This is a genomic window from Phenylobacterium sp. (genome assembly GCF_046463815.1).
In the GTDB taxonomy this organism is placed as follows: Bacteria; Pseudomonadota; Alphaproteobacteria; order Caulobacterales; family Caulobacteraceae; genus Phenylobacterium.
Genome location: NZ_JBKBRO010000012.1, coordinates 1 through 54,840, shown reverse-complemented (window position 1 = coordinate 54,840; position 54,840 = coordinate 1). Strand labels below are relative to the sequence as shown.

Here is a 54,840-nt window from a genome sequence, read left to right as displayed (position 1 = left end):
GGATCCCGATCCGCATCCGCCTGCCGGAAGAGGCCCGCGCGGACGTCGAGCAGATCCGCCAGCTCCGCCTGCCCACCGCGACCGGAGGGGTCACCACCCTGGGCGCGGTGGCCGACGTCGAGTTCCAGGCGGGCCCGGCGCGCATCGACCGGCTGAACCGCCAGCGCCAGATCACCATTCAGGCCGAGCTGGGCGACGGGGTGGAGCTGGGCGAGGCGACCAAGGCCGTTGCCAACCTGCCGATCATGAAGAACCTGCCGCGCGGCGTTAAGCCGGGCGCGGTGGGCGACGCCGAGGCCATGGCCGAGATGTTCGGCGGCTTCGTGGTCGCCTTCGCCACCGCCGTCTTCCTGATGTTCGCCGTGCTGGTGCTGCTGTTCCGCAGCTTCTTCAAGCCGATCGTCATCCTGGCCGCCCTGCCGCTGGCGGTGGGCGGGGCGTTCATCGGGCTCCTGATCTTCAACCTGTCGCTGTCGATCCCCTCGCTGATCGGCTTCCTGATGCTGATGGGCCTGGCGGCCAAGAACTCGATCCTGCTGGTCGAGTACGCCATCGAGCGCGAGCGCGAGGGCATGAGCCAGCACGACGCGCTGATCGAGGCCTGTCGCGAGCGGGTGCGGCCGATCATCATGACCACGCTCGCCATGGCGGCAGGCATGCTGCCGACCGCCTTCGCGCTGGAGAAGGGCGCCGAGTTCCGCCAGCCCATGGCCGTGGCCGTGATCGGCGGCCTGATCACCTCGACCCTGCTGTCGCTGGTGCTGGTGCCGGTGGTCTACCGCTTCGTGGACGACTTCGAGAACTGGCTGCGGCCCAAGCTGGCCCTGCTGGTGACGCCCCGCGAGGCCCCGCGCGGCCCCGTGCCCGAGGATCGGCTGTAGGGTCTAGCCTGTTCAACCTGAACTATTCCCGCCTATGCTCGCGCCATCTGGACGTGAGGGGGAGCGGATGGCCGGGTTCTCGATCGAGGATGCGCTGAAGAGCGGGTTTCGCCTGGCGCGGCGCGAGTGGAAGGCGGTGCTGGCCTGGGGCCTCGGCACGCTGGTCCTGCTGGCGGTGACAGAGTTCATGACCTACGGCGGCGTCTTGCCCGAGTACATGCGCGTGGTGGGCGATGATCCCGAGGCCGCCCAGGCGCTGATCGAAAAGGCCACAGAGGGCGAGACCCTGGGGGTCTCGATCCTGGCGTTCATCCTCAACGGGGCATGGGCTATCCTCCTCTATGGCGCGGTCGCCCGCGCCGTGCTGCGACCGCAGGACCGGCGGTTCTTCTACCTGCGGCTCGGCCGGGGTGAGCTGTGGCTCACGGCGAGCTCGCTGGTCGCGATGCTCCTGATCGGCATGGGGCTCCTGGTGGTCGGCTTCGCGGCGGGTTACCTGATCGGCTTCATGGCCGGGGTGACCGGCCTGCCGAACTGGCAATGGGGCGTCCTGATCGGCCTGCCGGTCGTCGCCGGCGTGATGTACGTCCTGGCGCGTTTCTTTCCGATCTGGATTCAGGCCTTCGACGAGGAGCGCTTCGTCCTGCTGGACGCCTGGCGGCTGACCCGCGGCCAAGGCTGGCGGATCGTCCTGCTCGTGCTGGCGCTGCTCTTCATGGTGCTGATCCTGTTCGTGATGATGATGCTCCCCCTTGCCTTGCTCATCGTGGTGCTGATGGGACTGGGCTCGCTGGGCGGCGCGGCCCTGGCCGTCGCGGTGACCGTCGGGGCGGTCCTGGGCCTGGGGTTGACCGTCGCTCTCTACGGGCTTGGCTACACCGTCGCCATCGCCCCCTACGTCGAGGTCTACCGCCGGCTGAAGGCTTCGGCGTGAGCGGCCCTCACAGAACTGTCAGACAAGCCTGCTAGGCGCCTCCAATCACGGTGAGAGGGCATCGGCATGCGTTGGCGTTCGGTTGTGAAGTGGGCGGCGGGCCTGGCGCTCGCGGCGATGGCGGTCATGCCCGCGCAGGCGGCCGACGACCGGCGCGTGGTGCTGGTGACGCTGGACGGGCTCGACTGGACCGACGTCTTCCGGGGCGCCGACCCGGCGCGGGCCGCCGACCGCGCCTTCGTCCACGAGCCTGAGGACGTCCAGAAGCGTTTCCTGGCCCCGGCCGACCGGACCATGGCGCTGATGCCGTTCCTGAACGGCGTGGTGGCCAAGGAAGGCGTGCTGCTGGGCGACCGCGACCACGGCTCGTGCTTCGCGGTCTCGAACGAGATGTGGTTCTCGTATCCCGGCTACAACGAGATCCTGACCGGCAAGCCCGACCCCAAGGTCCGATCGAACGAGCACGGGCCCAACGCCAACGTCACCGTCCTGGAGTGGCTGAACCGCCAGCCCGGCTTCAAGGGCCAGGTGCGCGCCGTCGCCTCCTGGGATCACTTCAGGGACATCGTCAACGCGGCCCGCAGCGGCGTGCCGGTCAACGACGGCTGGGACGACCTGCCTGCCCGCACGCCGGCCGAGGCGAAGCTGGCGGAATTCGCCCGCGAGGTCCCGAGGCTCTGGGCCACCGTGCGGCTGGACGCCATTACCCACGGCTACGCGCTAGAGACCCTGCGCCGCGACAAGCCGCGCGTGCTCTTCGTCTCCTACGGCGAGACGGACGACTTCGCCCACGAGGGCCGATACGACCTGACGCTGGACGCCGCGCATCGCACCGACGCCTTCCTGGCCGAGCTCTGGAAGACCCTGCAGGCCGACCCCGCCTATCGCGGCAAGACCACCCTGATCGTCACCACCGACCACGGCCGGGGCAAGGGCAAGCCCGACGCCTGGAAGAGCCACGGCAAGCCGATCCACGAGGGCTCGGACGCCACCTGGCTCGCCGCCATCGGGCCGGACGTGAAGGCGGGCGCCAAGCCCGAGGGTTGCGCCTATTCCGCCCAGGTCGCCGCCACGGCGCTGACGGCGCTTGGGCTCGACTGGAAGGCCTTCGATCCGGCCGCCGGCCAGCCGCTGCCGATCCTCAAGGGCCGCTAGATCTCGCCGCGCAGGACCCGGGCGTAGAGGTCCGGGTCCACGTTGCCGCCCGAGAGCACCACGGCGACGGGGGCGTCGCCGCCGGCCGCGACCTTGCCGGCCAGCAGGGCGGCCAGGCCCACCGAGCCGCCCGGCTCGACGACCAGTTTCAGCATGCGGAAGGCGTAGCGCATGGCCTCGGCCACCTCGGCGTCGCTGACGAGGGCGATGTCGGCGAGCGTGCGGCGCATGATCGGGAAGGTGATCTCGCCGACGAAGGGCGATTCCAGCGCGTCGCACATGGACCGGCCCGTGGCCTTCTGGACGACGATCTCGCCCTTCTGGAGCGACTTCCTGGCGTCGTCGAAGGCCTCGGGCTCGACGCCCACGACGGCGGTGTCGGGCGACAGGGCCTTGACCGCCAGGGCGACGCCCGAGACGAGGCCGCCGCCGCTTACGGGGGCGAGGACCGCGCCCAGCTTCGCGCCGGCCGCCTGCGCCTGGCGGACCAGTTCCAGCCCCAGCGTGCCCTGGCCGGCCACGATGTGCGGGTCGTCGAAGGCGGGGACCACGATCGCCCCGCGCTCCTCGGAGATCCTGGCCGCGATGGCCTCCCGGCTCTCGGTCAGGCGGTCGTAGAGCAGGACCTCCGCCCCGTAGCCCTTGGTCGCCTCGACCTTGATGGCCGGAGCGTCCCTGGGCATCACGATCACCGCCGGCATGCCGAGCAGCTTGGCCGCCAGCGCCACCCCCTGCGCGTGGTTGCCGGAAGAGAAGGCCACGACCCCGCGCGCCCGCTCGTCCGCCGTGAGCTGGACCAGCCGGTTGTAGGCGCCGCGGAACTTGAAGGCGCCGACCCGTTGCAGGGTTTCGGGCTTGAGCAGCACCCGACGGCCCAGGCGTTCGTTCAGGGCCGGACTTTCGATCAGCGGCGTCTCGACCGCATGGCCCTTCAGCCGCGCGGCGGCGGCCTCGATGTCGGCGAAGGTCACGCTCACTTGGCGAAGACCATCGAGTCGTCGGCGAAGGCCTTGAACTCCAGGGCGTTGCCCGAGGGGTCGAGGAAGAACATGGTCGCCTGCTCGCCCGGCAGCCCCTTGAAGCGGATCTGAGGCTCGATGACGAACCTGATCCCGGCGGCCTTCAGCTTCTCGGCCATGGCCTCCCATTCGGGCAGGGTCAGGATGACGCCGAAGTGGCGGACCGGCACCTGTTCGCCGTCGACGGCGCTGGTGTTGCGGTGGCCGACCTCGTCCGGCGACAGGTGGGCGACGATCTGGTGGCCCCGGAAGTCGAAGTCGATCCAGGCGTCGCTCGAGCGGCCCTCGGGGCAGCCCAGCAGGTCGCCGTAGAAGGCCCGGGCCTCGGCGAGGTCGCGGACGGGGAAGGCGAGGTGGAAGCGCGGGATGTCCATGGCCCGCTGTGATAGCTCCCGCGACCCTTGAGGGCGAGGTCCAGTTGGTCTAAACGGGCGCCGCAATCGATCCCCGCTTCCCCGCCGAGCACCTGTCGAAGGGCCGGGAGGCGTCTCCCGGGCAGGTGGAGGGATCGTATCCAGATGGCCAACGTCACCGTGATCGGCGCCCAGTGGGGCGACGAGGGCAAGGGCAAGCTCGTCGACTGGCTGTCCAACCGCGCCGACGTGGTCGTGCGCTTCCAGGGCGGCCACAACGCCGGCCACACCCTGGTGGTGGGAAACCAGACCTACAAGCTCAGCCTGCTGCCGTCGGGCGTGGTCCAGGGCAAGCTGTCGATCATCGGCAATGGCGTGGTGGTCGATCCCTGGCATCTGCTGAAGGAGATCGCGACCCTGGGCGAGCAGGGCGTGAAGATCACGCCGGACCTGCTGGTGCTGGCCGACAACGCCTGCCTGATCCTGCCGCTGCACCGAGACCTCGACCAGGCGCGCGAGGCGGCGGCCACGAACAAGATCGGCACCACCGGCCGCGGCATCGGCCCGGCCTATGAGGACAAGGTGGGCCGCCGCGCCATCCGCGTCGCCGACCTCGCCGACCGCGAGGCGCTGGAGGCCAAGATCGACCGCCTGCTGGCCCACCACACGCCGCTGCGCCGCGGCCTGGGCCTGCCCGAGTACGACGGCGCGGCCCTGCTGGCCGAGCTGGAGGAGATGGCGCCGAAGATCCTGCCCTTCGCGCGCCCGGCCTGGCTGTTGCTGGACGAGGTGGTGAAGAAGGGGCGGCGCGTGCTGTTCGAGGGCGCCCAGGGCGCCCTGCTGGACGTGGATCACGGCACCTATCCCTATGTGACCTCCTCCAACACCGTGGCGGGCCAGGCGGCGGCGGGCTCGGGCCTGGGGCCCAAGGGGCCCGGCTATGTCCTGGGCATCGTCAAGGCCTACACCACCCGCGTGGGCGAGGGGCCGTTCCCCACCGAGCTGTCCGACGAGGTGGGCCAGCACCTGGGCACGGTGGGACGGGAGTTCGGCACGGTGACCGGCCGCTCGCGCCGCTGCGGCTGGTTCGACGCGGCCCTGGTGCGCCAGTCGGTGGCCCTGAACGGCATCGCGGGCATCGCGCTCACCAAGCTGGACGTGCTGGACGGCCTGCCGACGCTGAAGATCTGCACCGGCTACGAGCTGAACGGGGAGGCGGTCGGCTACCTGCCCGCTGGCCTGAAGGCCCAGGGCCAGCTCACGCCGGTCTACGAGGAGATGGAGGGCTGGAGCGAGACCACCCAGGGCGCCCGCTCATGGAAGGACCTGCCCGCCAACGCCGTGAAGTACGTGCGGCGGATCGAGGAGCTGATCGGGGCGCCGGTGGCCCTGCTCTCCACCAGCCCCGAGCGGGACGACACCATCCTGATGCGCGACCCCTTCCAGGACTGATGGGCCAGGACTGAACGGTGTTCGCCGGCGTCAAGCGGTTCTTTACCCCGGGGGTGTAAGCGGCGGACGAGGGGGTTCGCCGTGTTCGACGACGAGAAGAGAACCATCCAGCGCATGGCGCCCATGCTGCAGCGGGTGCTCATCGCCGATCCGCAGGCCTCGGGCGCCGCCCTGATCGGCGAGGCGATGCGCAACATCTCCCGCGCCCAGACCTGGACCGCCAGCACGACCGACCGGGCGCTGAAGCTCTGCGAGAGCGTCGATCCGCAGCTCATCTTCGTCGAGATGTCGTGCGAGAAGATGGACGGCGTGGAGTTCACGCGGAAGCTGCGCCGCAGCCCGCTCGCCTGCCGCCAGGCGCCCGTGATCATGGTGACGGGCTCGGCCACGGCGGCGGGAATCCTCGCCGCGCGCGACGCCGGGGTGCACGAGTTCCTGCGCAAGCCCTTCACCATGAAGGACCTGCTGCGCCGGCTGGAGGCGGTGACGCTGCGCCAGCGGGACTGGATCGAGGCGGTGGGCTACGTCGGCCCCGACCGGCGGCGGTTCAACTCGGGCGACTACACCGGGCCGCTCAAGCGGCGCACCGACAATCGCCCGACGCCCGACGCCGCGCGCATCGGCCAGGCGCTGAAGATCCTGCGCTCGGCCATCGCCGACTTCGACAAGGACCCCGAGCAGGCGACCCGCGCCGTCGAGGCCCAGGTCGTCGACATCCAGAAGGCGGCGACGGCGGCCGCGGACCTCAAGCTGGTCACGGCCGCCGCCGACCTGCATCGCCATGTGATGCAGTCGCGGAAGATGGGCGTCAGCCTGAGCCGCGCCGAGGTCGAGAGGCACGCGGCCAGGCTGCTGGCCTGCGCGCCCCAGGACGAAGCCCGAGCCGCCTGATCAGGCGTCCACCAGGTTCCGTTCCTCGGCGGCCGCCCGCATCGACTTCTGCAGCTTCTCGAAGGCCCGGACCTCGATCTGGCGGACCCGCTCGCGGCTGACGCCGTATTCCGAGGCGAGCTCCTCCAGGGTGGTGGGCTCGTCCTTCAGCCGCCGCTCGGTGAGGATGTGGCGCTCGCGGTCGGTGAGCTCGGTCATCGCTTCCTCGAGCAGGCTCATGCGCAGGGTCTTCTCCTGCGTGTCGGCGATGATGGTCTCCTGGCTGGGCGTGTCCTCGTCGACCAGCCAGTCCTGCCACTCGCTCTCGCCGTCGGCGCGCAGCGGCGCGTTTAGCGAGGCGTCGCCGCCGGCCAGGCGACGGTTCATCGAGACGACCTCCTCGTCCAGCACGCCGAGCTTGGTGGCGATCTGGCTGACCTGGTCGGGATGCAGGTCGCCTTCCTGGAGGGCGGCGATCTCGCTCTTGGCCTTCCGCAGATTGAAGAACAGCTTCTTCTGGGCGGCCGTCGTGCCCATCTTCACCAGCGACCACGAGCGCAGGATGTATTCCTGGATCGAGGCGCGGATCCACCACATGGCGTAGGTGGCCAGTCGGAAGCCCTTGTCGGGGTCGAACTTCTTGACGGCCTGCATCAGGCCGACGTTGCCCTCGGAGATCACCTCGCCGATCGGCAGGCCGTAGCCGCGATAGCCCATGGCGATCTTGGCCACGAGGCGCAGGTGGCTGGTGACGAGCTGGTGGGCGGCCTGAGGGTCCTGGTGCTCCTGCCAGCGCTTGGCGAGCATGAACTCCTCGTCCTTGGCCAGCATGGGGAACTTGCGGATCTCGGACAGATACCGGCTGAGGCCGCCTTCCGGCGACATCACGGCGAGCGCGTTCACGGCCATGGACTTATCCCCTCATTCTCGGACGTTCGGCCATACCCGGCCGACCGCCCCCTCCAACCAAACAGATATGTACTGGGTTGCGGCTTCGGTAGGCCCGCGTGGGAGGCGCGGGTCGAAAATTCCCGACTGCTCAACTCGGTCATTTAGTACCCCCCGACTGGGGCGGCTTCAAGGCAGGGTTTCTCACAAGGCCTGTTAGCGGAGCTTGCATCCTTCCCCGGATGCGGCGCGAGCGGAAAAATATGGCCCCGGTGTCGGAAAGCGGTCGCCGTCATCGTCCTGTGCTCAAGCCCACGAAAGGACGAGCCATGCCCAAGATCACCAACTGCCTGTGGTTCGACAGCCAGGCGGAGGAGGCCGCTGAATTCTATGTGGGAGTCTTCCCCAATTCCCGCATCGGCAAGGTCGCCCGCTATCCCGAAGGGCTGCCCGGCGACCGCGCGGGCCAGGTGCTGACGGTGGAGTTCGAGCTGGACGGCGCGCCGTTCATGGGCCTGAACGGCGGTCCCCACTTCACGTTCAGCGAGGCGGTCAGCTTCGTCATCGACTGCCAGGACCAGGCCGAGGTCGACCGCTACTGGGACGCGCTGCTGGCCCGCGGCGGGCGCGAGGACCGTTGCGGCTGGCTGAAGGATCGCTTCGGGGTCTCGTGGCAGGTGGTCCCGCGCCGGCTGACCGAGCTGATGAGCGGCCCGTCCGAGACCGCGAACAAGGTCGCCGCCGCGATGATGCAGATGATCAAGCTGGACGTGGCGAAGCTGGAGGCGGCCGCGGCGGACTGAGCGCCGGCCTCAACCCATCCAGCGGTAGCCGACGCCGGGCTCGGTGAGGATCAGCGCCGGCTGCGACGGGTCGGGCTCGATCTTCTGGCGGAGCTGGCCCACGAACACGCGCAGGTACTGGACGTCGTGCTCGTGGGCGGGACCCCAGACGGCGGTCAGGAGCTGCCGGTGGGTCACCACCTTGCCGGCGCCGCGCACCAACTGGGCCAGGAGGTCGTATTCCCGGGGCGAGAGGCGGATGGCTTCGCCGCCCCGGGTGACGAGCCGCTTCACGAGGTCGATGGTCAGGTCGCCGGCGGAGATCACCGGCTCGGCGCCCTGGTCGCGCAGGCGATGGCGCAGCGCCACGCGCAGGCGGGCCAGCAGCTCGCCCACGCCGAACGGCTTCTCGACATAGTCGTCGGCGCCCATGTCGAGGGCGTCGATCTTCTCGGTCTCCCGGTCCCGCGCCGACAGGATGATGATGGGACCCTCGTAGAAGGCTCGCGCCTTGGCCAGCGCCGCCTTGCCGTCGAGGTCGGGCAGGCCGAGATCCAGCACCACCGCGTCGGGGGCCTTGCGGGCGATCTCCTTCAGGCCGTCTGCGGCCGTGTCGGCCCGGACGGGCTCATAGCCGGCGGCGTCCAGCGCTGGGCTGAGGAAGCGGTGAATCTGCGGCTCGTCGTCGATCACCAGGACGCGGGGGCGGAAGTCCGTCATAGGAGGGCGCTCGGCGTCGCCCGCTCCTTGGGCAGGCTGACCAGGATGCGCGTGCCGCGCCCGTCGTGGATGGGGCTGGCGGCGGCGATCCGGCCGCCCATGGCCTCCACGAAGCCCTTGGCGATGGCCAGGCCGAGGCCCGCGCCCTTGCCGCGGTCGGTGGCCTCCTCCATCCGGCGGAACTTCTCGAAGACGCGCTCGAGCTCGGCGGTGGGGATGCCGCGGCCCTCGTCCTCGATGGAGATCACCACGTTGTTGCGGTCCTCGTAGGCGGCCACCTCGATGCTCGTGCTGTCGGGGCTGTAGGCGACGGCGTTCTCCAGGATGTTCACGAGCGCCTGCTCCAGCAGCGAGGGGTCGGCCACCACCATGGTCACCTGCTCGGGGAAGTCCCACGCGATCCGCCTGGCGTCCAGCCGACGTTTCACCCGGTCGACGGCGGCGCGCAGGACGTCGCGCACGTCGATCCAGTCGCGGCGGGTGACGAGGGCCCCGCCTTCGAGCCGGGTCATGTCCAGGAGGTCGCCCACGTAGCGGTTCAGCCGCTCGGCCTCCTCCCGGATCGACAGCAGCAGGTCGTCGCGGACCTTGGCCGAGAGGGTCTTGCCGTAGTCGATCAGCGTGGTGACCGAGCCCAGCACGGTGGAGAGCGGCGTGCGCAGGTCGTGGCTGACCGAGTTGAGCAGGGCCGAACGCAGGCGGTCGGTGCGGCGGAGCGCCTCGGCGTCGGCGGCCGCGGCGGCGAACTCGGCCCGCTCCAGGGCCACCGCGCCCTGGTCCAGCATGGCGGCCACGAAGCGCTCGCCCTCCTCGGCGGCGACGGCGGCGGGCTCCACCCCGGCCACCCCGGCGCGGGCCTTAACGCCCTGGAGCGGCCGGAACGTCCAGCCGAGGTTGGGCATGGTGCCGGTGCCGGCCCCCGCCGCCTCGCCCTTCTCCCAGGCCCAGCGGGCGGCGGCCATGTCGGCGGGGGTCAGCGCCTCCAGGGGCGGAGAGGCCGCGGCGACGGCCAGGTCGTCGGCGGTCGGGGTCAACACCACGGCCCTGCCGCCGGTGGCGGCGGCGAGCTGTTCGGCCAGGGCGGCGGCGGCGTCCTCGGCCTTCGCGGCGGCCGAGAGGCGTCGGGTGGCGGAGAGCACGGCGGCGATGGCGGAGGCCCGCCGCGACACCGCGAGGGCCTGGTCGCGGACGCGGCCCGTCAGCCAGCCAGTGGTCATGGCGACGGCGAAGAACACCGCGAAGGTGAGGACGTCGGCCGGGTGTCCGATCCAGATGGTCAGGCGCGGGGACAGGAAGAAGAAGTTGTAGACGAGCGCGGCCGCGGCGGCGGCCGTCACCGCGGGCCAGAGGCCGAACGCCAGGCCCGAGACCAGCACGCTCAGCATGAACACCATGGCGAGGTTCACGCTCTCCACGTAGCGGTCGAGCGCATAGGCCACGCCGAATGACACGGCCACGGAGGCCAGGGCCGCGAGATGGCCGCTCCAGCGCAGGTCGCGCAGGCTGCGCCTTGGCCGGGACTCGGGGAGATGCGCCTCGGCCGTCTCGGTGACGACGTGCAGGGCCGCGCCGCCCGCCTCGTCCAGCAGGGCGCGGATCAGGTCCCGGCGGAAAGGGTTGCGGCGCCGGGCCGTCCTGCCCACCACGATCTGGGTCAGGTTGTTGCGCCGGGCGTAGTCGATCACGCTGGCCACGAGGTCGTCCCCCGTGAGCGTCACCGTCGATCCGCCGAGCTGCTCGGCGAGCTTGAGCGCGTCGCGGAGCTTCTGGGCCGCCGCCGCCGAGGGCGCGGGAGCGTTCGGCCGCTCCACATGGGCCACGGTCCACGGCGCGTCCATCATCATGTCCGAGAGCCGGCGGCCCGCCCGCACGAGCGAGCTGGCCATGGCGTCCGACCCGGCCAGCACCAGGATGCGCTCGCCCGCCGCCCAGGGGCCCTGGACCCCCGCGCGCTTCATGGCTCCGATGAGCTGGTCGTCGACCGCCTGGGCGGCGCGCCGAAGGGCCAGTTCCCGCAGGGCGGTGAGGTTCTCGACCTTGAAGAAGCGGTCGGCGGCCAGCCGGGCGGTCTCGGCCAGGTAGACCTTGCCCTCGGCCATCCGCTGGCGGAGCTCCTCGGGCGTGATGTCGATCAGCTCGATCTCGTCGGCGCGGGACAGCGCCAGGTCAGGCACCGTCTCGCGCTGGCGCACCCCGGTGATCTTCCAGACGACGTCGACCAGGCTCTCCAGGTGCTGGACGTTGAGCGTCGTCCAGACGTTGATTCCGGCCGCGAGCAGTTCCTCCACGTCCTGCCACCGCTTCGGGTGGCGCGATCCCGGCGCGTTGGAGTGGGCGTACTCGTCGACCAGCAGCAGCTCGGGCCGGCGCGCCAGGGCCGCGTCGATGTCGAACTCCAGGAGGGTGCGGCCGCGATACTCGATGGGCCGGCGCGGCATGACCTCCAGGCCGCGCAGGAGGGCTTGGGTCTCCTTGCGCCCATGGGTCTCCACGACCCCCACCACGACGTCGCCGCCCTCGGCCTTCCGGCGTCGGGCGGCGCGCAGCATCTCGTAGGTCTTGCCCACGCCCGGCGACATGCCGAGGAAGACCTTCAGACGGCCCTGGCCGGGGCGGGCCGCCGCCAGCAGGGCGTCCGGGTCGGGCCTGCGGGGCTCTTCGGCGTTCATCGCGGCGGAGGTTGCCTCCCGCCGAAGGCGGCGTCGAGCGCCAGATTGGTCATGAGCACATTGACCCGCGGCTGGCCGATGAAGCCGAGCGTGCGGCCCTCCACGTGACGGGCGATCACCGCGCGCACGGCCTCGGGCGCGACCCCCCGGGCGGCGGCGATGCGGGGCGCCTGGAGTTCGGCGTAGGCCGGCGAGATGTGCGGGTCGAGGCCCGAGGCCGAGGTGGTCACCGCGTCGGCGGGGATGACGGCCGCGCCCGTCTCGGCCCTCTGCGCGGCGGCCGCCTCTGCGACCCGCCTGGCGAGGTCGGGGTTCAGCGGACCGAGGTTGGAGCCCGAGGAGGCCGAGGCGTCGTAGCCGTCGGCACCGGCGGCCGACGGGCGGCCGTGGAGGTACTGCGGCTGGGCGAAGGCCTGGCCGATCAGCTCGGAGCCAACGACCCGGCCGCCAGAGCGGACCACGCTGCCGTCCGCCTGATAGGGCATGAGCCGGGCCGCGCCGGTGATCGCCAGCGGATAGGCGAGGCCCAGGAGAAGGGTGAAGAGGCCCACCGAGACGAGGGCGGGGCGGAGCAGGGCGAGCATGGGGACCTCAGGCGAGTCCGAGGGAGGAAATGATGAGATCGATGAGTTTGATGCCGACGAAGGGCGCGACGAGGCCGCCCAGGCCGTAGAGCAGCAGGTTGCGGGACAGCAGCCTGGCCGCGCCGATGGCCCGGTAGCGGACCCCCCGCAGCGCCAGCGGGATCAGCAGGACGATGATGACGGCGTTGAAGACCACCGCCGAGAGGATCGCGCTCTCAGGGCTCGACAGGCCCATGATGTTGAGCGCGCCCAGCGCCGGCAGCGAGGCCGCGAACATGGCCGGGATGATGGCAAAGTACTTGGCCACGTCGTTGGCGATGGAGAAGGTGGTCAGCGCGCCCCGGGTGATGAGCATCTGCTTGCCGACCTCCACGATCTCGATGACCTTGGTGGGGTCGCTGTCGAGGTCGACCATGTTGCCGGCCTCGCGGGCGGCCTGGGCGCCGGTCTGCATGGCCACGCCGACGTCGGATTGGGCCAGCGCCGGGGCGTCGTTGGCGCCGTCGCCGCACATGGCCACGAGGCGGCCCTTGGCCTGTTCCTCGCGGATCAGCCGCAGCTTGTCCTCGGGCGTGGCCTCGGCCAGGAAGTCGTCGACGCCGGCCTCCGAGGCGATGGCGGCAGCCGTGACCGGGTTGTCGCCGGTGATCATCACCGTGCGCAGGCCCATGCGGCGCAGGTCCGCGAACCGCTCCTTCACGTTGGGCTTCACCACGTCCTTCAGGTGGATGACGCCGATCAGGACGCCGTCCTCGCTGACCGCCAGCGGCGTGCCGCCGGCGCGGGCGATGCGATCCACCGCCGCGGTGAACTCGGGCGGGACCTGGCCGGGCTCCAGCCCGGCGTCCTTCAGGATCGCGTCGACCGCGCCCTTGCGCCAGACATGGCCGCCGGCCTCCAAGCCCGAGAGGCGGGTGGTGGCGCTAAACGGGATGATCTTGCCGCCGGCCGGCGCCTCCACGTCGAGGCCCTGGGCGCGGATCAGCTCGACGATCGAGCGGCCTTCCGGCGTCTCGTCGCCGAGGGAGGCGAGACAGGCGACGCGGGTGATCGTTTCCGGCCGGACACCGGGCGCCGGGATCAGCTCGGTCGCCATGCGGTTGCCGTAGGTGATGGTGCCGGTCTTATCGAGCAGCAGGGTGTCCACGTCGCCGGCGGCCTCCACCGCGCGGCCCGAGGTGGCCAGCACATTGACCTTGAGCAGGCGGTCCATGCCTGCGATGCCGACGGCCGACAGCAGGCCGCCGATGGTGGTGGGGATCAGGGTTATGAAGAGCGCCCCCAGCACCATGGGCTGTAGCGTGACCCCGGAGTACCTGCCCAGGCCGAGCAGGGCGCCGACGGCGATCAGGAACACCAGCGTCAGCCCGGCCAGCAGCACCGCGAGCGCGATCTCGTTCGGCGTCTTGCGCCGGTCGGCGCCCTCGACCATGGCGATCATGCGGTCGAGGAAGGTCTCGCCCGGCTGGGAGGTGATCCGCACCTTGATCCAGTCGGAGACGACGGTGGTGCCGCCGGTGACGGCCGACCGGTCGCCGCCGCTCTCGCGGATGACCGGGGCGGATTCCCCGGTGATGGCCGCCTCGTTGACCGAGGCCACGCCCTCGACGATCTCGCCGTCGGCGGGGATGACGTCGCCGGCCTCGACCAGCACGACCTGACCCGCCCCCAGCTCATGGGCCGGCGTGGGCACGATGGTCCCGGTGCGCCCGTCGACGATCAGCTTGGCCTTGGTCGTGACGCGCGTGGCCCGAAGGCTGTCGGCGGCGGCCTTGCCGCGGCCCTCGGCGATGCTCTCGGCGAAGTTGGCGAAGAACACGGTGGCCCAGAGCCAGATGGCGACCTGGAGCGCGAAGCCCCATTGGCCGCCTTGGGAGATGGCGAAGCCGGCCGAGGCGCTGGCCAGCAGGGCCACGATCCAGGTGGCGAAGATCACCGGATTGCCGGTCAGCCGCCGGGGATCGAGCTTGGCGAAGGCGTCGCGCGTCGCCCGCGCCAGGACGGCGCCGTTGATGCCGGTGGCCAGGTTGGCGGCCTTGCGGCGGTTGTCGCCGAGCGGGGTGTAGGCGGTGGTCATGGGGAGTGTCCTGGGAGATGTCCTTGAGCACGGCGGCGTCAGCGCGCGCCCAGCGCCTGCAGCGCCTGGAAGTGCTCGACGATCGGGCCTAGGGCGAGGGCGGGGAAGAACTGCAGGCCGCCCAGGATGAGGATCACGCCGATCAGCAGGCCGATGAACTGGCCGGAATCGGTGGGCATGGCGCCGGCGGTGGGGGCGAGCTTCGGCTTGGCCGCCAGCGAGCCGGCGATGGCGAGCACCGCCACGATGCCCGGGAAGCGCCCGAGCAGCATGGCCAGGCCCAGGGTGGTGTTCCACCACGGCGCGTTGGCGGCCAGGCCCGCGAAGGCCGAGCCGTTGTTCGCCGTCGCCGAGGTGTAGGCGTAGAGGATCTCGGAGAGGCCGTGCGGCCCCGCGTTCAACAGGCCCTTCAGCGCCTGCGGCAGGATGGCGGCGACCGCCGCGAAGCCCAGCATCGAGAGCGGCAGCACGAGCACCAGCAGCATGGCGAACTTGATCTCGCGGGCCTCGATCTTCTTGCCGAGGTACTCGGGCGTGCGCCCGACCATCAGGCCGGCCACGAACACCGCCAGCAGGGCCATCACGACCATCGAGGCCAGGCCCGTGCCGATGCCGCCCGGCAGGATCTCGCCGAGCTGCATGAAGAACAGCTCCACCGCGCCGCCCAGCGGCATGTAGCTGGCGTGCATGGAATTGACCGAGCCGTTGGACGCGCCGGTGGTGGCCGCGGCCCAGACGGCCGAGGCGGGCGCGCCGAAACGGACCTCCTTGCCCTCCATGTTGACCGAGGCGTCGACGCCGGCGGCGACCAGGGCCGGGGCAGGCTGGGTTTCCGTCCAGTACAGCGCCGCCGCGCCCGTCGAGAGCAGGATGAAGGCCGCGGCCACGAGGGCCCGCACGTCCTTCCGGGCCAGGGCCGAGCGGCCGAAGGCGAAGAACGCCGCCCAGCCCAGCACGTTGATGGAGACGGCCGCGAGCAGGTTGGCCAACGGCGTGGGGCCTTCGAACGGATGGGCCGAATTGACGCTGAAGATCCCCCCGCCGTTGATGCCGAGCTGCTTGATGGCGAGCTGGCTGGCGGTGGCGTAGAGCGAGATCTTCTGCTGGCCGCCCTCCAGGGTGGTCGCCATGACCGCGCCGTCCAGGGTCTGGGGGACGCCGAGCGCGATGAAGGCGATGGCCACGACCACCGACAGCGGCAGCAGCACCCACAGCGTGGTCCGGCTCATGTCGGCCCAGAAGTTGCCGAGTCCCTCGCCGCGGTTGGCGACGAAGGCCCGCGCGAGCGCCGCGGCCACGGCCGCGCCGGTGGCGGCCGACAGGAAGTTCTGCACCGTCAGCCCGGCCATCTGGCTGAGGTGAGACATGGTCGTCTCGCCGCCATAGGACTGCCAGTTGGTGTTGGTGACGAAGCTGACGGCCGTGTTGAAGGCCAGGTGCTCGGAGAGCGCGCCGAAGCCCTGGGGGTTCAGGGGCAACAGGCCCTGCAGGCGCAGGATGGCGTAGAGCGCCGCGAAGCCTACGGCGTTGAAGGCCAGGAGCGCGGCGGCGTAGGCGAACCAGCCCTGGCTCCTGCCGGGGTCGATCCCGCAGAGCGCGTAGAAGCCCCGCTCGACCGGCCTGAGCACCGGGTCGAGCCAGGTGCGTTCGCCGTTCCAGACGCGCGACATGTAGACGCCGATCGGCCAGCCGAGACCGACGGCGAGTCCGAGGGTGAGGGCGATCTCCGCCCAGCCTTGCCAGTTCATGGAGATGGGTCCGTCAGAAGCGGCCTCAGAAGCGATCAGGGCGCAGGAGAGCGGCCAGCATGTAGCCGCCGATCACGAGGGCGCCGGCGCCCCAGAGCACGAGTTCCAGCATCAGAGCCGCCGAAGCGCGACGGCGAAGCCGGCGAACAGTGCGAAGGCGCCAAGGCCCAGCGCCAGGAAAACGATGTCGAGCATTGACGCCCTCGGTTCGAAGTTCAGGACCGGGTCTTCGCGCCGAACCGCATCAGGGGGCGAGACGGGCTTTGCCGCGCCCGCATAAGGGAAGCGTAAAGACGCTAGAGCCTCGCCAGCAGCGCTTCCAGCTTGGCCATGTCGGCGGGCAAGGGGCTCTCGAAGCGGAGCTGCTCGCCGGTGACCGGGTGGCGGAAGCCGAGGACGGCGGCGTGCAGGGCCTGGCGCTTGAGGCCGGCCGCGCGGATCGCCTCGCGCACTGTCTCGGCCGGCGGCCCCGAACCGTAGGTGGGGTCGCCCAGGCAGGGCGTCCCCTTCGAGGCCAGGTGGACGCGGATCTGGTGGGTGCGGCCGGTCTCCAGGCGGCAGGCGACGCGGGCGGCCAGCGGCTTCTCCTGGGGGCCGAACATCTTCTCGACGGAATAGTGGGTGACGGCGTGGCGGCCGCCGGACTTCACCAGCGCCATCTTCTTGCGGTCGTGGGTCGAGCGGGCGATGGCGCCCTCGATGGTCCCATGCACCGGGTAGGGGGCGCCCCGGGTCAGGGCCACGTAGAGCCGGTCGATGTCGTGGGCGGCGAAGAGGGCCGAGAGGCTCTGGTGCGCGGCGTCGGTCTTGGCCGCGACGACGACGCCCGAGGTCTCCTTGTCGATACGGTGGACGATGCCCGGCCGGGCCACGCCGCCGATGCCGGAGAGGCTCGCCCCGCAGTGGGCCAGGAGCGCGTTGACCAGGGTGCCTCGCTCGCTGCCGACGGCCGGGTGCATGGCCATGCCGGCGGGCTTGTCCACCACGATCAGGTGCGCGTCCTCGTAGAGCACGGTGAGCGGGATGGCCTCGGCTTGCGGCTCGGCGGGCTCGGGCGGCGGGACGGCGATGGCATAGGTCCCGGCGCGGGCCTTGGCCTTGGCGTCCACGGCCTCGCCGTCGCGGCTCACCCGCCCCTCGGCCAGCAGGGCCTGGAGCCGGGCGCGCGACAGCATGGGCATGAGGCCCGCCAGCGCCTTGTCGATCCGCTCGCCCGCCAGCTCGGCCGGGACCTCGGCGGTCAGGACTTCGGACTCCTCGTCCGCCTCAGAGGCCATGCTTCTCGCTGGCGCCTTCCTCGTGGCCGGCGATGGAGCCCTCCTTGAAGAGGTATTCCTTGAGCTGTTCGTTCGCCTCGGGATCGGCGCGGCGCAGCCACTCCAGCACCATGGCCGCGTGCTCCAGCTCCTCGCGGGCGTTGTGCAGCAGGATGGCGCGCAGCTCGGGATCGTCGCAGTCGTCGGCCCGCTGGCGGTACCAGTCCACGGCCTCCAGCTCCTCGATGATCGAGGTGATGGCGTAGTGCTTGTTGAGCGTCTCGCGGCTCAGCTTCTCGCGCGGGACGTGGAGGCCTTCCTTCGACATGGACTGTCATGCTCCTGTGCTGTTGGGGTGACTAATACACGCGCTCGCAACAGGGGGAACGGCCATGCGGATCGATCGGCGTCAGGCGCTTGCCTTGCTGGGGACGGGTGCGGCGGCGCCCGCGCTCGCCCAGGAGACCGGCGGCAAAGTCCGGTTCGAGCACGGCGTCGCCTCGGGCGATCCCACCCAGGACCGGGTGGTGCTGTGGACCCGCGTCACGCCCGCCAGCCCCGGAAAGCCGGTGGAGTACCGCTGGCGGCTCAATCCCGTCGACCGCCGGGCCGGCGGGGCCAAGCAGGGCGCGGGCGTCACCGGGCCTGAACGCGACTATACCGTCAAGGTGGACGTGGACGGCCTCGACGCGGGGCGGGCCTATACCTTCGAGTTCGAGGCCGAAGGGGTGAAGAGCCCCACGGGCCGCACCCGCACCCTGCCGGCCGGCGGGGTAAAGGACGTGGTGCTGGCGGTGGCGTCCTGCTCGCTCTATCCGAACGGCTACTTCAACGCCTACCAGGCCATCGCCGACCTGCCGCGCGTGGATGCGGTGCTGCATCTGGGCGACTACATCTACGAGTACGGCGGGCCCGGCAGCTACGGCGACGACTCAGCCGTGGCCCCGCTGCGCCGCCACGACCCCTACCGCGAGATCGTGAGCCTGGCCGACTATCGGCGCCGCCACGCCCAGTACAAGGCCGACCCGGCGCTGCAGGCGGCGCACGCCCGCGCGCCCTGGATCGTGGTGTGGGACGACCACGAGACGGCCAACGACAGCTTCCTGAACGGGGCCGAGAACCACCAGCCCGCCGAGGAGGGCGACTGGAACGCCCGCAAGGCCGCGGCGCTGAAGGCCTATTACGAGTGGATGCCGATCCGCGAGCCGGCCGCCGGGCAGGACCTGGCGAGCGCGGCCTGTCGCAGCTTCCGCTTCGGCGACCTGGCCCAGCTCGTGATGGTGGAGACCCGGCTCACGGCCCGCGACCAGCAGCTCAACCTCGACCGCGACCTCACCGACGGCCCGGACGGCAGGCCCGACGCCGCCGCGTTCAAGGCGAAGCTGAACGATCCGAACTGGCGGATGATGGGGCCGGCCCAGGAGGCCTGGATCGGCCGCGAACTGGCCGCCTCGGTGGCGGCGGGCCACGCCTGGCAGGTGATCGGCAACCAGGTGGTCATGGCCCGTGTGGATCGGCCGCTGCGCCCGGCGCTCACGCCGGACGAGGTCGCCAAGATGACGCCCGAGGCGCTGTCGCGGATGAGCCGGCGGGACAAGGCCGCCGACCTCGGAATCCCCGCCGCGCTCGACATGTGGGACGGCTACCCCGCCGACCGCGAGCGGCTGTACGGCGTGTTCAAGGGGGCCAAGGCTCGGCCGATCGTGGTGTCGGGCGACAGCCACTCGTTCTGGGCCAACGAGCTCAAGGACGCGGCCGGCCGTCGCGTGGCCGCCGAGTTCGGCACGACCGGCATCACCAGTCCCGGGGCCGGCGAGCTGGCCCCCGGCGTGGACTACGGCGAGGTGATCGCCCGCGCCAATCCCGAAGTGCTCTACAACAACCAGGTCGCCAAGGGCTTCGTGCTGCTGACCCTGACCCGCGAGCAGGCCACAGCCGAGATGGTCGCGGTCTCGACCATCGTGGAGAAGGACTTCACCGCCAAGGCCCTGAAGCGCTGGATCGTTACGCCCGACGGAACCGGCCCGAGCGCCCCCAAGGAGGGGTAGGGGCCGGCCCCCCCGGCGCCATGCGCCCGATGTTGCGGGATCGGCGCATTGCGGCGCTAATTCCGGGAAACGGAGGGGACGGACATGACGCGGTTCTGGATCGGCCTGGCTTCGGCCTTGGCGGCGGCGGGCCTGGCGGGGGCGGCGCACGCCCAGGCGTCTGGGGGGCAGGCGTCTGCGGGGCAGGCTCCGGAGGCCCAGCCCCAGACTGCGCGGGTCAAGGTCGAGACCGGGGTGCTCGTGGGCGAGGAGACCGACCGGGCCCGGGTGTTCCGCAACATCCCCTACGCCGCCGCGCCGGTGGGGCCGCTGCGTTGGCGCCCGCCTCAAGGCGCCGCGCCTTGGAAGGGCGAGCGGGACGCGGCGAAGGCCGGACCGTCCTGCCCGCAGCCGATGAACGCCGACGGCAGCCCCAACACCGGCGGCGCCAACGGTCCCGTCTCCGAGGACTGCCTGCAGCTCAACGTCTATGCGCCGAAGGGCGCAAAAGCGGCCCCGGTCATGGTGTGGATCCACGGCGGCTCGCACCGGACGGGGGCGGGCTGGATCTACGACGGCTCGAACTTCGCCCGCGACGGGGTGGTGGTGGTGGCGATCAACTACCGGCTGGGCGCGCTGGGCTGGTTCGCCCACCCGGCGCTGACGGCGGCGGCCGGCGGCGAACCGGTCGGGAACTACGGCCTGATGGACCAGGTCGCGGCGCTGAAGTGGGTCCAGCGCAACATCGCGAAGTTCGGCGGGGACCCCAAGAACGTCACCGTCTTCGGCGAGAGCGCGGGGGGCATGAGCACGCTGGCGCTGCTCGCCACGCCGTCGGCGCGCGGGCTCTACCAGAAGGCCGTCGTGCAGTCGGGCCTGGGCTGGTTCGAGCCCAAGACCCTGGCGGACAAGGAGAAGGAAGGCGCGGCCGCACTGGCCCAGGCGGGCGTGAGCGCCACGACCGCCGAGGAGCTCCGCGCCCTGCCGGCGGAGACGCTCGTGGCCGTGAACGCCCAGTTCGGCCCCTTCACGGACGGACGGGTGATGACGCAGACGGCGACCCAGGCCCTGGCGCGGGGAGACTTCGCCGACGTGCCGCTGATCATCGGCTGGAACTCGGGCGAGGATTCGCTGATGGGGCCGGGCCCGCTGGGGCAGGCGGCGCTGGCCCAGATTCCGCCAATGGCCCGGGTGATCTATACCGACGAGGCGGCGAAAGGCGACGAGGCCCTGGCCCGCGCCCTCTTCACCGACCGGGTGTTCGGCGGCCCGGCCCGCTGGGTGGCGGCCAAGGCCGCGCCCGGCCAGCCCGCCTGGCTCTACCACTTCAGCTACGTGGCCACGCGGCTGCGCCCCGCCGTGCCGCGGGCCGGCCACGCCATGGAGATCCCCTACGTCTGGGAATACTGGGGCCGGCGCACGCCCATGAGCCTGGTCAGCGACGAGGACCGCGCGATGGCGACCCTGATGCACGCCTGCTGGGTCACCTTCGCCAAGGCCGGCAAGCCGCGGTGCGGCGCCGAGGATTGGCCGGCCTACGACCCCGCCGCCGACGTGCTGATGGAGTTCGGTTTGGAGAGCGGCCTGCGCGCCGGCTTCCGCAAGTCGCGGCTGGACGCCGTCCAGGCGGCGACCCTGCCGGGGTTGGGGCTGAACTAGGTACAATCGACATTCATCGGCGTGACGCGCGCTCTCCTCCCCCATCGGGGAGGAGTGGCTCCGTGGGCTTCACCCCCCTCCGGCCTTCGGGCCACCCCCCTGTGGGGGAGGATCCGGGTCGTCGTGAACTGTTTCGCTCCAGCTTGCGTTTCGGGACTCTGATCCGGAGTCCCGCATGGCCACCCGTCCCACATGGCAGGGCTATCTGCGCCTGTCGCTCGTGAGCTGCCCCGTGGCGCTCTACACGGCTGCGTCGAGCAGCAGCGAGGTGCACTTCAACATGCTCCACAAGGAGACGATGAACCGGATCAAGATGACGCCCACCGATCCGGAGACCGGGCCCGTCGACCGGTCCGACATCGTCAAGGGCTACGAGATCGAGAAGGGCCGCTACGTCGTCGTCACCAACGACGAGATCCAGAACGTCCGGCTGGAGACCACCCGCACTCTCGATATCGAACGGTTCGTGGTCGAGGGGGAGATCGACCGGCTCTACTACAACGACCCATACTTCCTGGTCCCGGACGGCGACATGGCGGTGGAGGCGTTCACGGTCATCCGCGAGGCCATGGAGAAGGCCGACCGGGTGGCGCTGGGCCGCCTCGTCATGCACCAGCGCGAGCGGCTGATGGCCCTGGAGCCCCGCGACCGGGGCATCCTGGCCTACACCCTGCGCTCGAAGCGCGAGGTGCGGGACGCCGAGGAGATCTTCGACCGCATCCCCGACGCCAAGGTGAACGCCCAGATGGTCGACATCGCCTCGCGGATCATCGAGCAGCAGGAGGGGCCCTTCGACCCCAGCCAGTTCAACGACCGCTACGAGGACGCGCTCCGGGCCCTGATCCGGGAAAAGGAGAAGGGCCGCACGGTGAAGGCGCCCGAGCAGCCCAAGGAGGCCGAGGTCATCGACCTGATGGAGGCCCTGAAGCGCAGCCTGGGCCAAGGTGGCGGCGAGCGGCGCAAGACCCCGGCGCGGGCCAAGGCTGCCCCGAAGAAGGCGGCGCCCAAGAAGCCTGCCGCCAAGAGTCCGGCCCGAAAGGCGCCCGCCAGGAAGCGGGCCTGAAGCGCCTACTTCTGGCCCATCTCCACGAGGTCGAGCCGGGCCTTGAGATGCTCGGCGCGGGGCTGCACGCCGTCGGCGCCGAACTCCACCGACCGCTCGCCGGGCTGGAACCTGGGCCAGGCCGCGCCCGGGTTCCCGGTCTTGGCGAAGCTCGCCCAGAAGCCGTTCATGGCGTCCGAGAGGGGCAGGTCCTCCGGCTGGAAGCTCGCGCGCGGGGCGCCGAACACGAAGCGGATCTCATCGGTGTGGCCCGCGCCATAGGGCTTCTTCGCGGCCTGCGAGGGCGGCACGTACGAGAAGTAGTAGAGCCAGACGGGCTGGCCGGCCCTGGCGTGCAGGCGGGCGAGGTTGCGGTCGGGCTCGGTGATGAACTGGGCGGTGGTCAGGTCGTTGACGACGCGGGCCGCATCGCCCGTTCCCTCGGGATCGAAGGCCTGCATCACCGCCGCGCGGCGGTCGGCGGGCAGGGCGTCGAGCTGGGCCGGCTGGGGCCTGAAGAGGCTGGCCTCGTGGGAGTTGCCGCCGAGCATCAGCGGGACCTTGGCCTGACGGCCGGCGGCGTAGCCCTCGGCGATCCCGCTGGTGATGTAGGTCCCGTCGAGGATGGGGCCGGCGCGGCCGACGAGCCCGCCGGCGTAGGGCAGGGCGGTGAGCGGCAGCTTGCGCAGGGCGGCGGCCGCGGCGGCGTCCTGCCCTTCGACGCCCGCCGCCTTCGCGGCCTTAAGGCCCTTGGCCTCGGCCTCGGCGAGCGGCTCGGGCCGGTGGCGGGCGAAGCTGGATTCGCCGATGGCCCTGGCGAACAGGCCCTTCGCCTGGGGCGCCAGCATCAGGTAGTGGACCGACACGCCGCCGGCGCTCTCGCCGTAGATGGTGACCTTCGCGGGGTCGCCGCCGAACGCCGCGATGTTGGCCTTCACCCACTTCAGCGCGGCGATCTGATCCATCATGCCGTAGTTTCCGGTGGGCCCCTCCGGGGTGAGCGCGGGGTGGGCGAACCAGCCGGCCCGGCCCAGGCGGTAGTTCAGGCTGACGTGGACGATCCCCTTCTTCGCGAAGTTCGTGCCCTCGGTGTCGCCGCCGAAGGCGCCCATGCTGGTCCCGACGACGTAGGCGCCGCCGTGGATCCACACCATCACCGGGAGCTTGTCGCCGGCCTTGGCGTTCGCCGGGCGGACCACGTTCAGGAACAGGCAGTCCTCGACCGCCTGACAGCTCGCGCCGGGCCGGGAGGCGTCGCGCTCGCCGGTCCAGGACGGCGCGGCGGCCGGCGGCCGCCAGCGCAGGTCGCCCACGGGCGGGGCGGCGAAGGGGATTCCCAGGTGGTAGGCGACACCGTCCTTCACGGTCCCGGAGAGCGCGCCCTGGCCGATCTTCACGACCTGGCGCGTGTCGGTGACGAAGGCGTCGGGCGCGGCCTGGGCCCAGGCGGCGGACGCCAGCGACGCGAGCCCCAGGGCAAGCGCGGTCACGGTTCTGCGGCTCAACATGAAATCCCCCGTCGTTTTCGTATGTCCGGTATGTAGCCTCGCGCGTGTTGCGCGATTGTGTCTGCCCCTCTCCGCCTTGGCGCGGAATCTCCGGGCTTCGCCTCGGGGGAGAGGAGTCATCCGAGCTTCCGGATCGCGTCCTTCAGCGGCCGCTCGGCGTCGCGGTAGCCGGCCCACGCCCGGGCCTTCTTCAGAAGGGCCGGTGCGGTGCGGACCGTCCAGCGCCGGGGGTCGAGGCCGGGTTTCACCTGGCTCCAGGTGAGCGGGAAGGACACCGGCGCGAGCGGCCGGCCCCGGGGCGAGAGCGGGGCCACCGCCGTCGACATGCGGTCGTTGCGCAGATAGTCGAGGAATATCCGGCCCTTGCGCTTGGCCTTGGCCATGTTGACCACGTAGCGGTCGGGCGCGTCGGCGGCGATGGCCAGGCAGACGTCCTGGGCGAAGGTCTTGGCGGTCGGCCAGTCCAGGGCCTTGTCGGCCTTGAGCGGGGTCACGACGTGCAGGCCCTTGCCGCCCGTGGTCTTGCAGAACGCTTCCAGCCCCAGGGATTCCAGCCGCTCCTTCACCTCCAGGGCGGCCTCGACGACGCGGTCGAAGGGGATGTCCTCGTCGGGGTCGAGGTCGAACACCAGGCGGCCCGGGACCTCGGGCTGGAAGGGCTGGCAGTTCCACGGGTGGTATTCGACGGCCCCGATCTGGGCCAGGGCGGCCAGGGCCTCGATGCGGTCCACCTGCAGGTAGGGCTTGTGATCGCCGAACACCTTCACCTCGGAGATCAGGGCCGAGGAGCCCTTGCCCGCGTGGCGCTGGAAGAACCGCTGGCCGCCGTCGATGCCGTCCGGCGTGCGGATGATCGAGCAGGGCCGTCCCTTGATATGCTCCATCATCCAGGGCCCCACCGTCTCCAGGTAGCGGGCGAGGTCCAGCTTGGTGACGGTCCCGCCCTGGCCGTCATCGGGCCAGAGCGCCTTGTCCGGGTTGGAGATCACCACGCCCATGACGACGTTGTCGCCGGCGCGGGCGCCGGCTTTGGCCTGGGGTCCGGGTTCGGCGAGCTCGGTGCGGGCGGGGGTCTCGGCCTCGACCTCGGCGGCGGGCTTGTCCTCGCGCAGGCCCTTGAAGGCGCCCTGGCGGACCTGGCCGCCGGCGGTGAAGCCCGCGAACTCGATCTCGGCCACCAGTTCCGGCCGGGCCCAGTGGATGTCGGCCGCCTTGCGCGGCGCGCCGGGGCCGCCGAACGGGCTCTGGTCGGCCTCGACCTTCTCCAGCCGGGGCAGGACGCGGGCCACCTTGTCGCGGCCGAAACCCGTGCCGACACGGCCCACATAGACGAGCTTGTCGCCCCGGTGGACGCCCACCAGCAGCGAGCGGAGCTGGCCCCGCTCGCCCCGCCAGCCGCCGATCACCACCTCCTGGCCGGCCCGGCACTTGGACTTCCGCCAGCTTTCGGTCCGGCCCGAGCGGTAGGGGGCGTCGAGGCGCTTCGACACGATGCCTTCCAGGGACATGCGGCAGGCCGACCGCAGCACCGCATCGCCCGCGGTCTCGAAGTGGTCGACATAGCGGATGCGCCGCGCCACCGCCTTGCCGGCGCCCCCGACGGCCGCCCGCAGCCGCGCCTTGCGCTCGGAAAGCGGCAGGCCGCGCAGGTCCTCGCCCGCCAGGAACAGGGCGTCGAAGACGAAGAAGACCAGGTCGGCGGTCCGTCCGTCCGACAGCGCCGCCTGCAGGGCCGGGAAGTCGGGGGAGCCCGCCGCGTCCAGGGCGCAGGCCTCGCCGTCGTAGAGGCCGTCAGGCAGGGCCGACGCGTCGGCGGCGATCTCGCGGAACTTCGCCGTCCAGTCGAGCCCGGCGCGGGTCTTCAGGGTCGCCTGGCCCTTTTCGACACGGAGCTGGAGGCGGTAGCCGTCGAACTTGATCTCGTGGGCCCAGCCGGGGCCCTGGGGCGGGCGGTCCACCGACTTGGCGAGCTGGGGCGCGACGAAGCCGGGCGGGGCGGCGGCCTTCAGCTTCGGGGCCGGCGCGGCCTTGAGCGGCGCCGGTGCGGCGTCGCGGCGGTTCGACTGCCAGACGTCCCCGCCCGAGGCGCGCCCCTTGCCGGTCATGAACTTCGTCGGTCCCTTGCCCTTGCCGGCGGCGATCTCGTCCATGCTGCGCCCCGAGGCGACCGAGGTGGTCTCGCCGTTCACCAGCAGGTCGCCGTCGCCGTCGATGGCCCAGCCGTCATGGTGCTTGATGAGCAGCCAGTTGTCGCGCTTCTCGCGCTCGCGGCGCTTCATCCGCACCAGCACGAACGATCCCTTCAACCGCTCGCCGTCGAGGGTGAACTTCAGGTCGCCCTTCTTCAGCATGGCGCGCGGATCGCCTTCCGGCTCCCAGTAGCCCCGGTCCCACAGCATCACCGTCCCGCCGCCGTACTGGCCCCTGGGGATGGTCCCCTCGAAGTCGCCATAGTCCAGCGGGTGGTCCTCGACCTCGACCGCCAGGCGCCGGTCGGCGGGATCGAGCGAGGGGCCCTTGGTGACGGCCCACGACCGGAACACCCCGTCGAGCTCCAGGCGGAGGTCGTAGTGCAGTCGGGTGGCGGCGTGCTTCTGGACGACGAACCGCAGCCGCCTGGAGGGCTTGGCCTTCGCGGCTCCCCTGGGTTCATGGGTCTTCGAGAAGTCCCGCATGGCCCGGTAGCGGGCGAGCTTGTCGGCCATGGTCGTCCTCCGGAGACTGCGCCGTCAGAACGCGGGGTCGGCGGGGCGAGTTGCTGCCCCACAGGGGGAGCTCCCGCGAGGCGGGTGAGGGGGGTGATGGGCAAAGGCCGTGGGCTTCAACCCCCTCGGGCCCGCGGCCACCTCCTCCCGAGGGGGAGGAACGCTAGCTCGCCAGCGCCGGGCGGCGTTCCTCCACGTCGGCCTCGATACTCGCCAGGGCCTGGACGAAGGCGTCGCGCCAGGCGGTGACGTCCTCGCGCTGGACGTTGTCGAAGAGGGCGCTCCAGCGGCGCACCCGCTCGGCCTTCTCCATGGCCAGCGCGCGCTTGAGCGCGTCGGCGATCTCCTCGGCGCTGTTCGGATTGACCAGCAGGGCGTCCTTGAGCTGGCGCGCGGCGCCGGCGAACCGGGAGAGGATCAGCACGCCGGGGTCGTCGGGGTTCTGGGCGGCGACGAACTCCTTGGCCACCAGGTTCATGCCGTCGCGCAGCGGCGTGACGAGGCCCACGCGGGCCGCGCCGTAGATCCCGGCCAGTTCGTCGCGGCGGTAGTTCTTGTTCACGTAGCGCACCGGCGCCCAGTCCACGTCGGCGAAGGCCCCGTTGATGCGGCCGGACAGGGCGTCCAGCCGCTCGCGGATCTGCTGGTAGGCCTCGACGCTCTCGCGGCTGACGGGCGCGATCTGCAGCATCAGCACCTCGCGGCGCATGTCCGGGTTCTCGGTCAGGAACCGCTCGAAGCCCAGGAACCGCTCCTCCAGGCCCTTGGAGTAGTCGAGCCGGTCGACGCCCACGACGAGGCGGCGGAACACCGTGCAGGCGGTCATCAGGTCGCGCATCCGCCGGGCGCGGGCGTTCCGCAGGAGCTGGGCGAAGTCCTGGGCGTCGATGCCTATGGGGAAGGCGCCGGTGGCGACGGTGCGCCCGAAGGCCTTGAGGGCGCCCGAGGGGGTCTGCTCGCCGCCGGCCTCGGTCAGCACATATTCCTCGAAGGCCTGGCGGTGCTCGGCCGTCTGGAAGCCCAGGAGGTCGTAGTCGAACATCGCCTCCACGAGCTGGCGGTGGCGGGGCAGGTTGACGAACACCTGATGGGCCGGCCACGGCACGTGCAGGAAGAAGCCGATCCGGTTCTTCACGCCCAGCCGGCGCAGCTCCCGGGCCATCGGGATCAGGTGGTAGTCGTGGATCCAGATCAGGTCGCCGGGCTCGATGAGCGGGCGCAGGGTCTCGGCGAAGCGGCGGTTCACGCGCTCGTAGCCCTGGCCGTAGGCCCGGTCGTAGGCCGCGATGTCGGTGCGGTAGTGGAACAGCGGCCACAGCGTCTTGTTGGCGTAGCCGTTGTAGTATTCGTCGAGATCGGCCTCTTCGAGGTCGACCAAGGCGACCGTCACTCCGCCCACCTTCTCGACCGAGAGCTGGCCGGTGAATTCGGGCGTGGTCCTGCCGCTCCAGCCGAACCACAGGCCGGAGTATTCGCGCAGCGCCGCGGCCAGCGCCATGGCCAGTCCGCCGACGCTCTCGTCGCCCTCGCCCGTGGGCGGGTTCACGCGGTTGGAGACGACGATCAGCCGGTTCATCGGGCGGCGCCCTCCAGCCAGGCGATCACGTCCTCCACGCCCGGCAGGCGGAAGGCCGCGTGCGTGGCGCGCGGCGGGCCGACCAGGACGCCGAAGCCGCCCAGGCGCCGCGCCTCCTCGAAGCCGTGCTCGTCGGTGGAATCGTCGCCCACGAAGATGGGGCGGGCGCCCGGGAACGGAGCCGCGCCCATGAAGGCGCGGACGCTGTCGCCCTTGGTGGGGCCCGGCGTGCGCAGCTCCTCCACCATGTCGCCGTCCTGGACGGTCAGGCCTGTCTCCCCGGCGATGCGGTGGGCGAGGGCGCGGGCCTCGGCGGCGTGGGCCGGGGCCAGGCGGAAGTGCAGGGCGACGCTCAGGCCCTTCTCCTCGACGATCAGGCCCGGATCGCGGGCCGCGAAGCCCTTCAGGCGGGCTGCGGCGGCGGCGAGGCCGGGATGGGCCGCCGCCTCCTGGACCGCGCCGTCGCCGCCGCGCCGGACGAGGCCGTGGACGGCCGCGACGCAGGGAACCCGGCCCTCCAGGATGCGGTCGACGTCGGCCAGGGTGCGGCCGCTGATGACGGCGAGGCGGCCGTCCAGGCCCGTCTCGAGCGTCTCCAGGAGGCGCGAGCGGCGCGGGTCGGCGGCCACGTCCTGGGGTCGCGCGGCGATGGGCGCCAGGGTGCCGTCCAGATCGAGAAACAGGGCCGCGCCCCCCAGCTTCAGCGGCTGGGGCGCGGCAAGGCCAATGGTGAAAGCTTGTACCGACATACAGGAATTCGCCCCCGGTTCCGCCCCGGGCTTCGCCTTCGGGGCCGCCGATAAACGCTCAAGGCTGACAAACGATCCGAGCGGGACCGTAGCAAAAGACGCCGGCCGGCACTTGACGTAACGTCGATGGTAGCGCTGCTAATCGCCGCCCCGACGCCTCCGAATCGAAGGAAACCAGATGGCAGAAACGCTGCAGGCCGATGCGATCGTGCTGTTCGGCGGCACGGGCGACCTCGCGCGGCGGATGCTGCTGCCTTCGCTGTATTTCCTCGACGCGGACGGCTTCCTGCCCGAGGGTTTCCGGGTGGTGGCCACCGCCCGCCAGGAGATGGACCGCGACGCCTTCGTGGCCGAGGTCCGCGACGCCCTGAAGAGCCGCGGCGAGGGCCTGGACCGGGCGTCCTGGGAGCGGTTCGCCGAGCGGCTGGACTATGTGGCCGCCGACGCCACCAGCCCGGAGGGCGCCCAGGCCCTCAAGGCGGCGCTCGGCAAGGCGGCGCGGCCGATCTTCTACCTGGCGCTGTCGCCCAGCCTGTATGGGCGGGTCTGCGCCGCGCTGGCGGCCGGCGGGCTCACCAGCGACCAGACCCGGATCGTGCTGGAGAAGCCGATCGGCCGGAACCTGGAGAGCTCGCGTGGGATCAACGCCGCCGTCGGCGAGGTGTTCGACGAGGAGCGGATCTTCCGGATCGACCACTACCTGGGCAAGGAGACGGTGCAGAACCTGATCGCGCTCCGGTTCGCCAATTCGCTGTTCGAGCCCCTGTGGAACAACCAGCTCGTCGACCACGTGCAGATCACCGTGGCCGAGACGGAAGGGGTGGGCGAGCGCTGGCCCTACTACGACGAGTACGGCGCCCTGCGCGACATGCTGCAGAACCACATGCTCCAGCTCCTGTGCCTGGTGGCCATGGAGCCGCCGACCGACCTGGAGCCGGACTCCGTGCGCAACGAGAAGGTGAAGGTGCTGAAGAGCCTCCGGCCCTTCAGCCGCGCCGACGCCCAGACCTGCTCGGTGCGCGGCCAGTACACCGGCGGCGTGGTCGACGGGCGCACCGTCGAGGCCTACGAGACCGAGCGCGGCCAGGCCAGCGGGACCGAGACCTTCGTGGCGCTCAGGGCCGACATCGACAACTGGCGCTGGGCCGGGGTGCCGTTCTTCCTGCGCACCGGCAAGCGGCTGCCCGAGCGGCGGACCCAGATCGCCATCCAGTTCAAGTGCGTGCCCCACTCGATCTTCGGCGAGGGCAGCCGGCACGACATGACCGCCAACCGGCTGGTGATCGACCTGCAGCCGGACGAGGACATCGAGCTCACCCTGATGAACAAGGCGCCGGGCATCAGCCAGGGCGGCCTCAGGCTCCAGTCCCTGCCGCTGTCGCTCAGCCTGCTCAAGGCCTACTCCGGGCCCGGCGCGCGCCGGCGGATCGCCTACGAGCGGCTGCTGCTGGACGTGGTGCAGGGCAACTCGACCCTCTTCGTGCGCCGCGACGAGGTCGAGGAGGCCTGGCGGTGGGTGGACGGGGTGGCCCAGTCGTGGGCCGACGCCGGCATGGCGCCCAAGCCCTACCAGGCGGGCTCGTGGGGCCCCTCCGGGGCCTTCGCGCTCATCGAGCGCATGGGCAGGGCCTGGCTGGACTGACCCGGGTCTACCTCCCCCTCCCGCCATCGCCGCCGCGATGGCGGAGGCAGGGCTACCCGGTATGGCTGGTGAAGGTTCCGTCTACCGCACCGACGACCACGGCTTCGACAAGAGGGTGGCGCAGTTGATCAGGCCGACCAGCGAGTAGGTCTGCGGGTAGTTCCCCCAGAGCTCGTCGCCGGTGAAGGAGATGTCCTCCGAGAGCAGGCCGGCGGCGGTGCGCCGCCCCAGCATCTCCTCGAAGAGCGCGCGCGCCTCGGCCGTACGGCCCGACAGGTGCAGGGCCTCGATCAGCCAGAAGGTGCAGAAGTTGAACGCCGTCTGCGGCAGGCCGAAGTCGTCGGGGATGGCGTAGCGCAGCATGAAGGGCCCGCGCCGGAGGCCCGCCTCCACGGCGGCCATGGTGGCCTGCATGCGCGGATCGTCCGGGGCGGCGAAGCGCACGTCCACGAGCTGGAGCAGCGAGGCGTCCAGGCCGTCGCCGTCGAAGGTGGCGGCGTAGCGGCCCTCGGCGGGGTTCCAGGCGCGGGCCTCGATGGTGGCGCGGACCTGGGCGGCGCGGTCGTTCCAATAGGCGGCGCGTTCGGCCAGCCCCAGCTTGGCGGCGGCGTTGCCCAGCCGGTCGCAGGCCGCCCAGCACATGACCGAGGAATAGGTGTGCACGGCCTCGCGTCCCCGGAACTCCCAGAGGCTGGCGTCGGGCTTGTCGTGCAGCTCGAAGGCCCGTTCGCCGATGGGCTCGAGCGCCCGGAAGTCGTCGGCCGTGGCGGGCCTGAGCAGCCGCTCGTCGAAGAACGCCTGGACGGTGGAGAGGACGATCTGGCCGTAGACGTCGTGCTGCAGGTGCTCGTGGGCCTGGTTGCCCACCCGCACCGGGCCGATGCCGCGGTAGCCGGCCAGGTGCGGGGCGATCCACTCGGTCAGCACCGGCTCCAGGCCCACGCCGTAGACCGGCTGCACGTGACCGGTCCTCGACTCCTGCCCCTGCTCCCCGCGCGACGCCTGGTCGACGATGTTGCGCAGGTAGGAGAGGTAGTTCTCCAGCATGTCGGCGGCGCCCAGGCGGTTGAGGGCCTGGACCACGTAGTAGGCGTCGCGGAGCCAGCAGTAGCGGTAGTCCCAGTTGCGGCCCTGGCCGTCGGGAGCGGCATGCTCGGGGATCGAGGTCGTCAGCGCCGCCACGATGGCGCCGGTCTCCTCGTAGGCGCAGAGCTTCAGCGTGATGGCCGCCCGGATCACCGCCTCCTGCCACTCCAGCGGCACAGAGAGGGTCCGCACCCAGCCCCGCCAGTAGTCGGTGGTCTCACGCAGCATGCGGCTGGTGACGGTGGCCACGTCGGCGTCCAGCCCCTCGTCGGGGCCCAGGAAGAAGCCCAGGGGCTCCTCCAGGCGGAACAGCCGTTCGTGCTGGACGTGGCTGACCGGGCAGTCCGTGGTGAGCCGCAGGGTCGTCTCGGCGCCCACGTATCGGATGTGGTTCGACCCGGCCGTCTGGGGGCATGGCCGCTCGCCGTAGCCCGTCATCGGCCGCAGCCGGACGCGGATGCGCGGCGCGCCCGACAGCGGCCGCACGAGCCGCACGAAGGCCAGCGGCCGGTAGCGCCGGCCGTAGTGGCGGAACCTGGGGCAGAAATCGAGGATCTCCACCGCCGCGCCCTCGCCGGTGCGGATCACGGTGCGCAGGATGGGCGTGTTGCGCAGATAGGCCTGGACCACCTCGGTCTGGCCCTCGACCTCCACGGACCAGAGCCCCTGGGTTTCCTCGGCGCCTCCCGCCCCGTTCAGCAGCGCGCAGAACGCCGGGTCCCCGTCCACGCGCGGGACGCACGCCCAGACGTAGCGGCCGGCCCGGTCGATCAGGGCGCTCGCGGCGCAGTTGCCGATGGGGAAGAGGTCAAGGGTCTGCTTCAAGGGGCCGCTCTCCCTGCGGTTGATGCGATCTCTGTCCGGTGGACACCGGTTTCCACTCGACGGGACGTGAACGCGATTGGATAACCTTGGCGCCGGAAGCTGGCGACTCGCCCCCGCGTTTCCGCCTCCGACCTCCGAAAGCCAGACGGTAGAGATGATACGAGCCCGCCGCGCCCGCATTGTGGCGACCCTCGGTCCCGCGAGCCGGGAGCTGGACAAGGTCCGCGAGCTGGCGCTCGCCGGCGCCGACGTGTTCCGCGTCAACTTCAGCCACGGGACCCACGCCGACCACGCCCGCACCATCCAGAACGTGCGCCTGGCCGAGCAGGCCACGGGCCGACCCATCGCCGTCCTGGCCGACCTGCAGGGGCCCAAGCTGCGGCTGGGCCGCTTCGCCGAGCGCAAGATCCCGCTGAAGGCCGGGCAGAAGTTCCGCATCGACATGAGCCGGGAGCCCGGGGACGAAACCCGCGTCGGCGCGCCCCACCCCGAGGTGTTCGCCGCCCTGCGCCGGGGCGCCGAGATCCTGCTGGACGACGGCAAGGTGCGCCTGCGGGTGACGAAGCACGGACCGGACTGGGCCGACACGATCGTCGAGGCGGGAGAGCACCTGTCGGACCACAAGGGCCTGAACCTGCCGGGCCTGACCATCCCCATCCCGGCGCTGACCGAGAAGGACCGCAAGGACCTGGCCTTCGCCCTCCAGGAGGGGGTCGACTGGGTGGCGCTGTCGTTCGTGCAGCGCGCCTCCGACATGGCCGAGCTGCGCAAGCTGGTGGGCGGCCGGGCCGGCGTGCTGGCCAAGATCGAGAAGCCCGCCGCCCTGCTGGCCCTTGAGGAGATCCTCGACCTGTCGGAAGCGGTGATGGTCGCCCGCGGCGACCTCGGCGTGGAACTGGCGCCCGAGGAGGTGCCGGTCGTCCAGAAGCAGCTCATCCGGGCGGCCCGGATGCGCGGCATCCCGGTGATCGTGGCGACCCAGATGCTGGAGTCCATGATCCACTCGCCCACCCCCACCCGGGCCGAGGCCTCGGACGTGGCGGGCGCGGTGTACGAGGGCGCCGACGCGGTCATGCTGTCGGCCGAGACGGCGGCGGGGGACTATCCGCTGGAGGCGGTCTCGATCATGGACCGCATCATCACCCGCGTGGAGCAGGATCCGCGCTGGTCGGAGCTGATGCGCGCCGAGCACGACGTGGGCGACGCCGACGCCCTGGTGGCGGCGGCCTTCCATGCCGCAGAGGTGGCCTCTGTCTCCTGCGTGGCGGCCTTCACCCAGACCGGCCAGACGGCCATGCGGCTGGGCCGCGAGCGGCCGGTGCAGCCGACGCTGGCGCTGACGCCCCGCCTGGAAACCGCGCGCCGCCTCGCGCTCGCCTGGGGCGTGGAGGCCCGCATCGTCGCCGACATCCGCGATCCGGAGGACATCCCCAAGCTGGCCTGTCGCGAGGCCATGGCCGCCGGGCTGGCGGGGCCGGCCGAGCGGGTGCTGATCCTGGCGGGCCTGCCGATGGGCACGCCGGGCGCCGCCAACATCCTGCGGCTGGCCCACACGCCCCGGCGCTAGAAGCGGCCGTCGCGCGTTAAGGACTGGCGATGCTCGAGACCTTTCCCTCCGCGGCGGCCGTCGGCGAGGCCTGCGCCCACGCCGTCGCCGCCTGCCTGAAGGACGCGCTGCGCACCCGCGGCCGCGCGGGCCTGGTGGCCACAGGCGGGCGCTCGCCCGGCCCCGTATACGACCGCTTGAAGGACGCCGATCTGGACTGGGCGCGGGTGGTGGTGACGCTGTCCGACGAGCGCTGCGTGGATATGTCGTCCGAGGAGTCCAACGCCCGTCAGGTGCGCGAACGGCTGCTCACGGGACGCGCGGCCAAGGCCCACCTGCTGCCCCTGTGGCCGAAGCCCGATCCCGCCGCCCTCGCCGCGCTCACCCCCTTCGACGCGGTGATGCTGGGCATGGGCGAGGACGGGCACGTCGCCTCGCTGATCCCCGGCGACCCGGGGCTTTCGCAGGCGCTGGCGACGCCGGACCTGCTGGCTGACGTGCCCGAGGGGCTGGGCAAGCCCCCGGTTCCCCGGGTGAGCCTGACGCTATCGGCGCTGCTCAACTCGCGCGCGATCTTCCTTCTGGTCGCCGGCGAGGCTAAGCGGCAGGTGATCGACCGCGCGAAGGCGGGCGACGACCTGCCCGTCGCCCGGTTGCTCAACCAGGCGCAGGTCCCGGTCCGCGTCTTCTGGTCACCCAGTCACTAGGGGGATGAAGCCCATGCATCCGGTCACGGCCGAGGTCACCCAAAGGATCGTCGAGCGCAGCCGCGAGGCCCGCGCGGACTACCTCGGGCGCATGGCGGCGGCGCGCGAGGCCACGCCGGGGCGGGCTAAGCTCTCGTGCGCCAACTGGGCCCACGCCTTCGCCGCCTCGCCCGAGGGCGACAAGCAGCGGATGCGGGACCCTACCGCGCCCAACGTGGCCATCGTCTCCGCCTACAACGACATGCTCTCGGCCCACCAGCCCTACGAGCGCTTCCCGGACATCATCCGCAAGGCCGCCCGCGAGGCCGGGGCCACGGCCCAGTACGCCGGCGGGGTGCCCGCCATGTGCGATGGCGTCACCCAGGGGCGGCCGGGCATGGAGCTGTCGCTGTTCAGCCGTGACGTGATCGCCATGTCCACGGCGGTGGCGCTGACCCACGACGCCTTCGACGCGGCCCTGATGCTGGGCATCTGCGACAAGATCGTGCCGGGGCTGTTCATCGGGGCCGCCGCGTTCGGCCACCTGCCGGTGATCTTCGTGCCGGGCGGACCGATGAGCTCGGGCATCTCCAACGCCGAGAAGGCCCGCACGCGGGCCCTCTACGCCGAGGGCAAGGCCACGCGCGAGGAGCTGCTGGACTCGGAGATGAAGTCCTACCACGGACCGGGCACCTGCACCTTCTACGGCACGGCCAACTCCAACCAGATGATGATGGAGATGACCGGCCTGCACCTGCCGGGCGCGGCCTTCGTCAGCCCCAACACGCCGCTGCGCGACGCGCTCACCGCCGCCGCGCCGAAGCGGGCCGTGGAGATCCGCGACGGGACCAACGGCTACACGCCGTTCTCGGCGGTCGTGGACGAGAAGAGCCTGGTGAACGCCATGGTCGGCCTCCTGGCCACCGGCGGCTCGACCAACCACACCCTGCACATCCTGGCCATGGCCAGGGCGGCGGGCGTGCTGATCACCTGGGAGGACTTCGACGATCTCAGCCGCGTGACGCCGCTGATCGCGCGGGTCTACCCGAACGGCTCCGAGGACGTGAACGCCTTCCACGCTGCGGGCGGCATGGCCTTCGTCACCCGCCAGCTTCTCGACGCGGGCCTGGCGCACGAGGACGTCATGACCGTGGCCGGCCCCGGCCTTCGCCGGTACCAGCAGGAGCCGTTCCTGGACGACGGCAGGCTGGTCTGGCGCGACGGCCCGGCGGCCTCGCTCGACCGCGACATCCTCAGGCCGGTGGACGATCCCTTCCAGGCCGAGGGCGGGCTGCGCCTGCTGACCGGGCCGCTGGGCCGGGGCGTCATCAAGACCTCGGCGGTGAAGCCCGAACACCGGATCGTCGAGGCGCCGGCCCTGGTGTTCGACGACCAGGAGGCGCTGCTGGCCGCCCACCGACGCGGCGAGCTCAACCGCGATTTCATCGCCGTGGTGCGCTTCCAGGGGCCGAGGGCCAACGGCATGCCCGAGCTGCACTCGCTCACGCCGGCGCTCGGCGTCCAACTCGACAAGGGGTTCAAGGTGGCTCTGGTGACCGACGGCCGGATGTCCGGCGCAAGCGGCAAGGTGCCGGCGGCGATCCACGTGACGCCCGAGGCGGCGGACGGCGGCCCGCTGGCGCGGGTGCGGGACGGCGACGTCATCCGGCTCGACGCCGAGACGGGCCGCCTGGACATCCGCCTGGACCCCGCCGAGCTGATGGCCCGTCCGCCGGCCGCCGGCGCCCCGTCGGGCTTCGGCTACGGCCGGGAGCTGTTCGGCTGGATGCGCAAGGCCGCCGGCCCCGCCGACGCGGGCGCCTGCACCCTCTTCGAGGTGGCCTGACGTGAAGCCGCAGTACGTGGGACTGGTGGGCGACGTGGGCGGCACCCACGCCCGGTTCGCCCTGGTGGACGCCGAGGGCCGCATCCGCAATCCGCGCACCTTCCAGGCTGGGCAGTACGCCAGCCTGGCGGACGTGATGGCCGAATACATCGAGACCACGGCCGGCAAGCGCCGCCCGCCGCGCGCGGTGATCGCCGTGGCCGGCCCCGTGGTCGGCGGCGAGATCGAGTTCACCAACCTCGACTGGCGCGTCTCGGAGGGCGACCTCCTGGCCCACTTCGAGTTCGAGGCGGTGGAGCTGATCAACGACTTCGCCGCCCAGGCGCTGGCCTGCCCGCTGCTGGAGGACGGCGACCTCAGGCGGATCGGTCCCGACGTCGGCCGGGGGGCCTATGACTGTCCCGTGGTCGTCCTGGGCGCCGGCACCGGCTTCGGCGTGGCGGCCCTGGTCCGGAGCGAGCGCGGCGACACGCCGCTGGCCACCGAGGGCGGCCACGCGGCCTTCGCCCCCAACGACGAGATCGAGCTGGAGGTCTGGCGGCGGCTCCACGCAAAGTACGGCCGGGTGTCGGTCGAGCGCCTGCTGTCGGGCGTGGGCCTCTACGACCTCTACTGCGCGCTCGCCGCCATCGAGGGCCGCGAGCCGGCGCTGCCCGACCAGCAGGCGGTGATGACCCAGGGCTTGGCGGGCGATCCCCTGGCCGAGGCGACGCTGGACCGGTTCAGCGGCATCCTGGGCGCGACAGCCGGGGACCTGGCGCTGACCTACGGCGCGCGCGGCGGCGTCTATGTCTCGGGGGGGATCGCGCCGCGCATGGCCGATCGGCTGTCGGTCGGCCCCTTCCGCGCCCGCTTCGAGGACAAGGGCCGCCTGTCGGACTATGTTCGGGCGATCCCGACCTGCCTCGTGACGCACCCCTATCCGGCGATCGTCGGCGCCGCGCGCGAACTCGAACAGATGGAGCGCCTATGACCTCCCACCCGACCATCGGCGCCATCCTGGCCCTGGCTCCGGTCATCCCCGTCCTGGTGGTGGACGACGTGAAGAGCGCCGTGCCGCTGGGCCGCGCCCTGGTGGCGGGCGGCCTGCCGGTGCTGGAGGTCACCCTGCGCACGCCGGCGGCCATGGACTGCATCGCCGCCATGACCGAGATCGAGGGCGCCGTCGTTGGCGCCGGCACCGTGCTGAACCGCCAGATGCGGCGCGCCGCGGCCGACGCCGGCGCGAGGTTCGTGGTCAGCCCCGGCCTGATCGATGGCGAGGGGCCCGAGGGCGCCGCGCCGCTGCTGCCCGGGATCGCCACCGCCACCGAGCTGATGGCGGGCCTGGCGGCGGGCTTCACCCACTTCAAGCTGTTCCCGGCCAATGTGGTGGGCGGGGTCGAGGCCCTGAAGGCCTTCCAGAGCCCGTTCCAGCAGGCGACCTTCTGCCCGACCGGCGGGGTCAATGCGAAGAACGCCGCCGACTACCTCGCCCTGCCCAACGTGATCTGCGTGGGCGGAAGCTGGGTGGCGCCCGCCGACGCCGTCCGCGCCGGCGACTGGGACCGCGTCACCGCCCTGGCCCGCGAGGCCGCCGCGCTCGCGCCCCAGGGGGCGTCGGGGGCCGCCGCGCGGGTCGAGGGTTAGCGGTGAACGACCGGGCGAACGAGCACCTGCGCTGGGTGGTGACCGCCACCGCCCGCCCGGGCGACCCGGGCTCGGCCCTGGTCAGCGTGTTGGGCCGTAACGCCATGATCCCGGAGCTGGCCTTCGACATGGCCGTGGACTGGCATCCCGGCGCCGAGGCCGCCGACGTCGAGGGCCGGGCCCTCGTCATCCTGTCCCTGCTGTTCAAGGAGCTCGCCGCCGAGTGCGAACGCGCCGCCGGCGAGCGCTTCAACCTGGGCTGAGCGCTACCGCCCCAGCCAATTCCCCGGCCGGCGTTCGGCGACGGAGCGCACGCCTTCCTTGAAGTCCTCGGTCTCGCGCAGCAGCGCCTGTTCGCGGTGCTCGATCGCCGTCTGGGCCTTCACCGCCTCGGCGAGGCCGGCGCGCAGCGTCTTGCGAGTGGAGATCACGGCGAGCGGCGCGTTCTCGGCGATCTCGCGGGCGAGCCTGAGCGCGGCGGCGCGCAGCTCACCGGCCGGGACCACCTCGTCGGCCAGGCCCCAGGCCAGCGCCTCCTCGGCCTTGATCCGCCGGCCGGTGAGGAACATCAGGTTGGCCCGCTGCTGGCCGATCACGCGGGGCAGGGTGTAGGTCAGGCCGAAGCCCGGGTGGAAGGCCAGCTTCACGAAGTTGCCGACGAAGCGCGCCTCGGGCGCGGCCACGCGGAAGTCGGCGACCAAGGCCAGGCCCAGGCCCGCGCCCACCGCCGCGCCCTGCACCGCCGCCACGATCGGCGTCTCCACCGAGAACAGCCGCACGGCCTGGGCGTAGAGCGCCTGCACCCCGTCCATGCCCGAGGCCACCTTGTCGTCCGACGCGGAGAAGTCGGCCCCGCCGCAGAAGGTCTTGCCCTCGCTCTGCAGCACGATGGCGCGCGCCTGGCCGTCGGCGTCCACCGCCTCCAGGGCGTCGGCCAGGTCGCGCATGAAGTCGACCGAGACGAAGTTGTGCGGCGGCCGGTCCAGCGTGACCACCGCCACGTGCCCGTCCATCGCCACGGTCACGTGGTCGCCATAGGTCTTCGTCATTTCCGGGTCCCCAGGAGGTTGCGGGCCACCACCCACTTATGGATCTCGGTGGGGCCGTCGTAGATTCGCATGGTGCGCAGCTTGGCCTGCATGAGCTGCAAGGGCAGCTCTTTGGTCATGCCCATGGCGCCGAACGCCTGCATGACCCGGTCGACCGTCTCGTAGGCCATCTCGGTGGCGTACCACTTGATCATCGAGATTTCCGAGCGGACGTCGCGGCCCTGGTCCAGCTTCCAGGCGCAGTCGTAGGTCATCAAGCGCGCAGCGTGGATCTTGGTCGCCGCCTCGGCCACCCAGAACTGGATCGCCTGGCGCTCGGCGAGCGGCGCGCCGAAGGTCTTCCGCTGGGGCGCGTACTCCAGCAGCATGTCGAGCGCCCGCTGGGCCATGCCCACCGACCAGGCGGCCATCTGGATACGGCGGGTTCCGAGCCGGGTCTGCATCGGCGCGAAGCCCGCACCCTCCTGACCCAGCAGCTTCCAGCCCTCTACCCGGCAACCCTCCAGGGCGACCTCGTAGCTGTACTGCCCGCCCAGCATGGGGATGCGGCGCAGGACGTTGAAGCCGGGCGTCCCCTTGTCGACCAGGAAGGCGGAGATGCCGCCGCGCGCGCCCTTCTCCTTGTCGGTGACCGCCATCAGGATGGTGAAGTCGGCCTCGGCGGCGCGGGTGATCCAGATCTTCCGGCCATCGATGATCCAGTCGTCGCCGTCGCGCACGGCGCGGGTGGTCATGGCGGCGGGGTCCGAGCCCGCGCCCGGCTCGGAGATGCCGATGGCCGAGACGGTCTTGCCGGCCACGTAGGGCGCCAGGTAGGCGGCCCGCTGGCGCTCGTTGACCGTCTGCATCAGCATGCGCAGGTTCGGGCTGTCCGGGGGCAGGGTGTAGGGCGTGACGGTCCGGCCGATCTCCTCCTCGACGCCGACCATGGCCACCATCGGCATGTCCGAGCCGCCCACGTCCTCGGGCGCGTCCAGGCCCCAGAGGCCGAGGTTGCGGGACACCTCGTCGAGGCGGGCGTGTTCGGCGTCGGAGAGGCCGAGGCCCTTGCCCTCGGCCTCGCGGGCCATGACCCCCTCCTCCAGGGGCATGAGCTCGTCGCGGACGAACCTGGCCACCAGGTCCTTGAGCATCCGGTGCTCCTCGGCGAGCTCGAAGTCCACTGGCCTCCCCCCACGTAAATTGCTGTTGTTGGCATCATAACGACGCGGTGCGCGCACAGGGGAGATGTAACGTGGCGGAAGCCAAGCGTTTGGCGGAGAAGGCGACCGGGCCGCTCAAGGGGATCCGCGTCCTGGACCTGACCAGCGTGGTCAACGGCGCTTACGGGGTTCAGATCCTGGCCGACCAGGGCGCCGACGTGATCAAGCTGGAGGACCCGGGCTCGGGCCGCGGCGACGGCGGCGACATCATGCGCTGGGCGGGCCATGTGCCCGAAGGCGCGCCGCGCGACATGGGGCCCATCTTCCTGACCATCAACCGCAACAAACGCTCGATCGTGCTGGACCTGAAGCAGGAGAGCGCCAAGCGGGCCCTGAAACGGCTGATCCGCACCTGCGACGTCTTCGCCGCCTCGGTCCGCTACGACGGCCTGAAGCGCCTGGGCCTGGCGTATGAGGACGTGGCGGCGATCAAGCCCGACATCATCTATGCCCACGCCGCCGGCTACGGCTCGGACGGGCCCTACGCGGGCGAGCCGGCCTACGACGACCTGATCCAGTCGGCCTCGGGCATGGCCGACATCCTGCCGCGCACGGACGGCGACCCCACGCCCCGCATCCTGCCGACCCTGGTGGCCGACAAGGTCTCGGGCCTGTTCTTCGCCCAGGCCGTCACCGCCGCCCTGCTGCACAAGGCGCGCACCGGCGAGGGCCAGTTCGTGGAAGTGCCGATGCTGGAGTGCGTGACGAGCTTCCTCCTGGTCGAGCACCTCTACGACCACGCCTTCGACCCGCCGATCGGCCAGTGGGGCTATCAGCGGGTGATCAACCCCAACCGCAAGCCCTACCGGACCAAGGACGGCTGGATCGGCCTCCTGCCCTACACCGACAAGCAGTGGGACCTGTTCTTCGACGCCGCCGGCTACGGCGAGGCGGTGAAGGCCGATCCGCGCTTCGCCGACTACGTGACCCGGGCTAGGCACGTGAAGGAGCTCTACGGCCTGATCGAGCAGGCGGCGGCGACGAAGACCACCCAGGAATGGCTGGATATCCTCAAGCCCCTGTCGATCCCGGTGGTGAAGACCAACGGCCTGGCCGACCTGGACGACGACCCGCACCTGAAGGCCGTGGGCTTCTTCGAGACCTACGCGCATCCGGACGTCGGGGCCTACCGCGCGATCAAGCCGCCGGTGAAGTTCTCGAAGACCCCGTCCAACATCCGCCGCCATCCGCCGAGGCTCGGCGAGCACACGGAAGAGGTGCTGGCCGAGGTGAGCGAGGGCGAGGAGGCTTAGGGCGACTCCAGCCCCTTCACAGTCGCTAGGCTCGGGGCCCTCTCCTCCCCCATCGGGGGAGGAGAAGGGGTCAGCGCACCGGCGCGAACACCGGGGCCGGCGGGCCTTCGCCCTCGGTCTCCTGGAAGCGCACCTTCACGCGCATCCCGATCCTGACCTCGTCGGGCGTGGCGTCCACGATGTTGGTGAGCACCGCCGGGCCCTCGTCGAGGGTGACGTAGGCCAGGGCGTAGGGGCCGGTGGGCGCGCGGCGCATGATCGAGAAGCTGTAGATCTCGCCCTCGCCGGGGCTCTCTTCCCAGACGGTCGCGTCCGAGCCGCAGAGCGGGCAGATGGTGCGCGGATACCAGTGCGCCTTGCCGCAGGCCGTGCAGCGCTTGATGAGGAAGCGGCCCTCGGCGGCGGCGTCCCAGAACGGCTTGCTCTCGACGGTGACGGCGGGGGCCGGGATCGGCCGGGTCATGACCTCGGACATGTCTCTTACGCCTCCCGTTCCAGGATCACGGTCGCAGAGCCGTGGCGGACGCCCAGCGAGCCGCCGGTGCCGTGGGCGATGGCGAGGTCGCAGTTTTGGACCTGCACCTTCGGATGGGCCTCGCCGCGGAGCTGGCGCACCGCCTCGATGACCTTGGTGATGCCGCCCCGGTTGGTGGGGTGGTTGTTGCACAGGCCGCCGCCGTCGGTGTTGAAGGGCAGCTTGCCGACGCCCGAGATCAGGTTGCCGTCGGCGACGAACCGGCCGCCCTCGCCCTTCGCGCAGAAGCCCAGGTCCTCGAGCTGCATCAGCACGGTGATGGTGAAGCTGTCGTAGATCGAGGCGTACTTGATGTCGGCCGGCGTGACGCCCGCCTCCGCGAACGCCCGCGGGCCCGACCAGACGGCGCCGGAGTGGGTGAGGTCGAGGTCGGCGCCGCCCATGACCCCCTTGGGGGCCTCGCCCGCGCCCAGCACGCGCACCCTGGGCCGGTTGAGGCTCCTGGCCACCTCGGGCGACGTGACGACGAGGGCCCCGCCGCCGTCGGTGACCACGCAGCAGTCCAGGAGGTGCAGCGGGTCGGAGATCATCCGCGAGTTCACCACCTCCTCGACGGTGACCACGTTCTTCAGGAAGGCGTGCTCGTTCCACTGGGCGTGGTGGGAGGCGGCGACCTTGATCCAGGCGAGCTGTTCGGAGGTGGTGCCGTACTCGTGCATGTGACGCATGGCGCACATGCCGTAGGTGTTGTGGGTCGAGCCGCCGTAGATGGCCTCGAAGCCGGCCTCGGGCGGGCCGTCCGACAGGCCGCCGGGCCCGGGTTTCAGGCTGGCGCCCGGGCGATTGCCGCCGTTGCGGGGCCGGCCGGCCAGGGTGATCAGGGCCACGCTGCACTTGCCCGCCGCGATCGCCTGGGCCGCGTGGCCGACGTGGGCGATGTAGGACGAGCCGCCCATCTCGGTGGAATCCATGTGCCGGACGTTCTTCAGGCCCATGTAGTCGATCATGGAAAGCCCGCCGAAGCCCGGCGCGTCGCCGGCGCAGAAGTAGCCGTCCACGTCGGCGAAGGAGAGGCCGGCGTCGGCCAGGGCGCCCCTCGCGCTCTCGGCGTGGAGCTGGGCCGTCGTCTTGTCCGGCGCATCGCGCGTGGGGTGCTCGAAGGCCCCCATCACATAGGCCTTGCCCTTGATGGTCATATGCCCCCCAAACCAGGGTTTCGAAGAATGCCGAGCGGCTTAGCGCGCCGCCGCGCCCCCGCGCAATCGTGACGGAGGGGAAGTCAGGCCAGCCAAGTCAGACCAGCCAAGTCAGGCAGCCAAATTCAGGCGGGCGGCAGGCGGGCCTCGCGCAGGGCCGAGCGGCGCACCTTGCCGGCGTCGTCGCGCAGGGCCTCCTGCACGAACTCGTACGTGCGCGGCTGCTTGTAGGTGACGAGGCGGTCGGCCAGGTGAGCCTTCAGCTCCTCGGCCGTCACCGGCGCGCGGGGCTGGACGATGGCGTGGACCACATTGCCCAGGTCCTCGTCGGGCAGGCCGATGACGGCGCAGGACTGCACCGCCGGATGCTCCTCCAGAGCCGCCTCGATCTCGGCCGGATAGACGTTGGACCCGCCCACCAGGATCATGTCGGTGCGCCGGTCGGCGAGGTAGAGGTAGCCCTCCGCGTCGAACCAGCCGATGTCGCCCAGGCTCTCCCAGCCGCCGGGCAGGCTCTTGGCCGTGGCGCCCAGGTAGCGGTAGGTGGGCGGCGAGCCCTCGGCCGGGCGCATGTAGATCTCGCCCACCTCGCCGGGCGGAAGGTCCTGACCGTCCTCGCCCACGATCTTCATCTCCCCCATGGCCACCCGGCCCACCGAGCCTCGGTGGGTCAGCCATTCCTCGCCGGTGATGATGGTCACGGCCTGGGCCTCGGTGCCGGCGTAGAGCTCCATCACCTTCTGCGGCCCGATCCAGCGGATGAACGCCTCCTTCAGCCAGGCCGGGCAGGGGGCGGCAAGGTGCCAGAGGGTGTGCAGGGACGAGACGTCGTAGCGGGTGCGCACCTCCTCCGGCAGTCGCCAGATGCGGGTCATCATGGTCGGCACCAGATAGACCCAGGTGGCCTTCCGGGCCTCGATCTCGGCCAGGACGCCCTCGGCGTCGAACCGGGGCATGACCGCGAGGTGCGCGCCCATCATGGTGGCGGTCATCATCATGCCGAAGCCGGCGTTGTGGTAGAGCGGCGCGGGCAGGACGCAGACGTCGTCCGGCTTGATCTGCCACATGGCGATCTCGGGCGTCTCCTTCGGCGCCACGCCGGGCTGGCCGGCCAGGATCAGCTTCGGCCGCCCCGTGGAGCCGCCGCTGGTGGGCGCCTTGGAGACCGGCGGCGTCGCGTCGGGCAGGTCGCCCTCGTCGTCGGACTTCGCGGCCAGGTCCTCCACCGTCACCACTGGCCGGTCGATGCGGTGCTCGAATTCGGCGATGACCAGGGGCGTCTCGGCCAGTTCGACGATGGCCTCCAGCTCGGCCTTGGGCAGGCGGAACGACACCGGCTGGGGCGTCGCGCCCAGTTTCCAGATGGCGTAGCAGGCCTCCACGAAGGCGATCCCGTTCGGCAGGCCCACGGTGACGAGGTCGCCCTGCTTCACGCCCATGGCGGCCAGCCCCCGGGCGATGCGGTTGGTCCGCCGATGCAGGGCGTCGTAGTCGAGGGTCGCCGGCCCGCAGCTCACCGCCGGCGCATGAGGCTGGAAATGGGCGTGCTGGCGAAGCTTGGCGCCCAGCGAGATGAACTCTTCCGACATCGATGTCCCCGTCCCGGCGGGCCGCGCGCCCGTCTCGTTGCGGACACTGTCCGCCGCCGGTTCCGCATGTGCAAGCGCCGGCCCCTTGGTTTACGCGGCGTCGGCTTCCTAACTCCACTGCAGGACGAGGGGAGGGGCCCATGAGCGCAACGGGAGAGGACGCCGGCTTCGGGGCGGTTCGCGAGCGCATAAACGCCGGGCTGAACGGCCAGGGGATGCTGCACCACCTGGGGGTGGAGATCGACGAGGTGGCGCCTGGCCGGGTCACCCTCTCGCTGCCGTTCCGCAAGGCCGTGGCCCAGCAGAACGGCTTCTTCCACGGCGCGGCCATCGGCTTCCTGGTGGACGACGCCACGGCCGCGGCGGCCGGCACGGTGGTGCGGGACGGCGAGACGGTGCTGACCGCCGAGTACAAGATCAACTTCGTGGCCCCCGGCATAGGCGAGCGGCTGGTCTGCCGGGCCGAGGCGATCAAGGCGGGCCGCACGCTCATTCCGGTGGAGGCGCGCGTCTTCGCCGTGAAGGATGGACGCGAAACCCTCTGCGCGGTGGCGCTGGCCTCGATGGCCGTGCGCGCCTTCGACCGGCTGAAAGGAGCTGCGAAATGATGGACGGAAACGTGGCGGCGCACTTCGCCAAGCGCCAGGAGGGGACCCTGCCGGGGAACCTCGGCATGGAGTGGGAGGAGGTCGCCAACGGCCGCGCCCGGGGCCGCCTCACGGTCACCCGCGGCCACATGGCCCCGAACGGCTTCCTGCACGCCGCCTCGGTGATCGCGCTGGTCGACAGCGCCTGCGGCTACGCCTGCATGGCCTCGGCGCCCGAGGGCGCGAGCGGTTTCACCACCATCGAGCTGAAGGCCAATTACCTGGGCACCGCCAAGGAGGGCGAGACGGTCAGTTGCGAGGCCCGCCTCGTCCACGGCGGGCGCATGACCCAGGTCTGGGACGCCGAGGCGGTCAACGAGGCGACTGGGAAGACCATCGCCGTTTTCCGCTGCACCCAGATGATCCTCTACCCCAAGGGGTAGGGGGGCGGACGCACGCCCATTCTAGCCCCTTGCGGAGCCGGGGTCGGATGAGTAGGTTCCGCCGCTCACTCGGCAGGGGGCTTTCCGAAGCCTCCTCGCACCCGGCACGGAGAGGTGGCTGAGTGGTTGAAAGCACCGCACTCGAAATGCGGCATACTCGCAAGGGTATCGAGGGTTCGAATCCCTCCCTCTCCGCCACCGACGTCGCCTGACGCGGCCCAGCGCTCCCCGCCTCAAAAACGCCCCCGACGCAGCGTGGCCTTGGCCGGCTGGATCGAAACCTATGCCGCGCGCAGGGGTTTTGGCGGGTGGGACATCAATGGAAGCGAGACACGAGCACGATGCGCACCCGACTGATCGCGGCCGCGACCCTGGCCTGCACGACCTTCGCCTTCGCCGCCGCCCCGGTGGCGGTTGACGCCCGCGAACGGATGCTGGTGTGCAAGACCAACGTGAAGAAGAAGGCCAATAACGGGACCCTGGCGGGCGCCGTGGCCGGCGGCGTGCTGGGCAATGTGGTGGCCGGGAACGGCGCCAAGACCGAGGGCGCGATCCTGGGCGCCGGCGTGGGCGCGGTGGCGGGCCACCAGATCGCCAAGAAGAAGGCCAAGAAGGACTGCCGCTACGTCTACCGCTGAGGCCGCCCTTCCGGCGCGGCGGTTCAGTGCAGCCGGAACTCCGCGCCGACGGCCTTGAGCTCGGCCGGCTTGATCAGCCGCTGGTGGCCGACGGTGACCTTGAACAGCGGCCCTTCCAGGGTGTGGGCCCAGAAGTCGAGGAACTTCTTCAGCACCGGGAATTCCGGGAAGATGTCGTAGTCCTGCCAGATGTAGCTCTGCAGGAGCGCCGGGTGGTCGGGCAGGCGGTAGAGGATCTCCGCCGTGGTGAGCCCGTAGCCCTCCATCTGCTTGCGGAATTCGGGGGACGCCAGCATGTCGCGCCTCGTCGCTGTGGATCCAGGCGCGGCGCGGTCCTTCGCGCCACGCATGACGATCATATGGGCGATTCGATGAAAAGTTCCTGAAAAATCAGGTTGTTAGCACTCGTTCTGGGCGGATGCTGCCACGACGCCGACCTAGGGCCTGAACAGGCGCGGCTCCAGGCTGAGCAGGACCGGCGTCCCGAAGGCGCGCCAGCCGCGCTCGCGGATCACGTCGTTGCTCTCGACTGCGCGGCGGCCGTCCGCCAGCGACCAGGTGACGTGATAGGTGGAGCCGTCCGGCCGGTCGGTGGTTCCGCCGATGCGCACCACCAGGGCCTGCACGCCCGCCCCGTCGTCGGCCTCGCCCACGATCTCGCCCATGGTCTCCACGGGGAGCTTCGGGACGGCCGGTTCGAAGGCCAGGGTCACGTGGTCGGCCACGGCGCGCGCGTACCTGGGCGGGAAGCGCGCCAGGAGCGTCTCGCGCTCGCTCGGGTCCAGGGCCCAGCCGACGTAGACGCCCATCCTCTCCTCTAGCCTCCGAACAGGTCCGGCCGGCGCACGCGCAGCGCCAGGATCAAGGCCAGCGTCTTGAGGTCCTCGATGCGCCGCTGCTCGACCCAGGTCCAAAGCTGCGCGAGGGGGACTTCCTCGACCGCGATGAACTCGTGCTCGTGGGCGATCCCGCCGTCCCGGGCGACGCGGTCGGCGGCGGCATAGGCGGCCAGGTAGAGGTCGATGCGCTCGGTGGAGACGCCTGGCGAGGCGAACGGCGAGCCCACGTGCTCCAGCCGGGCGAGCTTCACGCCCACCTCCTCCAGGGCCTCGCGGATCGCGGTCTCCTCCGGGTCCTCGTCGGCGACCATGCCGGCCGGCGCCTCCAGCAGTTCCGGCGGGCCGCCGGCCCAGATCACTGGCGCCCGAGGCAGGTTCACCAGCAGGGCGCAGCCGCGCTCCGGGTCGTAGGGGAGGACGCAGGAGGCGCGGCCGTGGTGCGCGATGTCGCGCCGGAAGGTCGTCCCGTCCGGCGCGGTCAGGGTCGCGACCATCAGGGTCACGTAGCCCTGGCGGACCGTCTCCACCTTGCGAAGGTCGACCGGCATGAGGGCGGTCAGCCCAGCGAGGCCCTGAGCATCCAGGCGTGCTTTTCGTGGGCCTCCACACGGGCGTCAATGACCGCCGCCGTGACGTCGTCGGCGCCCTCGCGCGCCGCCTTGGCGGTGCGGATCAGGGCCTCGTGGTCGGCCACCAGTTCGCGCAGCATGCCGTCCGCGTCCTTCTCGGGATCGCCGTCCTGGATGCCCGAGAGGTTGCCGAAGCTGCGGTAGCCTTGCGGGGCCAGCGAGCCCAGCGCCCGGATGCGCTCGGCCACCGTGTCGATGGCGGTCCACATCTCGGTGTACTGGGTCATGAAGAGGGTGTGCAGCGCCGCGAAGTTCGGGCCGCGGACGTTCCAGTGGTAGCCGTGGGTCTTCAGATAGACCGCGTAGGTGTCGGCGAGCAGCTTCGACAGTCCCGCCGCGACGGTGTCCTTGTCAGCCATGGTCATGTCTCCCTTGGGTATGGATGGACGTCGATGGTCAGGTCAGGCGACCGCCGCAGCGCGGCCGCCCAGCTTCGTCCAGACCCGCTCGTGTACGGCGAAGGCGATGGTCTGGAATATGGGCTCGATCAAACCGACGGCCAGCGCCGCGCGCCAGTTCTGGGTGAGCGCATAGGCGACGGCGATGGCCACGATCATGTGGGTCACGGACCAGCTTGCGGTCTTGGCGGCGAGGCGCATCTCATTCGTCCTAATTGCGAACCGTTCTTAAAATAGTCCTCGCCAATGGAATGGCAACTTACGAAAGAAAGTTTCTTTCGATGGGGCCGGAAGCTCCGGTCGATGGGCCGCGGCTTCCGGACGCGGAAGCCGAGAAGGCCTTCATGTCGCCCGCTCCCGGACCCACCTTGGGGCATGGCCCAAGCCAGCCTCTTCGACCTGTCCTCCCCCGGGGCGCCGGCCGCGAAGGTCCCGGACGGCTTCGTCTATCGGCCCGACTTCCTCTCGCCCGAGGAGGAGCGCGGGCTGCTCGCCGAGATGGCGCGCCTGCCGTTCGAACCTTTCCAGTTCCGGGGCTACGAGGGACGCCGGCGGGTGGTCTCCTTCGGCTGGCGCTACGACTTCAACGGCCCTGGCCTGGTGCAGGCCAGCCCGATGCCGGACTGGCTCCTCCCCGTCCGCGACCGCGCCGAAGCCGTGGCGGGCCTGGCGCCGGGGACCTTCGCCCATGTGCTGATCAACGAGTACCGCGAGGGCGCGCCGATCGGCTGGCACCGCGACCGTCCGGCCTTCGAAAAGGTGGTGGGGATCTCGCTGGGGGCGCCCTGCGTCATGCGCTTCCGCCGCCGCGCGGGCGAGCGCTTCGAACGGTTCAACGTCCCCCTGGCGCCCCGCTCGGCCTATCTGCTGGATGGCCCGGCGCGCAGCGTGTGGGAGCACAGCATCCCGGAGGCCCGGGCGCTGCGCTATTCGATCACCTTCAGGAACCTCAGGCGCCAGCCGGGGTCCTAGCGGGTCTTGCCCACGGCGGTCCCGCGGCGGGCGCGCTCCAGCTCCTCGGCCGCGGGACCCTCCAGCGCGTCCTCGGCCTCGCGGGCCTTCTTCTCGACCTCGCCGGACCTGGCGAACTCGTGCTGTTCCTTACTGGTGGCGGCGGGCGGGCTGGTCGTCGCCTTCGCCCTGGATTCTGTTCCCGGCCATCGGTTCGTCCTCCAAGCTTCGGCCTGGAGAACCCCGCCCGGGGCCCGCGGTTCCGCGTCATAGAGAACGCCGATATCCGCCATAGAATATATCATGTTGCTCGATAGGAGGCGGGGTCCATAGTCGTCTCCGGGCTCTTCAGCAGGCCCTCCAGAGGCCTGCGCAGCCGAGGGAGAACGCCATGTCGCTCGCCAGCAGCAAGACCGTCGAGAACCTCAAGGCCGCCTTCGCCGGCGAAAGCCAGGCGAACCGCCGCTACCTCTACTTCGCCCAGAAGGCGGACGTGGAAGGCTACAACGACGTGGCCGCCGTGTTCCGCTCCACCGCCGAGGGCGAGACCGGCCACGCGCACGGACACCTGGAGTTCCTGGAAGCCGTGGGCGACCCGGCCACCGGCCTGCCGATCGGCGCGACCTCGGACAACCTCAAGGCCGCCATCGCCGGCGAGACCCACGAGTACACCGACATGTACCCGGGCATGGCCCGCACGGCCCGCGACGAAGGCTTCGACGAAATCGCCGACTGGTTCGAGACGCTCGCCAAGGCCGAGAAGTCCCACGCCGGCCGCTTCCAGCGCGCCCTCGACACGCTCGAATAGCCGGCCCGCGGGGCGGCGGCCGTGAGCGACAGCGACAAGGGACCTCCCCCCGAGGTCCTATCCCGCGAGGGAAGCCTCGACGCGCCGTTCCGCCGGCCGATCGCCTGGCGGGACGAGGACTACTACGACCTGGCCAAGGTCGAGGCCGAGATGGAGCGGGTGTTCGACATCTGCCACGGCTGCCGGCGCTGCTTCAATCTGTGCGACAGCTTCCCCCGGCTGTTCGACCTGGTGGACGAGGGGCCGACGGGCGAGGTCGACGGCGTGCCTAAGGCCGACTACGCCAAGGTCGCCGAGGCCTGCACGCTCTGCGACATGTGCTTCCTGACGAAGTGCCCCTATGTCCCGCCGCATCCCTTCGACCTCGATTTCCCGCACCTGATCCTGCGCTACCGGGCCGCCAGGCGCCGGGCGGGCGAGAAGGAATTCGTCCGCGAGCAGCTCGGCAAGACCGACCGCAACGGCAAGCTCGCCAAGCCCGTGGCGGGTCTCGCCAACTGGGCGACCGCCCGGGAGAACACGCCGCTCCGCAAGCTGATGGAGGCGATTGCGGGGATCGACGCCGAGGCCGAGCTTCCCCGCTACCACTCGAGGACGGCCGGCGATCGGCTGAAGGCGGCGCCGGTCCCGCCCAACCCGGCCGGCCCGGCCTTCGGCCAGCGGAAGGTCGCGCTCTACGCCACCTGCTTCGTGGACTACAACCAGCCGGACACGGCGGTGGCCGCGGCCCGGGTGCTGGCGCTGCAGGGCGTGGACGTCCGCTTCGTCTATCCCGAGTGCTGCGGCATGCCCCAGCTCGAGGCGGGCGACCTTTCGGACGTGGCGGGCAAGGCCGAACGCGTGGCCGCGGTCTTCGCGCCGCTGATCGACGAGGGCTGGGACGTGGTGGCGCTGACGGCGAGCTGCGGCCTGATGATGAAGTTCGAATGGCCCCTGCTGCTCACCGACAGCGCGCCGGTCGCGGCGCTGTCGCGGGCGACCAAGGACGTCTCGGAATACGTCGTCGAACTGGCCAGGACCTTCGGGCTGGTGGAAGGGCTGCGGCCGGTGGAGGGCGGCGTCACGATCCACCACGCCTGCCACGCCCGGGCCCAGAACATGGGGGCCAAGTCGGCCGAGATGCTGCGGCTGATCCCCGAGACCAAGGTCGACCTGATCGAGCGCTGCTCGGGCCACGGCGGCACCTTCGGGGTGATGAAGGGCACGCACGCGCTCGCCCGCAAGGTGGGCCGCCCGACCGCGCGCCAGGCCATGCAGAAGGCCAACGGGACGCTCTGTTCCGATTGCCCGCTGGCCTGCAAGCACATCGGCCAGATGATCGAGGCGGAGACGGCCGCGGATGCGCCCGCGCCGCCCCGGCAGGCCCATCCCATCGAGATCTTCGCCCGCGCCTACGGAGCCCTCTGATGCCCGCGGACCTTCGCCGGATCACGCCCGAGGACCTGCTTCCGGACGCCGAGTTCGCCCGGGTGCGCCGCGAGCGGCGGGCGGCGCTGCTGCCGGTCAAGCGCCTGCGCCGGGTGGAGCTGGGGCCGGTCTGCACCGTCCACTTCGAGTGCTACGACACCATGCTCTTCCAGGTGCAGGAGATGCTGCTGATCGAGAAGGGCGGGGCCGAGCAGGTCCCGGACGAACTGGCCGCCTACAACCCCCTGATCCCCCAGGGCCAGGAGCTGGTGGCGACCGTGATGTTCGAAATCGACGACCCGGTCCGGCGCGAGGCGATCCTGGCGCGGCTGGGCGGGGTGGAGGATTGCTTCTTCGTCCAGGTGGGCGCCGACCGCGTTCCCGGCGTTCCCGAGGGCGACGTGGAGCGGACCCGCGAGGACGGCAAGACCTCGTCCGTCCACTTCCTGCGCTTCCCGCTGAAGCCGGAGCACGTGGCGGTGTTCCGCGATCCGGCCACGGCGATCCTGGTAGGCTGCAGCCACGACCGCTACAGCCACCTGGCGGGCCTGTCGCCCGCCACCCGGGCGGAGCTCAGCCGCGACCTAGCCTAGCGCGCCTTAGTCCTGGCGGGCCAGCATCTCGCCGATGTCGCCGCCGACGATCTGGGTGAAGGGCGCGTCGTAGTTGCCGAGCACGGCGTAGGCGTAGCCGGTCTCCCAGACCATCTTGGCGTCGGAATTGATGCCGGAGCCCGGGCCGCCGCCGTCGTGGCCGACGATGGTCCGGCCCGCCGTGGGGATGTGCTCGAAGCCGAAGCCGTACTCGGGCCGCCCGCCCTCGGCCTGGGCGGTGAAGAGGGCCGCCGTCTCGGGCTTCAGCAGCTTCCCGGAGCGGAGCGCCTGGAGGAAACGGATCATGTCGCCCACGGTGGAAAAGCCGCCGCCGCATGAGTTGCCCCGCCGCGACAGGATTTCCCAGTTGGGCCGGCGCTCGCCGAACCCCAGCGGGTCCTCGTCGACGAAGCGGTAGCCGACGGCGCGGTCGGCAATGGCGGGGTCGTCGGTGAGGTAGCTGGTGCGGGTCATGCCGGCGCGGTCGAAGACGTTCTCCTGGACGTAGTCGTACCAGGTGCGGCCGGTCAGCTTCTCGATCACCGCCCCCAGCACCAGAAAGCCCTCGTTGGAATAGGCGGCCTGGGTTCCCGGTTCGAACTCGGGGTCGGCCTTCGCGAACAGCGGCAGCAGTTCGGAGACCCGCTCGTACTTCAGCTTCCAGTCCCAGCCGGGCCGCTCCCACATCATGCCCAGGCCCGCCGAGTGGGTGAGCAGGTGGCGGATGGTGATCTTCCGCGCCGCCGCCTTGTTCGGATAGTCGGGCAGGACGTCGATCACGCGCGTGTCGAGGGTGAGCCTGCCCTGCTCCATGAGCTGGCCGATGGCGACGGCCGTGAACTGCTTGTCCATCGAGCCCAGGTTGAAGCGGGTTTCCAGCGTGACCGGCAGGCCGCGGGCCTTGTCGGCCTGGCCGAAGGCGCCGCTGTAGATCACCTCGTCGCCCTTCATCACCAGCACCGCGCCGGAGAAATCGTCGCGGTCGGCGGCGTCGCTGACGCGCCGGTCGATGGCCTGGGCGAGGTCGGCGCGGGAGAGGGGGCCGGTCACCTTCGGCCCTTCGTAGACCGCAGGCACGGGGACGGTGATCAGGCCCACGATGCGGCCGGGTTCGGCGGGTGAGACGTCGAGGTCGATGCGGCCGCCGCGGCCGTTGGCGGCCGTCACCTTGAGGCGCACGAAGGGGCCCCGGCGGCTGACGGACTCGAGGGAGAGCCCGCCGGCCGTGCGGGCGACGGCGTCCAGCACCCTGGCGAACTCGGCGCGCGGCATGCGGGTCTCGGCGGCCAGGCGGCGGTCGAGGAAGGCCGCGCGGGCGGCGGCGTCGCCGTTCACGGCCGCCAGGAAGTCGTCGGCGAGCGCCTGATCGGCGGGGCTGATGGCGGCGGGCGCCGGCTGGGCCAGGGTCGGGGCGGGTTGCATGACGGCCAGCGCGGCGGCGGCCAGGGCTTTCAGGAGACGCGAAGACACGGAAACCCTCTCCAGGTCAGGAGGCCCGGATAACGGCCAAGCTCGGCGCCCTCACGTGAATTCGCGGAAAGGAAAAGGGCCGCCCTCGCGGACGGCCCTTCGGTTCATGGCGGTCGTCGGGATCAGAAGATCTCGAAAAGTCCTGCGGCGCCCATGCCGCCGCCGACGCACATGGTGACGACGCCGTACTTGGCGCCCCGGCGTTTGCCCTCGTAGAGGACGTGGGCCGTGCAGCGGGCGCCGGTCATGCCATAGGGGTGGCCGATCGAGATCGAGCCGCCCGAGACGTTCAGCTTCTCGTTCGGGATGCCCAGCTTGTCGCGGCAGTAGAGCACCTGACTGGCGAAGGCCTCGTTCAGCTCCCAGATGCCGATGTCGTCCATGGTCAGCCCGTTGCGCTCCAGGAGCTTCGGGATGGCGAACACCGGACCGATGCCCATTTCCTCGGGACCGCAGCCGGCCACGGCCATGCCGCGGTAGGCGCCGAGCGCCTGAAGGCCGCGCTTCTCGGCCTCCTTGCGCTCCATCAGCACCACGGCGGCGGCGCCGTCCGAGAGCTGCGAGGCGTTGCCGGCGGTGATGAACCGGCCCTGCTGGACGTAGCGGCCGCCCTTGAACACCGGTTGCAGCTTCTGGAGGTCCTCCAGCGTGGTCTGGGGACGGTTGCCCTCGTCGCCGGAGATCGTGATCTCCTTGTCGGCGAGCTCGCCCGTCTCCTTGTTGACCACCACCTTCATGACGGTGGTGACCGGCACGATCTCGTCGGCGAAGCGGCCCTCGGCCTGGGCCTTGGCGGTGCGCTGCTGCGACTGCAGGGCGTATTCGTCCTGGGCCTCGCGGGAGACGCCGTAGCGGTCGGCCACGATCTCGGCGGTCTCGAGCATCGAGCAGCCCAGCTCCGGCACGTGCTCGTGCAGCCAGGGGTCCACCGCCATGAAGCGGTTCATCTTGTCGTTCTGCACGAGGCTGATGGATTCCAGCCCGCCGCCGACCGCGATCGGGGCGCCGTCATTGATGATGTACTTGGCGGCCGTGGCGATCGCCATCAGGCCCGACGAGCACTGGCGGTCCATGGTCATGCCCGAGACCGTCTTCGGCAGGCCGGCGCGCAGGGCGGCCTGGCGGGCGATGTTGTTGCCCGTGGTGCCCTGCTGCATCGCCGCGCCCATGCAGACGTCGTCGATCTCGCCCGGGTCGACGCCGGCCTGGGCCACGGCGGCCCGGATGGCTTCTGCGCCCAGGGTCGCGCCGTAGGTGTTGTTGAAGGCCCCGCGGTAGGCCCGCCCGATGGGCGTCCGCTTGGCGGCGACGATGACGGCTTCGCGCATCGAAAGATCCTGACGTTGCGTGTTGGGGAGGATGGAAGGACGGCGGGACGGCCCAGGCCGTCCCGCCGCGC

At 71.2% G+C, this 54,840-nt stretch carries 52 protein-coding genes and 1 tRNA gene (1 of these 53 only partly in view); 25 read left to right on the top strand and 28 right to left on the bottom strand.

Going from position 1 to position 54,840, the window contains the following annotated elements:
* From ACK4TT_RS09850 to ACK4TT_RS09840, 3 genes are all read left to right on the top strand, one after another.
* Positions 1–881 carry the 3' portion of an efflux RND transporter permease subunit gene (locus tag ACK4TT_RS09850; RefSeq protein ID WP_410212914.1) on the top strand. 2,251 nt of this gene lie to the left of the window's left edge, so the window shows 881 of its 3,132 coding nt (coding positions 2,252–3,132); its start codon lies beyond the left edge, outside the window; its stop codon occupies positions 879–881.
* A gap of 67 nt (positions 882–948) precedes the next feature.
* Positions 949–1,815 carry a hypothetical protein gene (locus tag ACK4TT_RS09845; protein ID WP_409634798.1) on the top strand — a complete coding sequence of 289 codons (867 nt, stop codon included), beginning with the start codon at positions 949–951 and terminating at the stop codon, positions 1,813–1,815.
* 66 nt (positions 1,816–1,881) lie between these two features.
* On the top strand, positions 1,882–2,970 hold the full coding sequence (locus ACK4TT_RS09840) for an alkaline phosphatase family protein (RefSeq protein WP_410212913.1): 1,089 nt from the start codon (positions 1,882–1,884) through the stop codon (positions 2,968–2,970).
* Here ACK4TT_RS09840 and ACK4TT_RS09835 read toward each other — a convergent pair.
* Both ACK4TT_RS09835 and ACK4TT_RS09830 read right to left on the bottom strand, forming a co-directional pair.
* Entirely contained in the window at positions 2,967–3,947 is a 981-nt protein-coding gene (locus ACK4TT_RS09835; protein WP_409634792.1) for a threonine/serine dehydratase, read from the bottom strand. The genes ACK4TT_RS09840 and ACK4TT_RS09835 overlap by 4 nt on opposite strands.
* Complete coding sequence (locus ACK4TT_RS09830) at positions 3,944–4,363, bottom strand: VOC family protein (protein ID WP_409634789.1); 420 nt, start codon at positions 4,361–4,363, stop codon at positions 3,944–3,946. Before ACK4TT_RS09830 ends, ACK4TT_RS09835 begins: the two co-directional genes overlap by 4 nt.
* A 144-nt stretch (positions 4,364–4,507) precedes the next feature.
* Here ACK4TT_RS09830 and ACK4TT_RS09825 point away from each other — a divergent pair, with 144 nt between their 5' ends.
* Positions 4,508–5,794 (top strand): adenylosuccinate synthase, encoded by a 1,287-nt coding sequence (locus ACK4TT_RS09825; RefSeq protein WP_409634787.1) that lies wholly within the window; start codon positions 4,508–4,510, stop codon positions 5,792–5,794.
* Between the two features lie 81 nt (positions 5,795–5,875).
* Positions 5,876–6,685: a two-component system response regulator gene (locus tag ACK4TT_RS09820; protein WP_410212912.1), complete on the top strand. Its 810-nt coding sequence runs from the start codon at positions 5,876–5,878 to the stop codon at positions 6,683–6,685.
* Here ACK4TT_RS09820 and rpoH read toward each other — a convergent pair whose 3' ends face one another.
* A complete protein-coding gene (gene rpoH, locus ACK4TT_RS09815; RefSeq protein WP_409634782.1) occupies positions 6,686–7,573 on the bottom strand; it encodes an RNA polymerase sigma factor RpoH in 888 nt (295 codons plus the stop codon).
* 308 nt (positions 7,574–7,881) lie between these two features.
* On the opposite strand from rpoH, the gene ACK4TT_RS09810 reads away from it, so the two are divergent.
* Positions 7,882–8,355, top strand: coding sequence for a VOC family protein (locus ACK4TT_RS09810; RefSeq protein ID WP_409634779.1), 474 nt, complete (start codon positions 7,882–7,884; stop codon positions 8,353–8,355).
* Between the two features lie 9 nt (positions 8,356–8,364).
* On the opposite strand, the gene ACK4TT_RS09805 is transcribed toward ACK4TT_RS09810, so the two are convergent.
* The 7 genes from ACK4TT_RS09805 to ACK4TT_RS09775 form a co-directional block, all read right to left on the bottom strand.
* Positions 8,365–9,054: a response regulator gene (locus ACK4TT_RS09805; RefSeq protein WP_409634777.1), complete on the bottom strand. Its 690-nt coding sequence runs from the start codon at positions 9,052–9,054 to the stop codon at positions 8,365–8,367.
* A complete protein-coding gene (locus ACK4TT_RS09800; RefSeq protein ID WP_409634774.1) occupies positions 9,051–11,723 on the bottom strand; it encodes an ATP-binding protein in 2,673 nt (890 codons plus the stop codon). Before ACK4TT_RS09800 ends, ACK4TT_RS09805 begins: the two co-directional genes overlap by 4 nt.
* Entirely contained in the window at positions 11,720–12,307 is a 588-nt protein-coding gene (kdpC, locus tag ACK4TT_RS09795; RefSeq protein ID WP_409634771.1) for a potassium-transporting ATPase subunit KdpC, read from the bottom strand. Before kdpC ends, ACK4TT_RS09800 begins: the two co-directional genes overlap by 4 nt.
* A 7-nt stretch (positions 12,308–12,314) precedes the next feature.
* A complete protein-coding gene (gene kdpB, locus ACK4TT_RS09790; protein WP_409634767.1) occupies positions 12,315–14,384 on the bottom strand; it encodes a potassium-transporting ATPase subunit KdpB in 2,070 nt (689 codons plus the stop codon).
* 38 nt (positions 14,385–14,422) lie between these two features.
* On the bottom strand, positions 14,423–16,132 hold the full coding sequence (gene kdpA / locus ACK4TT_RS09785) for a potassium-transporting ATPase subunit KdpA (RefSeq protein WP_410212911.1): 1,710 nt from the start codon (positions 16,130–16,132) through the stop codon (positions 14,423–14,425).
* Between the two features lie 296 nt (positions 16,133–16,428).
* The gene (locus ACK4TT_RS09780; RefSeq protein ID WP_410212910.1) at positions 16,429–17,409 is read right to left on the bottom strand and encodes an RluA family pseudouridine synthase; all 981 of its coding nucleotides are present in this window, start codon (positions 17,407–17,409) and stop codon (positions 16,429–16,431) included.
* Positions 17,399–17,716 (bottom strand): ferritin family protein, encoded by a 318-nt coding sequence (locus ACK4TT_RS09775; RefSeq protein WP_409634758.1) that lies wholly within the window; start codon positions 17,714–17,716, stop codon positions 17,399–17,401. Before ACK4TT_RS09775 ends, ACK4TT_RS09780 begins: the two co-directional genes overlap by 11 nt.
* A 64-nt stretch (positions 17,717–17,780) precedes the next feature.
* Between ACK4TT_RS09775 and ACK4TT_RS09770 the strand changes: the two genes are divergently transcribed.
* The 3 genes from ACK4TT_RS09770 to ACK4TT_RS09760 all read left to right on the top strand — a co-directional run bounded on the left by ACK4TT_RS09770 (position 17,781) and on the right by ACK4TT_RS09760 (position 22,137).
* A complete protein-coding gene (locus ACK4TT_RS09770) occupies positions 17,781–19,436 on the top strand; it encodes an alkaline phosphatase D family protein (RefSeq protein WP_410212909.1) in 1,656 nt (551 codons plus the stop codon).
* A gap of 84 nt (positions 19,437–19,520) precedes the next feature.
* Positions 19,521–21,074 carry a carboxylesterase/lipase family protein gene (locus tag ACK4TT_RS09765; protein WP_410212908.1) on the top strand — a complete coding sequence of 518 codons (1,554 nt, stop codon included), beginning with the start codon at positions 19,521–19,523 and terminating at the stop codon, positions 21,072–21,074.
* Between the two features lie 175 nt (positions 21,075–21,249).
* Entirely contained in the window at positions 21,250–22,137 is an 888-nt protein-coding gene (locus tag ACK4TT_RS09760; protein WP_409634749.1) for a Ku protein, read from the top strand.
* A 5-nt stretch (positions 22,138–22,142) separates the two neighbouring features.
* Here the strand turns inward: ACK4TT_RS09760 and ACK4TT_RS09755 are convergent, their stop codons facing one another.
* From ACK4TT_RS09755 to otsB, 4 genes are all read right to left on the bottom strand, one after another.
* Entirely contained in the window at positions 22,143–23,621 is a 1,479-nt protein-coding gene (locus tag ACK4TT_RS09755) for a carboxylesterase/lipase family protein (RefSeq protein ID WP_410212907.1), read from the bottom strand.
* A 119-nt stretch (positions 23,622–23,740) separates the two neighbouring features.
* Complete coding sequence (gene ligD, locus ACK4TT_RS09750) at positions 23,741–26,329, bottom strand: DNA ligase D (protein ID WP_410212906.1); 2,589 nt, start codon at positions 26,327–26,329, stop codon at positions 23,741–23,743.
* Positions 26,330–26,492: 163 nt separating this feature from the next.
* Entirely contained in the window at positions 26,493–27,905 is a 1,413-nt protein-coding gene (otsA, locus tag ACK4TT_RS09745; RefSeq protein WP_409634740.1) for an alpha,alpha-trehalose-phosphate synthase (UDP-forming), read from the bottom strand.
* Entirely contained in the window at positions 27,902–28,654 is a 753-nt protein-coding gene (gene otsB / locus ACK4TT_RS09740) for a trehalose-phosphatase (protein ID WP_410212905.1), read from the bottom strand. The genes otsA and otsB overlap by 4 nt, the downstream gene beginning before the upstream one ends.
* Positions 28,655–28,832: 178 nt before the next feature.
* Here otsB and zwf point away from each other — a divergent pair, with 178 nt between their 5' ends.
* The gene (gene zwf / locus ACK4TT_RS09735; RefSeq protein ID WP_409634735.1) at positions 28,833–30,296 is read left to right on the top strand and encodes a glucose-6-phosphate dehydrogenase; all 1,464 of its coding nucleotides are present in this window, start codon (positions 28,833–28,835) and stop codon (positions 30,294–30,296) included.
* An 81-nt stretch (positions 30,297–30,377) separates the two neighbouring features.
* On the opposite strand, the gene ACK4TT_RS09730 is transcribed toward zwf, so the two are convergent.
* Positions 30,378–32,207, bottom strand: coding sequence for a glycoside hydrolase family 15 protein (locus tag ACK4TT_RS09730; RefSeq protein WP_409634732.1), 1,830 nt, complete (start codon positions 32,205–32,207; stop codon positions 30,378–30,380).
* 154 nt (positions 32,208–32,361) lie between these two features.
* Between ACK4TT_RS09730 and pyk the strand changes: the two genes are divergently transcribed.
* The 6 genes from pyk to ACK4TT_RS09700 are packed head-to-tail and all read left to right on the top strand — an operon-like array spanning position 32,362 to position 38,177.
* Positions 32,362–33,774, top strand: a complete 1,413-nt coding sequence (gene pyk, locus ACK4TT_RS09725; protein WP_409634729.1) for a pyruvate kinase — start codon at positions 32,362–32,364, stop codon at positions 33,772–33,774.
* Between the two features lie 29 nt (positions 33,775–33,803).
* The gene (gene pgl, locus ACK4TT_RS09720; protein WP_410212904.1) at positions 33,804–34,460 is read left to right on the top strand and encodes a 6-phosphogluconolactonase; all 657 of its coding nucleotides are present in this window, start codon (positions 33,804–33,806) and stop codon (positions 34,458–34,460) included.
* Between the two features lie 13 nt (positions 34,461–34,473).
* Entirely contained in the window at positions 34,474–36,285 is a 1,812-nt protein-coding gene (gene edd, locus ACK4TT_RS09715; protein WP_409634723.1) for a phosphogluconate dehydratase, read from the top strand.
* A gap of 1 nt (position 36,286) precedes the next feature.
* Complete coding sequence (gene glk, locus ACK4TT_RS09710) at positions 36,287–37,258, top strand: glucokinase (RefSeq protein ID WP_409634720.1); 972 nt, start codon at positions 36,287–36,289, stop codon at positions 37,256–37,258.
* The gene (eda, locus tag ACK4TT_RS09705; protein ID WP_409634717.1) at positions 37,255–37,914 is read left to right on the top strand and encodes a bifunctional 4-hydroxy-2-oxoglutarate aldolase/2-dehydro-3-deoxy-phosphogluconate aldolase; all 660 of its coding nucleotides are present in this window, start codon (positions 37,255–37,257) and stop codon (positions 37,912–37,914) included. The genes glk and eda overlap by 4 nt, the downstream gene beginning before the upstream one ends.
* 2 nt (positions 37,915–37,916) lie before the next feature.
* Positions 37,917–38,177 carry a hypothetical protein gene (locus ACK4TT_RS09700; protein WP_409634715.1) on the top strand — a complete coding sequence of 87 codons (261 nt, stop codon included), beginning with the start codon at positions 37,917–37,919 and terminating at the stop codon, positions 38,175–38,177.
* A 3-nt stretch (positions 38,178–38,180) separates the two neighbouring features.
* Here the strand turns inward: ACK4TT_RS09700 and ACK4TT_RS09695 are convergent, their stop codons facing one another.
* The gene (locus tag ACK4TT_RS09695) at positions 38,181–38,963 is read right to left on the bottom strand and encodes an enoyl-CoA hydratase/isomerase family protein (RefSeq protein ID WP_409634712.1); all 783 of its coding nucleotides are present in this window, start codon (positions 38,961–38,963) and stop codon (positions 38,181–38,183) included.
* Positions 38,960–40,126 carry an acyl-CoA dehydrogenase family protein gene (locus ACK4TT_RS09690; RefSeq protein ID WP_409634709.1) on the bottom strand — a complete coding sequence of 389 codons (1,167 nt, stop codon included), beginning with the start codon at positions 40,124–40,126 and terminating at the stop codon, positions 38,960–38,962. Before ACK4TT_RS09690 ends, ACK4TT_RS09695 begins: the two co-directional genes overlap by 4 nt.
* Before the next feature lie 71 nt (positions 40,127–40,197).
* On the opposite strand from ACK4TT_RS09690, the gene ACK4TT_RS09685 reads away from it, so the two are divergent.
* Positions 40,198–41,418 (top strand): CaiB/BaiF CoA transferase family protein, encoded by a 1,221-nt coding sequence (locus tag ACK4TT_RS09685; protein WP_410212903.1) that lies wholly within the window; start codon positions 40,198–40,200, stop codon positions 41,416–41,418.
* 70 nt (positions 41,419–41,488) lie between these two features.
* Here ACK4TT_RS09685 and ACK4TT_RS09680 read toward each other — a convergent pair whose 3' ends face one another.
* The 3 genes from ACK4TT_RS09680 to ACK4TT_RS09670 all read right to left on the bottom strand — a co-directional run bounded on the left by ACK4TT_RS09680 (position 41,489) and on the right by ACK4TT_RS09670 (position 44,678).
* Complete coding sequence (locus tag ACK4TT_RS09680) at positions 41,489–41,893, bottom strand: Zn-ribbon domain-containing OB-fold protein (RefSeq protein ID WP_409634703.1); 405 nt, start codon at positions 41,891–41,893, stop codon at positions 41,489–41,491.
* A 5-nt stretch (positions 41,894–41,898) separates the two neighbouring features.
* Positions 41,899–43,089: a thiolase domain-containing protein gene (locus tag ACK4TT_RS09675; RefSeq protein ID WP_409634700.1), complete on the bottom strand. Its 1,191-nt coding sequence runs from the start codon at positions 43,087–43,089 to the stop codon at positions 41,899–41,901.
* A 125-nt stretch (positions 43,090–43,214) separates the two neighbouring features.
* A complete protein-coding gene (locus tag ACK4TT_RS09670; protein ID WP_409634698.1) occupies positions 43,215–44,678 on the bottom strand; it encodes an AMP-binding protein in 1,464 nt (487 codons plus the stop codon).
* Positions 44,679–44,818: 140 nt separating this feature from the next.
* Between ACK4TT_RS09670 and ACK4TT_RS09665 the strand changes: the two genes are divergently transcribed.
* From ACK4TT_RS09665 to ACK4TT_RS09650, 4 genes are all read left to right on the top strand, one after another.
* Positions 44,819–45,286 carry a PaaI family thioesterase gene (locus tag ACK4TT_RS09665; protein ID WP_409634695.1) on the top strand — a complete coding sequence of 156 codons (468 nt, stop codon included), beginning with the start codon at positions 44,819–44,821 and terminating at the stop codon, positions 45,284–45,286.
* On the top strand, positions 45,283–45,708 hold the full coding sequence (locus ACK4TT_RS09660; RefSeq protein WP_409634692.1) for a PaaI family thioesterase: 426 nt from the start codon (positions 45,283–45,285) through the stop codon (positions 45,706–45,708). The genes ACK4TT_RS09665 and ACK4TT_RS09660 overlap by 4 nt, the downstream gene beginning before the upstream one ends.
* A gap of 108 nt (positions 45,709–45,816) precedes the next feature.
* Positions 45,817–45,906, top strand: a tRNA-Ser gene (locus ACK4TT_RS09655).
* A gap of 143 nt (positions 45,907–46,049) precedes the next feature.
* Positions 46,050–46,346, top strand: coding sequence for a glycine zipper 2TM domain-containing protein (locus ACK4TT_RS09650; protein ID WP_410212902.1), 297 nt, complete (start codon positions 46,050–46,052; stop codon positions 46,344–46,346).
* 23 nt (positions 46,347–46,369) lie between these two features.
* Here the strand turns inward: ACK4TT_RS09650 and ACK4TT_RS09645 are convergent, their stop codons facing one another.
* From ACK4TT_RS09645 to ACK4TT_RS09625, 5 genes are all read right to left on the bottom strand, one after another.
* On the bottom strand, positions 46,370–46,642 hold the full coding sequence (locus tag ACK4TT_RS09645) for an usg protein (RefSeq protein WP_409634686.1): 273 nt from the start codon (positions 46,640–46,642) through the stop codon (positions 46,370–46,372).
* Positions 46,643–46,783: 141 nt separating this feature from the next.
* Positions 46,784–47,155 carry a hypothetical protein gene (locus ACK4TT_RS09640; RefSeq protein ID WP_409634684.1) on the bottom strand — a complete coding sequence of 124 codons (372 nt, stop codon included), beginning with the start codon at positions 47,153–47,155 and terminating at the stop codon, positions 46,784–46,786.
* Positions 47,156–47,163: 8 nt separating this feature from the next.
* The gene (locus tag ACK4TT_RS09635; protein WP_410212901.1) at positions 47,164–47,733 is read right to left on the bottom strand and encodes an NUDIX domain-containing protein; all 570 of its coding nucleotides are present in this window, start codon (positions 47,731–47,733) and stop codon (positions 47,164–47,166) included.
* A gap of 8 nt (positions 47,734–47,741) precedes the next feature.
* Positions 47,742–48,179, bottom strand: coding sequence for a Dps family protein (locus tag ACK4TT_RS09630; protein ID WP_409634678.1), 438 nt, complete (start codon positions 48,177–48,179; stop codon positions 47,742–47,744).
* Positions 48,180–48,215: 36 nt separating this feature from the next.
* A complete protein-coding gene (locus ACK4TT_RS09625; protein ID WP_409634675.1) occupies positions 48,216–48,413 on the bottom strand; it encodes a DUF2061 domain-containing protein in 198 nt (65 codons plus the stop codon).
* 174 nt (positions 48,414–48,587) lie between these two features.
* Between ACK4TT_RS09625 and ACK4TT_RS09620 the strand changes: the two genes are divergently transcribed.
* The gene (locus ACK4TT_RS09620) at positions 48,588–49,184 is read left to right on the top strand and encodes an alpha-ketoglutarate-dependent dioxygenase AlkB (RefSeq protein ID WP_409634672.1); all 597 of its coding nucleotides are present in this window, start codon (positions 48,588–48,590) and stop codon (positions 49,182–49,184) included.
* Here the strand turns inward: ACK4TT_RS09620 and ACK4TT_RS09615 are convergent.
* Positions 49,181–49,456 (bottom strand): hypothetical protein, encoded by a 276-nt coding sequence (locus tag ACK4TT_RS09615; RefSeq protein ID WP_409634669.1) that lies wholly within the window; start codon positions 49,454–49,456, stop codon positions 49,181–49,183. The two genes, ACK4TT_RS09620 and ACK4TT_RS09615, sit on opposite strands and share 4 nt — an antisense overlap.
* Before the next feature lie 98 nt (positions 49,457–49,554).
* On the opposite strand from ACK4TT_RS09615, the gene ACK4TT_RS09610 reads away from it, so the two are divergent.
* From ACK4TT_RS09610 to ACK4TT_RS09600, 3 genes are read left to right on the top strand one after another with little or no spacing between them, the layout of a single operon-like run.
* Positions 49,555–49,971 carry a rubrerythrin family protein gene (locus ACK4TT_RS09610; RefSeq protein ID WP_409634666.1) on the top strand — a complete coding sequence of 139 codons (417 nt, stop codon included), beginning with the start codon at positions 49,555–49,557 and terminating at the stop codon, positions 49,969–49,971.
* A gap of 21 nt (positions 49,972–49,992) precedes the next feature.
* Complete coding sequence (locus ACK4TT_RS09605; protein ID WP_409634664.1) at positions 49,993–51,378, top strand: (Fe-S)-binding protein; 1,386 nt, start codon at positions 49,993–49,995, stop codon at positions 51,376–51,378.
* Positions 51,378–51,971 (top strand): DUF3501 family protein, encoded by a 594-nt coding sequence (locus ACK4TT_RS09600; RefSeq protein ID WP_409634661.1) that lies wholly within the window; start codon positions 51,378–51,380, stop codon positions 51,969–51,971. Before ACK4TT_RS09605 ends, ACK4TT_RS09600 begins: the two co-directional genes overlap by 1 nt.
* A 6-nt stretch (positions 51,972–51,977) precedes the next feature.
* Here ACK4TT_RS09600 and ACK4TT_RS09595 read toward each other — a convergent pair whose 3' ends face one another.
* The gene (locus ACK4TT_RS09595; RefSeq protein WP_410212900.1) at positions 51,978–53,441 is read right to left on the bottom strand and encodes a serine hydrolase domain-containing protein; all 1,464 of its coding nucleotides are present in this window, start codon (positions 53,439–53,441) and stop codon (positions 51,978–51,980) included.
* A 122-nt stretch (positions 53,442–53,563) separates the two neighbouring features.
* On the bottom strand, positions 53,564–54,769 hold the full coding sequence (locus ACK4TT_RS09590) for an acetyl-CoA C-acyltransferase (RefSeq protein WP_409634655.1): 1,206 nt from the start codon (positions 54,767–54,769) through the stop codon (positions 53,564–53,566).
* Positions 54,770–54,840 lie beyond the last annotated feature (71 nt).

What these genes read in the sequence shown, in the direction of transcription:
- ACK4TT_RS09845 (WP_409634798.1), top strand. Translation starts at nt 949, where the DNA reads ATGGCCGGGTTCTCGATCGAGGATGCGCTGAAGAGCGGGTTTCGCCTG.
- ACK4TT_RS09840 (WP_410212913.1), top strand. Translation starts at nt 1,882, where the DNA reads ATGCGTTGGCGTTCGGTTGTGAAGTGGGCGGCGGGCCTGGCGCTCGCG.
- ACK4TT_RS09830 (WP_409634789.1), bottom strand. Translation starts at nt 4,363, where the DNA reads ATGGACATCCCGCGCTTCCACCTCGCCTTCCCCGTCCGCGACCTCGCC.
- ACK4TT_RS09825 (WP_409634787.1), top strand. Translation starts at nt 4,508, where the DNA reads ATGGCCAACGTCACCGTGATCGGCGCCCAGTGGGGCGACGAGGGCAAG.
- rpoH (WP_409634782.1), bottom strand. Translation starts at nt 7,573, where the DNA reads ATGGCCGTGAACGCGCTCGCCGTGATGTCGCCGGAAGGCGGCCTCAGC.
- ACK4TT_RS09810 (WP_409634779.1), top strand. Translation starts at nt 7,882, where the DNA reads ATGCCCAAGATCACCAACTGCCTGTGGTTCGACAGCCAGGCGGAGGAG.
- ACK4TT_RS09805 (WP_409634777.1), bottom strand. Translation starts at nt 9,054, where the DNA reads ATGACGGACTTCCGCCCCCGCGTCCTGGTGATCGACGACGAGCCGCAG.
- ACK4TT_RS09800 (WP_409634774.1), bottom strand. Translation starts at nt 11,723, where the DNA reads ATGAACGCCGAAGAGCCCCGCAGGCCCGACCCGGACGCCCTGCTGGCG.
- kdpC (WP_409634771.1), bottom strand. Translation starts at nt 12,307, where the DNA reads ATGCTCGCCCTGCTCCGCCCCGCCCTCGTCTCGGTGGGCCTCTTCACC.
- kdpB (WP_409634767.1), bottom strand. Translation starts at nt 14,384, where the DNA reads ATGACCACCGCCTACACCCCGCTCGGCGACAACCGCCGCAAGGCCGCC.
- kdpA (WP_410212911.1), bottom strand. Translation starts at nt 16,132, where the DNA reads ATGAACTGGCAAGGCTGGGCGGAGATCGCCCTCACCCTCGGACTCGCC.
- ACK4TT_RS09780 (WP_410212910.1), bottom strand. Translation starts at nt 17,409, where the DNA reads ATGGCCTCTGAGGCGGACGAGGAGTCCGAAGTCCTGACCGCCGAGGTC.
- ACK4TT_RS09775 (WP_409634758.1), bottom strand. Translation starts at nt 17,716, where the DNA reads ATGTCGAAGGAAGGCCTCCACGTCCCGCGCGAGAAGCTGAGCCGCGAG.
- ACK4TT_RS09770 (WP_410212909.1), top strand. Translation starts at nt 17,781, where the DNA reads ATGCGGATCGATCGGCGTCAGGCGCTTGCCTTGCTGGGGACGGGTGCG.
- ACK4TT_RS09765 (WP_410212908.1), top strand. Translation starts at nt 19,521, where the DNA reads ATGACGCGGTTCTGGATCGGCCTGGCTTCGGCCTTGGCGGCGGCGGGC.
- ACK4TT_RS09760 (WP_409634749.1), top strand. Translation starts at nt 21,250, where the DNA reads ATGGCCACCCGTCCCACATGGCAGGGCTATCTGCGCCTGTCGCTCGTG.
- ligD (WP_410212906.1), bottom strand. Translation starts at nt 26,329, where the DNA reads ATGGCCGACAAGCTCGCCCGCTACCGGGCCATGCGGGACTTCTCGAAG.
- otsA (WP_409634740.1), bottom strand. Translation starts at nt 27,905, where the DNA reads ATGAACCGGCTGATCGTCGTCTCCAACCGCGTGAACCCGCCCACGGGC.
- otsB (WP_410212905.1), bottom strand. Translation starts at nt 28,654, where the DNA reads ATGTCGGTACAAGCTTTCACCATTGGCCTTGCCGCGCCCCAGCCGCTG.
- zwf (WP_409634735.1), top strand. Translation starts at nt 28,833, where the DNA reads ATGGCAGAAACGCTGCAGGCCGATGCGATCGTGCTGTTCGGCGGCACG.
- pyk (WP_409634729.1), top strand. Translation starts at nt 32,362, where the DNA reads ATGATACGAGCCCGCCGCGCCCGCATTGTGGCGACCCTCGGTCCCGCG.
- pgl (WP_410212904.1), top strand. Translation starts at nt 33,804, where the DNA reads ATGCTCGAGACCTTTCCCTCCGCGGCGGCCGTCGGCGAGGCCTGCGCC.
- edd (WP_409634723.1), top strand. Translation starts at nt 34,474, where the DNA reads ATGCATCCGGTCACGGCCGAGGTCACCCAAAGGATCGTCGAGCGCAGC.
- eda (WP_409634717.1), top strand. Translation starts at nt 37,255, where the DNA reads ATGACCTCCCACCCGACCATCGGCGCCATCCTGGCCCTGGCTCCGGTC.
- ACK4TT_RS09695 (WP_409634712.1), bottom strand. Translation starts at nt 38,963, where the DNA reads ATGACGAAGACCTATGGCGACCACGTGACCGTGGCGATGGACGGGCAC.
- ACK4TT_RS09680 (WP_409634703.1), bottom strand. Translation starts at nt 41,893, where the DNA reads ATGTCCGAGGTCATGACCCGGCCGATCCCGGCCCCCGCCGTCACCGTC.
- ACK4TT_RS09675 (WP_409634700.1), bottom strand. Translation starts at nt 43,089, where the DNA reads ATGACCATCAAGGGCAAGGCCTATGTGATGGGGGCCTTCGAGCACCCC.
- ACK4TT_RS09670 (WP_409634698.1), bottom strand. Translation starts at nt 44,678, where the DNA reads ATGTCGGAAGAGTTCATCTCGCTGGGCGCCAAGCTTCGCCAGCACGCC.
- ACK4TT_RS09665 (WP_409634695.1), top strand. Translation starts at nt 44,819, where the DNA reads ATGAGCGCAACGGGAGAGGACGCCGGCTTCGGGGCGGTTCGCGAGCGC.
- ACK4TT_RS09660 (WP_409634692.1), top strand. Translation starts at nt 45,283, where the DNA reads ATGATGGACGGAAACGTGGCGGCGCACTTCGCCAAGCGCCAGGAGGGG.
- ACK4TT_RS09650 (WP_410212902.1), top strand. Translation starts at nt 46,050, where the DNA reads ATGCGCACCCGACTGATCGCGGCCGCGACCCTGGCCTGCACGACCTTC.
- ACK4TT_RS09645 (WP_409634686.1), bottom strand. Translation starts at nt 46,642, where the DNA reads ATGCTGGCGTCCCCCGAATTCCGCAAGCAGATGGAGGGCTACGGGCTC.
- ACK4TT_RS09640 (WP_409634684.1), bottom strand. Translation starts at nt 47,155, where the DNA reads ATGGGCGTCTACGTCGGCTGGGCCCTGGACCCGAGCGAGCGCGAGACG.
- ACK4TT_RS09635 (WP_410212901.1), bottom strand. Translation starts at nt 47,733, where the DNA reads ATGCCGGTCGACCTTCGCAAGGTGGAGACGGTCCGCCAGGGCTACGTG.
- ACK4TT_RS09630 (WP_409634678.1), bottom strand. Translation starts at nt 48,179, where the DNA reads ATGACCATGGCTGACAAGGACACCGTCGCGGCGGGACTGTCGAAGCTG.
- ACK4TT_RS09625 (WP_409634675.1), bottom strand. Translation starts at nt 48,413, where the DNA reads ATGCGCCTCGCCGCCAAGACCGCAAGCTGGTCCGTGACCCACATGATC.
- ACK4TT_RS09620 (WP_409634672.1), top strand. Translation starts at nt 48,588, where the DNA reads ATGGCCCAAGCCAGCCTCTTCGACCTGTCCTCCCCCGGGGCGCCGGCC.
- ACK4TT_RS09615 (WP_409634669.1), bottom strand. Translation starts at nt 49,456, where the DNA reads ATGGCGGATATCGGCGTTCTCTATGACGCGGAACCGCGGGCCCCGGGC.
- ACK4TT_RS09610 (WP_409634666.1), top strand. Translation starts at nt 49,555, where the DNA reads ATGTCGCTCGCCAGCAGCAAGACCGTCGAGAACCTCAAGGCCGCCTTC.
- ACK4TT_RS09600 (WP_409634661.1), top strand. Translation starts at nt 51,378, where the DNA reads ATGCCCGCGGACCTTCGCCGGATCACGCCCGAGGACCTGCTTCCGGAC.
- ACK4TT_RS09590 (WP_409634655.1), bottom strand. Translation starts at nt 54,769, where the DNA reads ATGCGCGAAGCCGTCATCGTCGCCGCCAAGCGGACGCCCATCGGGCGG.